The organism is Alienimonas sp. DA493 (assembly GCF_043951915.1).
In the GTDB taxonomy this organism is placed as follows: Bacteria; Planctomycetota; Planctomycetia; order Planctomycetales; family Planctomycetaceae; genus Alienimonas.
In genome coordinates, this window is sequence record NZ_JBINJD010000020.1 from 1 (window position 1) to 48193 (window position 48193).

47 protein-coding genes and 1 tRNA gene are annotated in these 48193 nt (G+C 71.7%); 16 read left to right on the top strand and 32 right to left on the bottom strand.

Translation table 11 applies throughout. From position 1 onward, the window contains the following. On the top strand, positions 1-664 hold a 664-nt coding region (locus tag ACG2DA_RS04970), incomplete at its 5' end, for an alpha/beta hydrolase (protein WP_395254369.1). A gap of 9 nt (positions 665-673) precedes the next feature. On the opposite strand, the gene ACG2DA_RS04975 is transcribed toward ACG2DA_RS04970, so the two are convergent. The 8 genes from ACG2DA_RS04975 to ACG2DA_RS05010 form a co-directional block, all read right to left on the bottom strand. Then, on the bottom strand, positions 674-1093 hold the full coding sequence (locus ACG2DA_RS04975; protein WP_395254370.1) for a YraN family protein: 420 nt from the start codon (positions 1091-1093) through the stop codon (positions 674-676). Between the two features lie 246 nt (positions 1094-1339). Further along, positions 1340-1723, bottom strand: coding sequence for a 50S ribosomal protein L19 (rplS, locus tag ACG2DA_RS04980; protein ID WP_395254371.1), 384 nt, complete (start codon positions 1721-1723; stop codon positions 1340-1342). Between the two features lie 77 nt (positions 1724-1800). Continuing rightward, complete coding sequence (gene trmD, locus ACG2DA_RS04985; RefSeq protein ID WP_395254372.1) at positions 1801-2472, bottom strand: tRNA (guanosine(37)-N1)-methyltransferase TrmD; 672 nt, start codon at positions 2470-2472, stop codon at positions 1801-1803. Positions 2473-2556: 84 nt separating this feature from the next. Continuing rightward, a complete protein-coding gene (gene rpsP, locus ACG2DA_RS04990) occupies positions 2557-2937 on the bottom strand; it encodes a 30S ribosomal protein S16 (protein WP_395254373.1) in 381 nt (126 codons plus the stop codon). 94 nt (positions 2938-3031) lie between these two features. Continuing rightward, positions 3032-4537, bottom strand: coding sequence for a signal recognition particle protein (gene ffh, locus ACG2DA_RS04995; protein WP_395254374.1), 1506 nt, complete (start codon positions 4535-4537; stop codon positions 3032-3034). Positions 4538-4717: 180 nt separating this feature from the next. Next, positions 4718-5494, bottom strand: coding sequence for a tetratricopeptide repeat protein (locus ACG2DA_RS05000; RefSeq protein ID WP_395254375.1), 777 nt, complete (start codon positions 5492-5494; stop codon positions 4718-4720). Next, positions 5491-6282: a hypothetical protein gene (locus ACG2DA_RS05005; protein ID WP_395254376.1), complete on the bottom strand. Its 792-nt coding sequence runs from the start codon at positions 6280-6282 to the stop codon at positions 5491-5493. The genes ACG2DA_RS05000 and ACG2DA_RS05005 overlap by 4 nt, the downstream gene beginning before the upstream one ends. Beyond that, positions 6279-8138: a type II and III secretion system protein family protein gene (locus ACG2DA_RS05010; protein WP_395254377.1), complete on the bottom strand. Its 1860-nt coding sequence runs from the start codon at positions 8136-8138 to the stop codon at positions 6279-6281. The genes ACG2DA_RS05005 and ACG2DA_RS05010 overlap by 4 nt, the downstream gene beginning before the upstream one ends. A 215-nt stretch (positions 8139-8353) precedes the next feature. Here ACG2DA_RS05010 and ACG2DA_RS05015 point away from each other — a divergent pair, with 215 nt between their 5' ends. The 3 genes from ACG2DA_RS05015 (at position 8354) to ACG2DA_RS05025 (ending at position 11189) form a co-directional block, all read left to right on the top strand. Next, positions 8354-8668: a hypothetical protein gene (locus ACG2DA_RS05015; protein ID WP_395254378.1), complete on the top strand. Its 315-nt coding sequence runs from the start codon at positions 8354-8356 to the stop codon at positions 8666-8668. A gap of 135 nt (positions 8669-8803) precedes the next feature. Next, positions 8804-9358 carry a ribosome recycling factor gene (gene frr / locus ACG2DA_RS05020; RefSeq protein WP_395254379.1) on the top strand — a complete coding sequence of 185 codons (555 nt, stop codon included), beginning with the start codon at positions 8804-8806 and terminating at the stop codon, positions 9356-9358. Positions 9359-9452: 94 nt separating this feature from the next. Then, positions 9453-11189, top strand: a complete 1737-nt coding sequence (locus tag ACG2DA_RS05025; RefSeq protein ID WP_395254380.1) for an ATP-binding protein — start codon at positions 9453-9455, stop codon at positions 11187-11189. A gap of 15 nt (positions 11190-11204) precedes the next feature. Here the strand turns inward: ACG2DA_RS05025 and ACG2DA_RS05030 are convergent, their stop codons facing one another. Next, positions 11205-11669: a Dabb family protein gene (locus ACG2DA_RS05030; RefSeq protein WP_395254381.1), complete on the bottom strand. Its 465-nt coding sequence runs from the start codon at positions 11667-11669 to the stop codon at positions 11205-11207. Positions 11670-11931: 262 nt separating this feature from the next. On the opposite strand from ACG2DA_RS05030, the gene ACG2DA_RS05035 reads away from it, so the two are divergent. Continuing rightward, a complete protein-coding gene (locus tag ACG2DA_RS05035) occupies positions 11932-13326 on the top strand; it encodes a hypothetical protein (protein WP_395254382.1) in 1395 nt (464 codons plus the stop codon). Positions 13327-13406: 80 nt separating this feature from the next. Here the strand turns inward: ACG2DA_RS05035 and ACG2DA_RS05040 are convergent, their stop codons facing one another. The 6 genes from ACG2DA_RS05040 to ACG2DA_RS05065 all read right to left on the bottom strand — a co-directional run bounded on the left by ACG2DA_RS05040 (position 13407) and on the right by ACG2DA_RS05065 (position 20616). Continuing rightward, positions 13407-13949 (bottom strand): response regulator, encoded by a 543-nt coding sequence (locus ACG2DA_RS05040; RefSeq protein WP_395254383.1) that lies wholly within the window; start codon positions 13947-13949, stop codon positions 13407-13409. A gap of 177 nt (positions 13950-14126) precedes the next feature. Next, positions 14127-15188: an alpha/beta hydrolase gene (locus tag ACG2DA_RS05045; RefSeq protein WP_395254384.1), complete on the bottom strand. Its 1062-nt coding sequence runs from the start codon at positions 15186-15188 to the stop codon at positions 14127-14129. Positions 15189-15324: 136 nt separating this feature from the next. Then, entirely contained in the window at positions 15325-16617 is a 1293-nt protein-coding gene (gene fabF, locus ACG2DA_RS05050) for a beta-ketoacyl-ACP synthase II (RefSeq protein WP_395254385.1), read from the bottom strand. A 114-nt stretch (positions 16618-16731) separates the two neighbouring features. Further along, positions 16732-17397 carry a Uma2 family endonuclease gene (locus tag ACG2DA_RS05055; RefSeq protein WP_395254386.1) on the bottom strand — a complete coding sequence of 222 codons (666 nt, stop codon included), beginning with the start codon at positions 17395-17397 and terminating at the stop codon, positions 16732-16734. A gap of 68 nt (positions 17398-17465) precedes the next feature. Further along, complete coding sequence (locus ACG2DA_RS05060) at positions 17466-19100, bottom strand: ATP-binding protein (RefSeq protein ID WP_395254387.1); 1635 nt, start codon at positions 19098-19100, stop codon at positions 17466-17468. A 166-nt stretch (positions 19101-19266) separates the two neighbouring features. Beyond that, positions 19267-20616: a PP2C family protein-serine/threonine phosphatase gene (locus tag ACG2DA_RS05065; protein WP_395254388.1), complete on the bottom strand. Its 1350-nt coding sequence runs from the start codon at positions 20614-20616 to the stop codon at positions 19267-19269. A gap of 172 nt (positions 20617-20788) precedes the next feature. Here ACG2DA_RS05065 and ACG2DA_RS05070 point away from each other — a divergent pair, with 172 nt between their 5' ends. Next, positions 20789-21268 carry a PEGA domain-containing protein gene (locus ACG2DA_RS05070; RefSeq protein WP_395254389.1) on the top strand — a complete coding sequence of 160 codons (480 nt, stop codon included), beginning with the start codon at positions 20789-20791 and terminating at the stop codon, positions 21266-21268. Positions 21269-21280: 12 nt separating this feature from the next. Here ACG2DA_RS05070 and folE2 read toward each other — a convergent pair whose 3' ends face one another. Both folE2 and ACG2DA_RS05080 read right to left on the bottom strand, forming a co-directional pair. Further along, the gene (gene folE2 / locus ACG2DA_RS05075; protein ID WP_395254390.1) at positions 21281-22327 is read right to left on the bottom strand and encodes a GTP cyclohydrolase FolE2; all 1047 of its coding nucleotides are present in this window, start codon (positions 22325-22327) and stop codon (positions 21281-21283) included. Positions 22328-22491: 164 nt separating this feature from the next. Beyond that, positions 22492-24195, bottom strand: a complete 1704-nt coding sequence (locus ACG2DA_RS05080) for a hypothetical protein (protein WP_395254391.1) — start codon at positions 24193-24195, stop codon at positions 22492-22494. A 241-nt stretch (positions 24196-24436) separates the two neighbouring features. On the opposite strand from ACG2DA_RS05080, the gene ACG2DA_RS05085 reads away from it, so the two are divergent. Continuing rightward, positions 24437-24964, top strand: coding sequence for a UvrB/UvrC motif-containing protein (locus ACG2DA_RS05085; RefSeq protein ID WP_395254392.1), 528 nt, complete (start codon positions 24437-24439; stop codon positions 24962-24964). Between the two features lie 93 nt (positions 24965-25057). On the opposite strand, the gene rpsR is transcribed toward ACG2DA_RS05085, so the two are convergent. The 4 genes from rpsR to ACG2DA_RS05105 form a co-directional block, all read right to left on the bottom strand. Next, a complete protein-coding gene (gene rpsR / locus ACG2DA_RS05090; protein WP_145359939.1) occupies positions 25058-25336 on the bottom strand; it encodes a 30S ribosomal protein S18 in 279 nt (92 codons plus the stop codon). 92 nt (positions 25337-25428) lie between these two features. Continuing rightward, entirely contained in the window at positions 25429-26616 is a 1188-nt protein-coding gene (locus tag ACG2DA_RS05095) for a M24 family metallopeptidase (RefSeq protein ID WP_395254393.1), read from the bottom strand. Between the two features lie 42 nt (positions 26617-26658). Continuing rightward, on the bottom strand, positions 26659-27579 hold the full coding sequence (locus tag ACG2DA_RS05100; protein WP_395254394.1) for a hypothetical protein: 921 nt from the start codon (positions 27577-27579) through the stop codon (positions 26659-26661). A gap of 92 nt (positions 27580-27671) precedes the next feature. After that, the gene (locus ACG2DA_RS05105; protein WP_395254395.1) at positions 27672-28745 is read right to left on the bottom strand and encodes a P-loop NTPase; all 1074 of its coding nucleotides are present in this window, start codon (positions 28743-28745) and stop codon (positions 27672-27674) included. Positions 28746-28894: 149 nt separating this feature from the next. On the opposite strand from ACG2DA_RS05105, the gene ACG2DA_RS05110 reads away from it, so the two are divergent. After that, positions 28895-29260 (top strand): 2Fe-2S iron-sulfur cluster-binding protein, encoded by a 366-nt coding sequence (locus ACG2DA_RS05110; protein WP_395254396.1) that lies wholly within the window; start codon positions 28895-28897, stop codon positions 29258-29260. 35 nt (positions 29261-29295) lie between these two features. Here the strand turns inward: ACG2DA_RS05110 and ACG2DA_RS05115 are convergent, their stop codons facing one another. Continuing rightward, positions 29296-29682: a four helix bundle protein gene (locus tag ACG2DA_RS05115; protein WP_395254397.1), complete on the bottom strand. Its 387-nt coding sequence runs from the start codon at positions 29680-29682 to the stop codon at positions 29296-29298. 10 nt (positions 29683-29692) lie between these two features. Beyond that, entirely contained in the window at positions 29693-31093 is a 1401-nt protein-coding gene (locus ACG2DA_RS05120; RefSeq protein ID WP_395254398.1) for an HD domain-containing protein, read from the bottom strand. A gap of 160 nt (positions 31094-31253) precedes the next feature. Between ACG2DA_RS05120 and ACG2DA_RS05125 the strand changes: the two genes are divergently transcribed. Beyond that, positions 31254-31979, top strand: coding sequence for a DUF1080 domain-containing protein (locus ACG2DA_RS05125; protein WP_395254399.1), 726 nt, complete (start codon positions 31254-31256; stop codon positions 31977-31979). Between the two features lie 19 nt (positions 31980-31998). Here the strand turns inward: ACG2DA_RS05125 and ACG2DA_RS05130 are convergent, their stop codons facing one another. Continuing rightward, entirely contained in the window at positions 31999-32664 is a 666-nt protein-coding gene (locus tag ACG2DA_RS05130) for a hypothetical protein (protein WP_395254400.1), read from the bottom strand. A gap of 117 nt (positions 32665-32781) precedes the next feature. Beyond that, complete coding sequence (glpK, locus tag ACG2DA_RS05135; RefSeq protein WP_395254401.1) at positions 32782-34290, bottom strand: glycerol kinase GlpK; 1509 nt, start codon at positions 34288-34290, stop codon at positions 32782-32784. Positions 34291-34361: 71 nt separating this feature from the next. Between glpK and ACG2DA_RS05140 the strand changes: the two genes are divergently transcribed. Both ACG2DA_RS05140 and ACG2DA_RS05145 read left to right on the top strand, forming a co-directional pair. Further along, a complete protein-coding gene (locus ACG2DA_RS05140; protein ID WP_395254402.1) occupies positions 34362-35879 on the top strand; it encodes an alkaline phosphatase D family protein in 1518 nt (505 codons plus the stop codon). Then, positions 35876-37624 carry an arylsulfatase gene (locus ACG2DA_RS05145; RefSeq protein ID WP_395254403.1) on the top strand — a complete coding sequence of 583 codons (1749 nt, stop codon included), beginning with the start codon at positions 35876-35878 and terminating at the stop codon, positions 37622-37624. The genes ACG2DA_RS05140 and ACG2DA_RS05145 overlap by 4 nt, the downstream gene beginning before the upstream one ends. Before the next feature lie 10 nt (positions 37625-37634). Here the strand turns inward: ACG2DA_RS05145 and ACG2DA_RS05150 are convergent, their stop codons facing one another. From ACG2DA_RS05150 to ACG2DA_RS05165, 4 genes are all read right to left on the bottom strand, one after another. Continuing rightward, positions 37635-38546 (bottom strand): hypothetical protein, encoded by a 912-nt coding sequence (locus ACG2DA_RS05150; RefSeq protein WP_395254404.1) that lies wholly within the window; start codon positions 38544-38546, stop codon positions 37635-37637. A 50-nt stretch (positions 38547-38596) separates the two neighbouring features. Beyond that, positions 38597-39076 carry a hypothetical protein gene (locus tag ACG2DA_RS05155; protein WP_395254405.1) on the bottom strand — a complete coding sequence of 160 codons (480 nt, stop codon included), beginning with the start codon at positions 39074-39076 and terminating at the stop codon, positions 38597-38599. Between the two features lie 40 nt (positions 39077-39116). Then, a complete protein-coding gene (locus tag ACG2DA_RS05160; RefSeq protein ID WP_395254406.1) occupies positions 39117-39317 on the bottom strand; it encodes a hypothetical protein in 201 nt (66 codons plus the stop codon). A 103-nt stretch (positions 39318-39420) separates the two neighbouring features. Next, the gene (locus ACG2DA_RS05165; protein WP_395254407.1) at positions 39421-40626 is read right to left on the bottom strand and encodes a pyridoxal phosphate-dependent aminotransferase; all 1206 of its coding nucleotides are present in this window, start codon (positions 40624-40626) and stop codon (positions 39421-39423) included. A gap of 140 nt (positions 40627-40766) precedes the next feature. Here ACG2DA_RS05165 and ACG2DA_RS05170 point away from each other — a divergent pair, with 140 nt between their 5' ends. From ACG2DA_RS05170 to ACG2DA_RS05190, 5 genes are all read left to right on the top strand, one after another. Beyond that, the gene (locus ACG2DA_RS05170; protein WP_395254408.1) at positions 40767-42269 is read left to right on the top strand and encodes a hypothetical protein; all 1503 of its coding nucleotides are present in this window, start codon (positions 40767-40769) and stop codon (positions 42267-42269) included. Positions 42270-42279: 10 nt separating this feature from the next. Continuing rightward, positions 42280-43404, top strand: coding sequence for a chorismate synthase (gene aroC / locus ACG2DA_RS05175; protein ID WP_395254409.1), 1125 nt, complete (start codon positions 42280-42282; stop codon positions 43402-43404). A 115-nt stretch (positions 43405-43519) separates the two neighbouring features. Continuing rightward, positions 43520-44749, top strand: coding sequence for a PEP-CTERM sorting domain-containing protein (locus ACG2DA_RS05180; protein ID WP_395254410.1), 1230 nt, complete (start codon positions 43520-43522; stop codon positions 44747-44749). A gap of 34 nt (positions 44750-44783) precedes the next feature. Further along, on the top strand, positions 44784-45212 hold the full coding sequence (locus ACG2DA_RS05185; protein WP_395254411.1) for a secondary thiamine-phosphate synthase enzyme YjbQ: 429 nt from the start codon (positions 44784-44786) through the stop codon (positions 45210-45212). A 54-nt stretch (positions 45213-45266) separates the two neighbouring features. Beyond that, positions 45267-45340, top strand: a tRNA-Arg gene (locus ACG2DA_RS05190). A 5-nt stretch (positions 45341-45345) separates the two neighbouring features. On the opposite strand, the gene ACG2DA_RS05195 is transcribed toward ACG2DA_RS05190, so the two are convergent. From ACG2DA_RS05195 to ACG2DA_RS05205, 3 genes are all read right to left on the bottom strand, one after another. Then, on the bottom strand, positions 45346-45906 hold the full coding sequence (locus ACG2DA_RS05195) for a helix-turn-helix domain-containing protein (protein WP_395254412.1): 561 nt from the start codon (positions 45904-45906) through the stop codon (positions 45346-45348). A 142-nt stretch (positions 45907-46048) separates the two neighbouring features. Then, positions 46049-47476 carry an L-serine ammonia-lyase gene (locus ACG2DA_RS05200; protein WP_395254413.1) on the bottom strand — a complete coding sequence of 476 codons (1428 nt, stop codon included), beginning with the start codon at positions 47474-47476 and terminating at the stop codon, positions 46049-46051. Between the two features lie 27 nt (positions 47477-47503). Further along, a partial coding sequence (locus tag ACG2DA_RS05205; RefSeq protein ID WP_395254414.1) for a hypothetical protein occupies positions 47504-48193 on the bottom strand: 690 nt, incomplete at its 5' end.

The window sequence follows — 48193 nt, forward strand, 5'->3', positions numbered from 1 at the left end:
CGGTCCACCGAAGGCCGCGGACCGCCGGGCGATCCTGTACCTGCACGGCAACGGCGGGGACCGGCGGATCCGACTGAGCGAGACGGACGCCTTCAACGCCCTCGGTTGGGACGTCGTGCTGTTCGACTATCGCGGCTACGGCGAGAACCCCGGCTCCCCCAGCGAAGCCGGACTGCGGCGGGACGGCCGGGCCTTCTGGGAGGCGACGCGACAACTCGGCTACCCGCCGGAGCGGATCGTGATCGCCGGGACGAGCCTGGGCGGGGGCGTGGCGACGCCGCTGGCGGCGCACCTGTGCGAGGCCGGCACGCCGCCGGCCGGGCTGCTGCTGCGAAGCACGTTCGATTCGCTGGTCAGCGCCGCCTCGTACCGGTTCTCGTGGCTGCCGGTGGGGTTGCTGCTGCGGGACCGATTCGACTCGGCGGCCGCGGCCGGGCGGGTGACCTGCCCCGTGTTTCAGGCCCACGGCGAAGCGGACGGCATCGTGCCGGCGGAACTCGGCGAGCGGCTGTTCGCGGCGTTCCCGTCCGAGAGCGAACACGGCGCTCCCAAGCGGTGGCTGGCGTTGCCCGCCACAGGGCACAACGCCGTGCGGACGGAGGGCGGAGCGGCCTACGCGGCCGCGGAACGCGCCTTCCTGACCGACGTGCTGCCCGCGGAGTGAGCGGCGGCGTCAGGAGAACATGGAGTCGACGCCCGTCGCCTCGAAGGCGTGCGGCAGGTGGGTCACGACCGGCTCGCCGCCGTCGGCGGGGGTCACGACTTCCACCACGTCGAATCGGCAGGCGGCCTCGCCGAGCAGGCCCTCCGCCTTGAGGAACGCCAACGCGGAGCGGGTGATCTGCCGCTGCTTGGCCGGCGTGACGGCCTCCGCCGGACGGCCGAAGCGAGGAGCCTCCCCGGCGGCCGCGGTGCGGGTTTTCACCTCGCAGAAGACGAACCGGCCGTCGCCGTCGCGGCCGATCAGGTCCAGTTCCCCGCAGCGGGTCCGGCGCTGCCGGTGCAGGATCTTCACCCCGGCCTCCCGCAGCGCCCGCTCCGCAATCCGCTCTCCGCGGTCGCCGAGCAGACGGTTGCGGAGGCCTTGGAGCACGTTACCCGTTCTCCGTGGGGCCGGATGCGGAAGCGAGGTCCTCTTCCACCTTTGTCACCGCCTCGTGATCGAACCAAACGGGAGACCCACTGAGACCGAACCCCACCGCCAACCCATTCCGTGCAGTCAGCGTGTGCGGATTATCGACTTCAAAATGACTGCCGTCGTTGAATCGGATTGTGAACGGGCGAAAAGGCCGCCGATCACAAAGCCGGTTGACGGTATCAGTGAAGTACTCCGCGTGCATCACACCGCGTCCTTGGCCTCGACCTCGCCCTTGCGGGGGGCGCGTTCGCGGAGGCGGGTGGCCTTGCCGACGCGGTCGCGGAGGTAGAACAGCTTCGCCCGGCGGACGCGGCCGTGCCGCTTCACTTCCACCTTGGCGATTTTGGGGCTGTTGGTCGGAAACTGCCGTTCGACGCCCTGCCCGGCGACGATCCGGCGGACGGTGAACATCTCCCGGGTGCCGCTGCCGCGGGTGGCGATCACAACGCCCGTGAAGATCTGAATCCGCTCCTTCTCGCCTTCCAGGATGCGGGTGTGCACGTCGACGGTATCGCCGACCGCGAAGCGGAGCGGTTTCTCCCGCAGGCTGGAGGCTTCGGCGGCGTCGAGGAGGGGGTGGCGCATCGGAAACGGGGCGGGCAGGCGGACGGCGGTTCGCGGCGAACCGACCGTCGAACGATCGGGAATGGGCGGTTTCTAAACTACAACTCTCGCCCGGCGGAGCGGGCGTCGCTTTGCTGCTCGCGCCAAGCGGCGATTTTGGCGTGATCGCCGGAGAGCAGCACGTCCGGGACGGTCAGGCCCCGGAAATCGCGCGGGCGGGTGTATTGGGGGAACTCCAGCCGGCCCGGCGCGCTGTGGGAATCGTAACGGGCGCTGTCGGCGTCGCCAAGGACGCCGGGGATCAGTCGCATGCAGGCTTCGATCAACAGCATCGCCGGGACCTCCCCGCCGTTGAGGACGAAGTCCCCCACGCTGATCTCCCTCGGCTGCAAACCGACCTTCACCCGATGATCGAACCCCTCGTAGCGCCCGCACAGCAGGATCAGCCGCGGCTTCGTCGCCAGCTCCTCCACGAGCGGCTGGGTGAGCCGCTCGCCGGTGGGGGTGAGCATCAGCAACTCGCCGGGCGTCTCCGCCTGTTCGCACCGCACGGCCTCCACGGTGTGGAAGACGGGCTGGCAGGCCAGCAGCATGCCGGGGCCGCCGCCGTAGGGGCTGTCGTCGACGCGGTGGTGCTTGTCGAGCGTGCGGTCGCGGTAGTTCCACAACCGCACGTCGATCAGCCCGCGGTCAATCGCCTTGGCGACGAGGCTTTCGGAGAGAAAGCCGTCGAACAGCCCGGGAAAGAGGGTGCAGACGTCGAAGCGCATGGCCGGGCGGGACCCGGAAATCAAAATGTCGAATGACGAATGACGAAACGGTTTCGGGTTTCGTCATTCCTCACTCGTCACCCGTCATTCCGCGGCGGCTTCTTCCGCGGGAGCCTCCTCGGTCGCCTCGGCCGTTTCCTCGGCGGGAGCCTCCTCGGCGGGCTTTTCCTCCTCCTTCGGAGCGGTCAGCGGCGGCGGAGCCTTGGCGGTGCCGAAGTCGTTCTTCTTCACCTTCTTGATGAGGACGCCAACCTTGTGGCTCGGCTGGGCGCCGACGCCGACCCAGTAGTCGACCCGCTCCATGTCCAGCTTCACCCGCTTGGACTTGTCGGGGACCATCGGGTCGTAGTGGCCGATCTCCTCGATGGCCTTGCCGTCCCGCTGGACACGGGAGTCCATCACGCAGATGCGGTAGAACGGACGGTGCGTGCGCCCGAGGCGCTTCATGCGGATACGAACAGCCATACGACGGGTCGGGGAGAGGGAGGAGGCGAGGGTCGAAAACGGAGTGGTTGAACGGGGTGCGAGCTGGCCCGAACGGGAGCGGCCCGCGGACGAATCAGCGGTTCTTCTTGCGGCTCTTTTTGGCGAGCTTTTTCTTGCGCTTGCGCTCCGCGCGGAGCTTGGCGAGATCGGTGTCGGCCTTGGTGGACTGCTTGCGAGTCTGGAGCTGCCCGCCGGGGTTGGCGGACATCTGCCCGGCGAGCCCCTTCACCGCGGCCATGCGATCCCGCATGCCGAGGCCGGCCATGTTCTGCATCATGCCGGACATCCCCTTGAAGTCCTTCAGCAGCTTGTGGACTTCGTGCGGCTGCACGCCGGAGCCGGCGGCGATGCGGTTGCGGCGGGAGCGGTCGATCCGGTCCGGGTTGAGCCGCTCCTCCTGGGTCATGGAGCCGATCATCGCGTTGACGCGGCCGACCTCGCGGTCCATGTCGGCGCTCGGGTCCATCTCCGCGAGCTGCCCCATGCCCGGGATCATCTTCATCACGGACCGCATCGACCCGAGCTTACTGATCTGCCGCATGGCCTTCTGGAAGTCCAACAGGGTGAACTTCCCCTCGGCCATCCGAGCCTGCTGCTCGGCCATCTCGTCGGCGTCGAACTCCCGCTGGGCCTTCTCCAGCAGGGTCGCCATATCGCCGCCGCCGAGGATGCGGCCGGCCATGCGGTCGGGATGGAACGCCTCCAGCCCGTCCAGGGTCTCGCCGGTGCCGACGAACTTCAGCGGGACGCCGGTGACGGCCTTGATCGACAGCGCGGCGCCGCCGCGGGTGTCGCCGTCCATCTTGGTGAGGACGACGCCGTCGAGCTCCAGCGCCTCGTTGAACGCCTTGGCGCTGTTGACGGCGTCCTGGCCGGTCATCGCGTCGGCGACGAGGAACGCGGCGTCCGGGCCGACCTTCCGGTCGATCGCGGACAGTTCCCGCATCAACTCTTCATCGACGCCCAGCCGGCCGGCGGTGTCGAGGATCACGACCCGCGTTTCGCCGTTGCGCTTCGCCTCCTTGACGCCGTTCTGACACACCTTCACCGGCGTGCTGTTCGCCGGATCCTCGGTGTAGACGGGCACGCCGACCTGCTCGCCGAGCGTTTTCAGCTGCTCAATCGCGGCGGGGCGCTGAAGGTCCGCCGCGACCAGCATCGGGGCAAAGCCGCCCTTCTTCAGGGCCCGGGCCAGCTTGCCGCAGGTGGTCGTTTTGCCGGCGCCCTGCAGGCCGCACATCATCAGCACGGTCACGCCGTCCCGCTTCACGCCGATCTGGGCGGCGGGGGAGGACGGTTTGAAGTCGCTATCCGGATCGCCGCCCATCAGGACGACGAGTTCCCGATAGACGATGCCGACGATCTGCTCGCTGGGCTTCAGCGACTTGAGCACCCGGTCGCCGACGGCCTGTTCGGAAACCCGCTTGGTGAAGTCGCGGGCGACGTCGTAGGCGACGTCGGCTTCCAGCAGCGCCTGCCGGACCTGCCTCATGCCCTCCCGGACGGTCGCCTCCGTGAGGCGACCGCGGTCGATGAAGGACATCGCCTTTTGCAGGCGCTCGGAGAAACTCTCGAACAAGGCGGAGGCGGGGGAAACTCTCGACGGAACGCCCGCGGGGCGGGCGCAGAACGGGGCGGCGGCGGGAAGTCCGGCAGGGTATCCGCCAAACCGCGTCCGGACAACGCAGCGGGCCGCGCTCCCGCCGATCGGGCGGTCCCGCCCTCCCTCCGGCGGCGGCGAACGCCCCCGTTCCGGCCGTCACTCCGCCGCCTCGCCCCTCGCCACTTCCGCCCTCGCCTCTTCCGTGGACGCCGGAACCACCCCGCCGCCGGCGTCGGAGCCGGCGAGGGCGGCGAGCAGCGTGCGACGGCGAGCCCGCGCCGCCTCGTTCGTTGGCTCCGGAGCCCGTTCCAGCGCCCGCCGGGCCTCCCGCGGCCGGCCGCCGGCGGCGAGGGCGAAGGCGAGGTCCGACTCCGCCGCCGACCCGGCCCCGGCGGCCTTCAGGCAGGCCAGCGCCTCCTCCGTCTCCCCCAGCCGGGCGAGCGTCGCCCCGAGGTTGCCCCGGGCCGCGGCGTGGGCGGGGTCCAGCGCGAGCGCCTGCCGCAGGTTCCGCTCCGCGGCCGGCAGATCGCCCCGCAGCAGGTCGAGGTAGCCGACGTCCGCGAACAGGTCCGGGTCGCCGGGCTTCGCCTTCAGGGCCCGCTCGAACAGTTCTGCGGCCTCCCCCGGACGCCCCTGGCGGCAGCGGACGACGGCGAGGCGGTGCAGCGCGTGGGCGTGCTCCGGGTCCGCGGCGAGGGTCGCCTCGTAGGCCTCGGCGGCGGCGTTCCACTCGCCGGCGGCCTCCATCGAGCGGGCCAGCGAAAGCCGCACGTCGGTACGCTGGGCCTCCGTCAGGTCCGCCGCGGGGACCGAGCCGCCGGGCGTCATCAAGGCGGAGGCCAGATCGGAGGCCGACGGCGCCGCGGACCGGCAGCCGGCCGCCGCGAGCGCCGCAGCGCACGCCGTCAGGAAGAGAACGCCGCGAACGCTCATCGCGGCGCCCCGGTCGCGGGAGGAGCGGCCGCGGCGCCCGCCGCGGTGGGGCTTTGGGCCGCGCTGCCGAATACGTCGAAACGGGTTCGCAGCTTTCCCCCGCTGCCGGTGAGGATCAGCAGGTTGCGGTAGACGAGTTCGGCGTCGGCGCCCGCCAGACCGGTGGCCGGGTCGGGCACGATCACCACCCGCTCCGGCGGCACCGGGAAGGCGCCGCCGGCCAGCAGCTCGGCGACCCGCGCCCGCCGGGCGGCGGCCAACGCGGCGGCGTTCGGCTCCCACCGGGCCGGCGGTTCGAGCAGCACCGGCCGGGCGTGCGACGGCAGCCGGGCCGCGATCCGGGCGAGATGCCGCAGCCCCCCGGGGCTCAACTCGGCTTGGCCGGCGAGGAAGTCGGAGCGGTGGAGCACGTCCAACGCCGCCTCGCCGTTGCGGACCTGAGCGTCCATCGTGGCGTGCACCGAGTCCCCCAGCGGGGGCGGCTGGAAGACGGCTTCGTAGTGATAGGGCGGGCCGATCTTCGAACCGCGCTCGTGCGGCCGCCGTGACGGCGGCGGCTCCGCGAAGACGGGAACCCCCGGCTCGATGTAGGCGGCCTCCGCAGGAACGGAGCCGGAGGGGGGAGGGAACGACACGGCGGCCGGCAGTTCCGCCGGCGGGGCCGCCAGGGTGGGCACAGCGGCGTAGCCGGAAGCCGGCTCGGCGGACAGCGTGGGGATGTCGGCCGCGCCCGGCGGTGCCGGGGGGGCGGCCAGGCAGACGCACAGCAGGGGCACGGCGGGGATCATCGGCTCTCCCCCGGCGGCGGCGGGCAGGCGCTGAAGCCGTGGGCGGCGTTCAGGTAGAGGTCGTCCAGCTCCATCGCCCGCTCCACCCCCAGGGCGTCGGCCCAGGCGGCGGTCGAGCGGTACTGCCCCTGCTGGTAGAGGGCTTCGAGATGTCCCAGGGCGTAGAACTCGAAGTCGTCCGGTTCGTGCGTCAGGTCGCCGGGCCGCGGCGGAACCTGGCAGGGATCCATCGGCTCCACGAGGTAGGGCGTGACGAGGATCACCAGTTCCTTCTCCGTCCGCCGCATCGAGTTGTTGCGGAAGAACGCCCCGATGTACGGCAGGTCGCCGAGCCCCGGGATCCGGCCGGTCGTGCCGGTGATCTCCAGTTGGAGCAACCCGCTGATCGCCAGCGTTTGTCCGTGCTGGAGTTGCACCACGGTGCTGGTGCGACGCTTGTTCAACGCCGGGACGCGGAACCCCTGCAGGGTGATGCCCTGGGCGAAGTCGAGGGAGGAGACCTCCGGAGCGACCGACAGCCGCACGGTGTCGCCGTCGATCAGAAAGGGGATGAAGGTGAGGCCGACGCCGAACTCGCGGTAGGCCACCGTGATCACGCTGCCGACGCCGCTGGAGGCCTGCGGGACGGGGATGGGGAACTCGCCGCCCGCCAGGAAGCTGGCTTCCTGGCCCTGCAGGGCGACGAGGTTCGGCTCCGCCAGCACGCGGAACAGATCGTTCCGGCGGAGGGCGGAAAGGAAGATGCTGAAGTCCCCGCCGCCGAAGACGCCGAACAGCGGGGTGCCGGCGGTCAGCAGGTTCGTGACGGAGAGCGGGTCGGCGCTCATGCTCGCCGAGACGCCCCCGCCGGCCGAGGAGCCGGCGCTCCCGCCGGACCCGGTCGTGCCGGCCGAGGAGCCGCCGGAGTTGAACGGCAGGTCGCCGGAGACGTTCGAGCCGAATCCGCCGCCGTCCGTCTGGGCCAGAAAGCTGATCCCCAGCTCCCGCAGGGCGGTGCGGTTCAGCTCCGCCACCTGAACCTTCAGCAGGACCTGTTGCGGCCCCGGCACGCGCAGCAGGTTGATCACCCGCGGCGGCGTGATCTCGGCCTGTTCGCCCAGTTGGGCGAAGGCGGGCAGCGCCGGCGGCTCCCCGGCGGCGGCCGCGGCGGTGCGACGAATCACGATTTCCGCCGGCTCCCCCGGCCCCGGCGGTCCCCCGGCGTCCAACGAGAGCAGGTAGGCGTTCACCGCCTGTACCACCTGGGCGGCCTGCCGGGAGTCCCGCACCTGGCCCTCCACCACGATGTGGTCCCGAACCTGCCCGAACCGCACGTCCGCGTCCGGAAACATCGCCCGCACCCGCGCCTGCAAGAGGTCGAGGTCCGCCGTCACGGCGACCTCCATCGAGGTCACCGTGCCGTCCTTCGCCACGATCGACAGGTCCGTCACCCCCATCCGCCGGCCGTACAGCCGGACGCGGTGGGCGTCGATCACCTCGACGCTCAACACCCGCTCGTCCCCCGCGGCGACGGCGGACTGGGGCGAGGGCGACAGGGATTCGTAGGCGCTCTCCGGCAGCGGCTTCTCCAACGTGAGGATGCGACTGCGGTCCACCCCCACCTCAAAGCCGCCGCCCGGCTCGCTCACGTTCGACACCCCCGCCGGCAGACGGTCGACGACCTCCGGCATGATCCCGTCCGCGTTCGCCCCGACGCCGCCCGCCGCGAGCGGCGCCGGCAGCGGGATCGGCTGCGGCACCGCCAACGGCGCCGGAGCCCGCAGCTCGCGCAGATCCGCTTCCTGAGCCGCCGCGGGCGCAGGCAGTCCGACCCCCCCCCCGAGCAGCAGACCGGCGAGCGTGGCGATGCGAAGCAACGAACGGCGCCGGCGGAGAAACGGGGAGGGCCCCGCCCGCGAAGCGGCGAGGCAAACCTTGCCGGTGATATCGGTCGCAGCGGCTCCCGCCTCCCGGACAATCCGCGGCGAGCGAAGAATCCGGGCGAAGTTCGCCCCGTCGGCGGTCTGCGGCGGTCCAAGCCCCGGCCGGCGGGCTCCGGGCCGCTCCGCCCGCGTCCGTTCCGCCGCCCCGCATGTCCCGTTCGTTTCGCGTCTTGTGCCTCGCCTGCACCGGCGTCTTCGAGGCGCTCACGGTCGCCGGCCGGCTGCTGACCGGCGGGTCGGCGGCGGAGTGGATCGCCCGCACCGAGCCCCCGCTCTGGCTCCGCGTGCATCACATGTTCTGGGCGATCCCCATCGCTGCGATCGCGGCGGCCGTGCGGGATCGCGCTCCGCGGTGGGGTCGGGCGCTGGGGGCGATCGCCGTCGGACTGGTCGCCAGCGATTTGCTGCACCATTTCGTCGTGTTGCCGCTGTGGGTCGGGAACGTCGGCTGGCATTGGCCGTGAGCGCCCCCCCGGCGGAGCGGACCGGCCGGGGTCGGGGCGTCGCCGAACCGCGGCGCGGGTTCTTTCCCCCCGCGCCGCCGGGCGTTACCGTTTGCGTTCCTTTCCCGCTCGCCCCGCTGACAGGCCGCTCCTCCGATGGATCCCGACGAAATCCTCCTCGACGCCGAAGAGCGCATGGGTAAGGCGGCGGACGTGTATCAGCACCAGCTCACCGGCATTCGCACCGGCCGGGCCAGCGCCGGGCTGGTGGAGAGCGTGCGGGTCGACCTGTACGGCAGCCCCACGCCGCTGAAGCAGTGCGCCACGATCAGCACGCCGGAGCCGCAGCAGATCGCCATCCGCCCCTACGACGCCAGCCAGATCAACGCGGTGGTCAAGGCGATTCAGGCCAGCGACCTCGGTCTGGCCCCCAACAGCGACGGCCGGATGGTGCGGCTGAACGTCCCGCCGCTCTCCACCGAGCGCCGCAAGCAACTCGTCTCCCGGGTCAACTCGCTGGCGGAGGAGGCGAAGATCTCCATCCGCAACGTCCGCCGCGACGCCAACAAGAGCGCCGACGGACTGGAGAAGGAGATCGGCGAGGACGAGGTGAAGCGGGTCAAGGACGAGGTGCAGGAACTCACCAAGAAGTACGAAAGCAAAGTCGCCGACGCGGCGAAGGCCAAAGAAGAAGAGGTGATGGAGGATTGACCCGAAGGCGGAAGGGCGAAGGCGGAGGGCGGAAGGCACGACCCCGGCCCGCCAAATTCCTCCGCCTTCCGCCCTCCCCCCTCCGCCATCGTTCATGTCCTACCGCACACTGAAGCGGCTGCTCGGCGAGACGAGCCTGGAGCGCAAGTGCCGGCTGCTGTTCGGCAGCGGGTTGCTGGCCCTCATCATCGGCTCCTTCCTGCTGTACCGCGGGTTGAACCGGCGGGTCGTGTGGGACCAGAACCGCGACGTCGCCCGGCTGCACGTGGGCTCCGTGCTGCGGGAGTTCCACGACCGCCTGAAGCAGACCGGCGGCGACGCGGACGAGGCGGCCTCGCAGGGGGACTTGGCCGACTTCGCCCCCGCCACGCTGCCGGACGACCTGCGGGGCTATCTCTACCGCGTCTACGCCCCGGACCCCAGCCGGGCCGACGCCCTGCTCACCCCGCCGGACGAGGAGGGCCTGGACGCCCTCGCCGACCTGCGGGCCGGGGAAGAAGAGGTGACCCGCATCGAGGAGACCGGGGACGGCCCGCGGTTCCACTTCTACGCCGCCGCCCGCAACGACCCCGCCCGCTGCGCCCAGTGTCACACGGGGGCCGAGCCCGGGGCGCTGCTGGGGGCGGTGCACGTCACGCTGCCGCTGGGCCGCACCCGGGCCAGCCTCGCCCGCAACGACGTCTTCCTGCTGACGACCGGCGTGGTGACCGCCGTGCTGGCGATGCTCGCCGCCTGGGCGATCGTGCGGTACGTGATCGTCAAACCGGTGCTGCACCTCAAGGAGGTCGCCGACGAGATCGCCCGCGGCACCCTCGACCGCCGCAGCGACATCCGCACCGGGGACGAATTTGAGGAGCTGTCCCAGGCGTTCAACCGAATGCTCCGCCACCTCATCACCCTGCAGGACGAACTGCGGGACAAGAACGTGGAGCTGGACGCCCGGGCCGACCGCCTCGCCCAGGCGAACATGGAGCTCTACGAGACGAACCGCCTCAAGGACGAGTTCCTCGCCACGATGAGCCACGAGCTGCGGACGCCGCTCAACAGCATCCTCGGCTTCAGCGAGGTGTTGGAGCAGTCCCCCTCGCTTGACGGCAGGCAGAAGAAGTGGGTCGGCAACATCCGCAACGGCGGCCGCGATCTGAAGGTGCTCATCGACGACATTCTCGATCTGGCCAAGATCGAGAGCGGCAAGCTGGACGTGAACTGCGGCCCGGTCGACCTGGAACGCCTCTGCCATCGCCAGGCCGACGCCCTGCGGCCGATCGCGGAGCGGAAGGGGATCGAGCTGACCGTCGAGATGGACCGCTCCCTGCCGGAGCTGCACCAGGACGCCGGCAAGCTGCAACAGATTCTCAACAACCTGCTCTCGAACGCCCTGAAGTTCACCCCCTCCGGCGGTCAGGTGCGGGTCCGCGGCCGCGACCTCGGCCCGCGGGACCGCCGCGGCGGGGCGCTGATCGGCCCCATCGGCAGCGGCCGGCACGCCGGCCGGTGGTTCGAAATCGCCGTGGAGGACACCGGCATCGGCATCCCGCTGGAGGATCAGGCGGCGATCTTCGAGAAGTTCCGCCAGGCCCGCGGCCCCTCCGCCGACGGCCGCGCCGCCGACGCCATGACCCGCGAGCACGGCGGCACGGGGTTGGGGCTCTCCATCGTCAAAGAACTCTGCCGCCTGCTGGGCGGCGAGGTGACCTGCACCAGCGAGTACGGCCGCGGCAGCCTGTTCACCGTGCGGCTGCCGGTCCGCTGCCCGGACCCGGAACCGCCCGGCCCCGCCGAGGAGCCGGGCGAACTGCGACTGCCGCATTCGCCCGCCGCCAAGGCGTGACCGTCGAACGGGGGCCTACTTCGTCGGGGCGACTTCGGAGTCGAACACCCGCACGGTCTTCCAGTTCGCCTTCTGTTCCTCGATGAACTCCAGGTGCCGGGGGGCGACGGCGTATTTGTCGTGGGCCTCCTTCGAGTCGAACACGACCAGCAGCGAGACGTCGAAGGTCTGGTCGTTCACCTCCCGGGCGAACTCCTCGGCCCGCGGGCCGGCGGCGAAGTAGACCGTGCCCTCGTGGCCGGTGAGGTACTTCTGGCAGGCGGCGACCAGTTCGGCCCGCCCCTCGGGGGTGGACTCGTTGAGGGTGAAGTAGACGCTGTGGTTGATCATCGGCGAGGCGGACGGGGCGGAAGCGGAATCGTCGCCCAGCAAAGCGGCCGGGGCCGCCGCCAGCAACGCCGCGGCGGCGCAGGACAGTCCGGCGGCGAGAACGAACCGGCGGGAGGCCGGACGGGACGAAACGGCGGCGGAATCGGACATCGTTGCGCTCGGGGGCGAGGGGGAAACGGGGGCGGAGCAGCATGAGCGACCGCCCGCCGGAGTTCGACCGGAGCCGCGTCCGGAGAAAATTTCCGCAGAATCGGAGCAATCGTCCTCAAGGTTCGAGACCGAAGGGTCGATTCGTTCGGTGCGGGGCGCCTGTCGCGCCCCAACCGTTCGCCCGCCGTCGTTTCCCGCCCCCCGGCCGTCGCCGGTCGCCGGCGCGTGGAACGGCCGCTGACCGACCCGCAAAGGGATTTCGATGCTCCTCCTCCCCGTCTCCGCCCGGCGCCGTGCGGCCACCGCGTTCGCCGGCGCCCTGGGAACTTTCGCCTCCCTCGTTCCCGCCGCCGTCGGGGCGGAATATGCCGAGTACCTCCCCCCGGCGTTGCCGCAGAGCGTGAGCTTCACCGACGCCGCGGTGCAGCCGGCCGGGTACGTGCAGGCGTCCCCGGTATTGCGGAGCAGCGGTCCCGCCGTCGGGTCGCTCGGCCGGCCGCTGGGCCCGGGGGCGTACGGCCCGCTCGTCGCTCCGCCGCGGCTGCGGGGGACCGTTCCGCCCCGCCCGTTCCCCTTCTACGACGGCCCCCGCCGAATCAGCGGTTTGCCGGCCTACCGGCCGTTCGGACTGCCGATGCTGTCCGAGGTCGGCGCCGCGATCGGGGCGGGCGTCGGGGCCGTGGGAGCGGGCGTCGGGGCCGTGGCGGACAACATCCTGCTCGGTCCGGTCGGCACCCCGCTGTGCGGGGCCGGCGCCTGCCCGCCGAGCCGCGTGCCGCCGCCGACCTGCGTCGTGCCGCAGCTCGCCTTCGAACCGCTGACCGCCTGCCCGCCGCCCGCCTGCGTCACCCCGCTCTGCCCGCCCCCGCCGGTCTGCGCCGCCCCGGAGCCGATCTGCGCCGCTCCCCCCGCGCCGAGCTGCGTCGCCCCGCCCGTCTGTGCGGCGCCGCCGGTGTGTGCCGCCCCGCCCACGTGCGACGTGGAATTGGTCCCCCAGACGACCACGAAGTACGCCCGCCGGGAGTGCGTGACCTGGAAAGAGGTGGAGTGCGTCGCCTACCGCGACTGTAAGGAGGAGTACGTCGAACCGGTCTGCCGCACGGAGCATCGGGTGGTCGACCGCGGGTGCTGGAAGAAGATCTGGGTGCCGAATTTGGTGACCGAGGAGTACACCACCACCGACTACGTCCGCCGCTGCCGCGTCCGCCGCGTGCCCTACACCTACACCAAGCAGGTCGCGGAGCGCTGCGAGAAGCTGGTGCCCTACTGTGCGACGACCTACGTCCCCCGGCCCGTCTCCGCCTGCCTGCCGGAGCCGGACTGCGGCGCCCCGGACCTGATGCCCCGCTACCCCAGCCTCGGCCCGGCCGACGTGCCCCCCGGCGCCCCGCCCGCGGGCTCCTACTACGGCGCCGAAGCGTACGACCTCGGCAGCTACGGCGGGGCGACGTACGGCGACACGGGCGTTCCCGGCGTGGAGGAGTACATGTCCCCGCAGTCCGCCCCGGCGCCCGTTCCGCTGCGGCCGATCCCGAACGACGACTTCAACGAAGGCGCCGCCCCGGGTCCGGAGGCCGACGACCGCACCTCAATGCTGTCGACCGTGCCCGCCCGGACCGCCGCCCGCGGCTGGACCGAGCAGCCGCGGCAGTACTGATCGCCGCCCGCGATCGCCTCAGACGCAAACAGCCCGCGTCCCGAAGGGGACGCGGGCTGTCGTCATGTACGGCGGGCCGCTCAGGCCGCGGCGGGGAGGGCGGCCCGGTAGGCGGTCCGCAACGCGGAGTCCAGCGCCGCCAGCAGATCGCGGCGGGCGACCGGCTTGGCGAGCACCCGGTGCACGGTCAGGGCCGCCGCGTCCCGCCGCATCGCCTCGTCGGTCTCCGCGGAGATCAGAATGCCCGGAGCCGCCGGATTGATCGCCCGCAGCTCCGCGTAGGCTTCGAGGCCGGTGTTCTGCGGCATGCGGAAGTCGAGGACCGCCACGTCCACCCGCTCGCCGCGGATGATGCGGACCGCCTCGCCGCCGTGGCAGGCCTCCAACAGTTCGAGCACCCCCGCGAACCGCTCCAGCACGGCGAGCACGACTTCGCGGAGGGCGTCGTTGTCCTCGGCCACCAGCACGCGAAACGGCGGTTCGATCAGCATGTCCCGCCCCGCCGGCTCGGCGCCCGCGGGACTCGAACCGGGAAGGTCGTCGAGCCGGACGCGGCCGGGCTCGGGCAGTTCGTCCAGACGCACCGCCCCGGCCTGCCGGGGCGGCGGGGTTGGAGCGGACATCTCAGACGCCTCTGCTTGGGGAATGGGGACTCTTTCGTACGTGCATTTCCCGTGCCCGCGTTGGGGCAGGCCCCCGCGCATTCTCCCTAACACACTGCCCCCGCAGAAGGTTACCGCATCGACCGTTACGCATCCGCTGTACGGTCGTCCGCCGGTTCGGCAGGCGGCGACACGGTTTCAGGCGCGTTCCGCGAACGCGTCCTTGAAGAAAGCGATGAGGCGGGCGTCGTACTCGGCGGGGTCGATGTCGCGGCTCTGGTTGTGCTTCGCCTTGGGCACGAGCCAGACGGGAGCGTCGACGGCCCGGGCCAATCGGCGACTCTGCTCCGGGGTGACGTAGCTGTCCCGGGCGCCGCTCACCAGCCACACCGACCGCTCCCGCAGCTTCGGGAGATCGCGTTGCAGGGCGAGATGCTCAACGCCCTTCTTCCGGTCGGCGGACTTCCGCATCAGCCACATCGATTGGCGGAGGTGCCAGGTCGGGATCAGCGGGGCGACCCAGGTCGGGACCGCCAGCATCGCCCATTTGCGGGCGAATTCCGTGACGACGCTGTCGGTGACGAAGCCGCCGTCCGAGGCGACCGCGGCGATCCGCGGCTCGCGGGCCGCCGCCGCCAGCGAGACGCAGGCGCCGCGGCTGACGCCGAACATGCCCAGCGGCAGACCGGGCGGCAGGCCGAAGCGGCCCGGATCGTCCAGCACGGCCCGGGTGACGGCGAGGGCGTCCTCCACCTCCGGCTCGGCGGGCCAGTGGCCGGGGGAATGGTTCGGATCGACGTCGCTGTCGAACATCCCGCGGTGCTCGAACGTCACCACGGCGAAACCCGCCGCCGGCAGCGCCGCGGCGTACCGCCGCCAGTACCACTTCGAGCCGCCGGTTTCCGGGCAGAAGACGACGACGCCGCGCGGCGGGCCCTCCGCGGGAATCGTGGCGACCGACAGCGTCAGCGGTTCGCCGTCCCGGTTCGTCACGCCGTCCACCGTCACCCGGGTCGCGACGGCGCCCGGGGTGGGCGGTTCCGGCACGAGGTTGAACGGCGGCTCACGCTCGAAGAACGGCAGGGCGAACTGGACCGCCGCCCGGCGGAACAACAGATCCCCCACCCCAATCAAAGCGAGGACGCCGACGCCCGCGATCGCCCAGAACGTCCAGTCGTCCCACAGGCCGCCCCCGGGCTCCGGCGGCTCCGACGCGAGACCGGCGACCGGTATCGCAAGCGCCAGCGGAGCAGGGATCACGAGCCGTTCCGGGGACCGCAGGATGAGCGCCCGCCGCTGCGGGGCACGTCATCCTACGTTTTCGACGCAGAAACGGCAGCCGTGGGGAAGCGGAATCCCGTGATTCCTCCCGGCCTGCCCGCCGCTTCGCGGCGGACTAACCGGTGAAGCGGCCCAGGATCAGCGAGACGTTCTGCCCGCCGAAACCGAAGCTGTTCGACAGCGTCCGCTGCACGCGGGCGTCACGGGCCGCGTTGGGCACGTAGTCCAGGTCGCACTGCGGGTCCGGCGTGGTGTAGTTGATCGTCGGCGGCAGCACGCCGTCGCGGATCGCCAGCAGGCAGAGGATCGCCTCCACGCTGCCGGCCGCGGCGATCAGGTGGCCCATCATGCTCTTGGTGGAGCTGACCGGCGTCTTCGCGGCAAACTCGCCGAGGGCCTGCTTGATGGCGGCGGTCTCGGTGCGGTCGTTGACCTGCGTGCTGGTGCCGTGGGCGTTCACGTAGTCCAGCTGGTCGGCGTTCAGCTCCGCGTCCTGCAGGGCGCCGCTGATGCAGGCGACGGCACCGCGGCCCTCGGGGTGAATGTCCGTGATGCGGTAGGCGTCCGCGGAGGAACCGTAACCGAGCACCTCGCCGAGAATCTCCGCCCCGCGGGCCTTCGCCCGGGAGAGCTCTTCCAGGACCACCATCCCGGCGCCCTCGCCGAGCACGAACCCGTCGCGGTCGGCGTCGAACGGGCGGCTGGCGGCCTGCGGGTCGTCGTTGCGGGTGGACAGGCTCGTGAGCAGGTTGAAGCCCGTCAGCCCGAAGGGGTGGATCATGCTGTGGGCCCCGCCGGAGAGCATCACGTCGGCGTCGCCGCGGCGGATGATCTCCGTCGCCTCGCCGATCGCCTGGCTGCTGGCGGCGCAGGCGGTCAGGCAGTTCAGGTTCGGCCCCTGGGCGTCGAACAGCGCCGACAGGTGGGCCGCCGGCATATTCGGCTCCTGCTCCAGCTCGATCTTGGCGTCCAGCCGCTCCAGCCCGAGTTCGCTGAACTTGGCCAAGTCCAGATCCCCGCTGGCCTGGGCCTCCGCGACCATCTGCATGAAGGTCGGGAAGTTCTGCTGGCCCTCGCCGGCGCCGAGGTACACGCCGAAGCGGGTCGGGTCCGGGGCGTGGGCCGGGTCGTCCAGCAGGCCGCTCTCGCGGATCGCCTGCTGGGCGGCGCCGACGGCGAAGCGGATGTTCGGCCCGGCCGCCTCGAACGGGACCGGGTCCTCCACGTACGACTCGAAGTCGAAGTCCTTCACCTCCGCGGCGAAGGTGGTCGGGAACCGGGAGGCGTCGAACCGGGTGATCGGCCCGATGCCGCTCTTCCCTTCCCGCACGGCGTCCCAGACGGACCGCACGTCGTTGCCGACCGGCGTGACCGCCCCGAGACCAGTGATGACGACGCGACGACGCATAGCGAACGATTCGGTAGGAACGACAACGGCGCCGTTCACGACGGCGGCGCCGGCAGTGTAGGAGAAGACGACCGAACTCGGGAAGCGGGGCTGAGCGGAACCTCCGTTCCCGCCTCAGCCGTCGGTCCGCAACCGTTCCGCGAACGCCTCTTCCAGTTCGTACGTCGCGGCGTCGGCCCGCCCGGCGATCAACTCCGCAGCGAACGCCAGCGGGAAGCCGGGCAGTTCGACGCTGCCGTCGACCGTTTCGTACCCGTCGTCCGTGAGGCGATGCACGACAATCGCGTCATCGGTCCAGACCCACACCTCCGGCACGCCGAGACCGGCGTAAATCGGCAGCTTCTCGACGCCGGAACTGGTCACGTCCACCTCCACGACGAGATCGGGCGGCAGGTCGCTGCCCGCCAGGTCGGGAACGTTACCGTCAAGGTTGAGTTCCGCAGCGGGCCGGCCGACGTGAAAGGCTTTATCCCCCTCCGCCCCGCCCACTGTCACCCTTCGCCAAGTCGTGCTGCCGACCGGGATGATGTTGAGTCGCCTCATCCGACCGAACGTCGCAATCAGATATCCCAGTAGCTCGGCGACGTTCTCGTGACGCTTGCCCGGCACGGCGATCCCCAATCGACGGGAGGACGCATCGTAAGTCAGCCGTAACCGTTCGTTGCAAGGGTCGTCCCGCATTTCGCAGTAGCTTCGCCACGAGACCCCGCCGAGCACGAGGGGCGGGGCGAGTCGTCGCGGGATTTCCCGCGACGCAGCGAGCGGGGCGGCAGTGGACATCGGCCAGCCTGACGGGGATCGACGCCCGTAGTCTACGACGGGCGGGGCGGGCTCGAAAGACCTGCCGGTCAGGCGGCTTTGCGGAGGGCGGGACGGGCCTGCTCCGGGGCGGTGCGGGGCAGGCGAACGCGGAATACGCTGCCGCAGCCCTCGCCGTCGCTATCGGCCTCGATCGTGCCGCCGTGATCGGTGACGATGCGGTGCGTCATCGACAGCCCCAGCCCGGTGCCGGTGCCGTCGCCGCGGCGGGTGAAGAAGGGCTCGAACAGGTGTTCGCGGACCTCCTCCGTCATGCCGCAGCCGGTGTCTTCCACGGAGACCTCCACGGCGTCGGCCCCCGGGCGAACCCGCACCGTGACGGAGCCCCCGTCCGGCGTCGCCTCCAGGGCGTTGAGGGTCAGGTTGAGCAACACCTGCTTGATCTCCGGCCCGTTGACGTTGGCGATCGAGCCGCCGGCCCGGTCCTCAGGACCGCCGGTGACGACGCAGCCGGCCGGGCCGGGATCGAACTCGACGCGGCGGTCGGCGTATTTGCTCATCGGGCGGACCATTTCCAGCACCTCCTCGGCGAGGGTGCGCACGTCGGTGGGCTCCCGCACGCCGCCGTTGCCCTTGGCGAAGGTCAGCAGCTTGCGGGTGATGCCGCTGCACCGCTCCGTCTCCCGGGCGATCATTTCGAGGTAGCGCTCGGCCAGGGCCCGCTCCTGCGGGGAGCAGCCGCTCAGCAGGGAGTCCGCCCGCTGCGTGAGGCTCTGGGCGGCCATGCCGATCGCCGACAGCGGGTTGTTGATCTCGTGGGCCAGCCCCGCCGACAGCGTCCCCACCCCGGCGAGCCGTTCGCTGCGAACCAGTTGGCGGGACTGCTCGTAGACGCGGCGGTCCAGTTCCTCGTTCATCTCGCTGAAGCGGTCGGCCATGTGGTTCACCGCCCCGACCAGTTCGCCGACCTCGTCGTTGTACCACTGCTTGACCCGGTGCCCGACGTCGCCGCCGGCGATCTGCCGGGCGCTGCGGTGCAGGTCCCGCAGCGGCACGCCCAGCCGCTGGTAGCCGTAGTAGACCAGCCACGCAGAGCCGAGCACCACCAGCCCCGTCAGCCCGACGACCCACCACAGCAGCCGCCGGTGGTGGCGATGGTGCTGGGAAAGGCTGCGGTGCAGGTTCGCCTGCGGGTCCGGGATGGCGTGCAGGTCGCTTTTGCTCTGAATCGCCAGCCGGAACAACTCCGCCCGGGCGGCGGAGGCCCGCTGCGGGTCGAACTCCCCCCCGGCCGGCGGAACCAAGGCCCGGGCGACGGCGGCCATTGCGTCGAACTTCTGGCGGATCATGCCCAGCTTCTGCCCGGCGACCACCCACTGCGCCCGCTGCGGACTGCCCAGCGGGGCGGCGTCGTAGTCGCGGATCATCGCGATGCGGGCCTGCTCCGCGGCGGCGAGCAGGCCGAGCACCTCCCGCTGGAGGGCCTCGGCGACCTCCCGGGTCGGCGGGCCCGCCTGCGGCAGCGTGTGGGCCTGCAGGTTGTCCACGGCCTGATCGAGGGCGGCCCGGTTCGGCAGGTTCGTCAGCCGGGAGTAGATCTCCTCGGTGGCCCGGTGGCTCTGGTTCAACGTGACCAGCGCCGCCCCGCTGAGCAGCACGAGCATCGCCGCCGCGAGGGCCACGCCGCCGTACAGTCGCAGCCGCAGGCTTCGAGCGAAAAACACGGGCGGCGCCTCCTGGCCGGTGAGGGGAAAGTCGCCCCCCGCCGACCGGCCCCCGACGGCCGACCGCGGGGGTCGCGGCAAACAGTACCACTGTCCGGCCGAACGACCTACCGGAAGTTTCGGGCGCGGGGCGTCCGGACGCCGATCGCTCGGCTCCGCCGCCCGCTCAAGGGCGTTTGGCGGCGTGGCTGGGAGCGAGGTCGGGCGGCGGCGGGGGCGGTTTGGGGCGGGGGTTCGCCGCGCGATCGAGCGGAGCGCGACGGGTCTGGATAAGTCCCTTCATCTGCACGTCGATCATTCGGCAGAGGTGCTGAAACGCCCCCCGCAGATCCGCCGACGCCGCGGCCGCGGCCGCCCGGGCCCGGTGCTTTTCCACCCGCTTGGGGTCGATCGGCCAGCGCTCCTCGGCGGCGCTCCGCTGGAGTTGCGAGGCGAGTTGCCCGGCCTCCGCCACGATCGCCCGATCCACTACCGCCGGGGCGCTGCGGTAGGCCCGCCAGACGGCGGTCTCGCTGCCGGCGGTGTGCAGCGGGCGCTCCCGCGGCCCGCGATACCACTTCTGCCAGATGCGGAACCCCGCCGCCGACAGCAGCGCCCCGCCCGCCCCGGTCACCAACGTGCCGGCGACGTAGTAGCCGAACAACAGCAGCGCCAACCCCGTGACCAGCACCGCCGCCAAGGCCCACGCCGCGGCCAGCAGCCAGGGGTTCATCGGGCGGGTCGGGTCGTGGGTCGGGGAGTGCTCCACCCCCGCGGGGATTTCGCCCACCTGGGCGACCACGACGGTCGTGTTGTCGGAGCCGCCCCGCAGGTTCGCCAGGTTCACCAACGTCTTGGCCGCCTCCTCCGGCGGCAGGGCGCCGGCGATCGCCCCGATTTCGTGGTCCTGCACGTGCCCCGTCAGCCCGTCGCTGCAGAGCACGTAGACGTCGCCCGGCAGGATCGCGAACGGCCCCTCAATATCCACCGCCACGTCCGGGCTCGGGCCGAGGGACCGGGTGATGACGTTCCGCGGCTCGTTGAGCATCACCGTCTGCGGGTCCATCCCCTGCCGGATCAGCTCCCACTGCAAACTGTGGTCGAACGTGAGCTGGTCGCACCGCTGCCCGCGGATGCGGTAACACCGGCTGTCGCCGACGTGGGCGATCGCGGCGCCCTCCGGCGTGAGGGCCAGCGCCGTGCAGGTCGTGCCCATGCGGGCGAAGTCCGGCGTGCTCTCCCCCTTGGCGTAGATCGCCGCGTTCGCCCGGACGACCGCGGCGGCGAGGCGGTCCGCGGGGTCCCCGCCGGTGGTGTCCCTCAGGTAGTCCTGCGGCACGACCTCCGCGGCGATGCCGCTGGCCAATTCGCCCACGGCGTGTCCGCCCATGCCGTCGGCCACCAGCAACAGATGGCCGTGATCTGCGAACGACTCCCGCGTACCGGCCAGGCGCACCGCGGAGGCGTCCTCATTGTTCTGACGCCGGAGCCCCACGTCCGTGCGAACGGCGTAGCGGAGCGGTTGCTCGAACAGCAAGAGGATCCCGACGGCACGGGGCGATGCGAAACGGAGGGGACGGAAACTCTAGGGTTTCCCCCCGGCGCTCGCCATCACAGGGTCCGCGGGGGAACCGCCTGCGGCGGGCCGTGAAGACGACGGCGGAACCGGTCTTTCGCTCCTTCCGGGCCGCGTCCTAGAACCCGCGGCGATGTCCGCCGCCCCGCCCCCCCGCCGTGTCGTCCGCCCCGCGGACCGCCGCCCGGCCGTCGCCCGTCGGGCCGCGATCGCGCGCCTGTGGGCGCTCGCCGCGGCGGCGACCCTGCTGGGCTCCGGCTGCAACTCCGTACACCGCCGGCTGACGATCGACAGCCAGCCCCGCGGCGCCCTGGTGATGGTCGACGGCGAACGGATCGGCTACACCCCGGCCTCCATCAGCTACGACTACTACGCCACCCGCCGCATCACGCTGGTGAAGGACGGGTTTGAAACCCAAAGCTTCCTGCAACCCGTCGCGGCCCCGTGGTGGCAGGTCCCGCCGGCGGACTTCGTCACCGACAACTTCCTGCCGCATCAGGTCGAGGATCGGCGGGTGATCTTCCGCAAACTGCTCCCGAAGGTGCAGGCCCCGACCGAGGACGTCCTGCTGCGGGCGGACGACCTGCGGAACCGCAGTCAGGTCGAGCAGTAACCCGGCGGCCGCTCAGGTCGCGTTCCGCTTCCCCTCGCCGCGGACCGTGGCGACGGCGTCGTGAGGGTGCAGGCTTTCGAGGTGCCGGACGGAGATCTCGTAGCTCCGCACGCCGGCCAGGCCGGCCAGTGCCGGGGCGAGGCGGCGGGCGGCGTCCTCGCAAAACATCGGGTTGGCGGCGTTGAGCCGGGCGAACTCCCGTTCGTCCGCCCGCTTGACCGCCCCCTGCGTCGCCGTACCGAGGGCCGCCTCGGAGGCCTCGATCAGGTCCTGCCAGCCGAAGCTCGCCGCGTCACCGTCGAGCGCGACCGTCACGTCGGCGACGCTCCGCTGACTGTGCGGGTGCCCGGCGATCGCCCCCGGCTTCGCCAGCCAGGCCCGCACGGCCTCCGCGGAGACCTCGCCGGTCTCGCCGAACGCCTCCCGGAAGGCTTCGTCCGTGAGGTCGCGGGAGAGGGCGGCGCTGCACGGGCAGGTGCTGGAGTATTCGATCCGCACCGACACGGAGAGCGTCAGGCCCGCCGGGGTGAGGGCGGCGCCGCAACGGACCGGATAGTGCCGCCAGCCGGACTCGCCGGAGACCAGCGACGGCTGCCGCACCGGCAGGGTGAGGGAGACGTCGCAGAACGCCCCCTCGCTGATGCCGGCGTGGGACTGCACCATCGACTGAACGAGTTCCGCCAGTCGGGCGGGGGCGAGGCCCTGCTCCAGCGCTTCCTGGGCCCGGAGGTAGAGCCGGGACATGTGAATGCCCCGGCTGTGGGGATCGTCCAGGCTCACCGTCAGGTCGCACAGCGCCGGCAGCAGGGCCGGGCGGCCGTCGACGGTGACCGCGGCGACGGCCTGGACGCCGTTCATCCCGACCCGGTCCAGCCGCCCGCGGACGCCGGGAGCGGTGGAGACCGCCACGTCCGGCAGCGCCCCGTCGGCCGGCCGGGCCGCGGTCCGCTCGGTCCGGCCCGCGGTCGCGGGGGCCGGCGCCGTGGGGAGCGGGGGCGCCGCGGTCGGGGGGGCGTCCGCACGACCGGCGGGCGGCGGAACGACGGCGGGGGACAGCATCGGCGGGACGGGCTGGCGGAACGGGACCACGATCCTATCCCGGCCGCCCCTTCTCTCCCACCGCCCCAGCGGGCGCTCCGCCGAACGGCGGGCAGTTCGCCGCCGTTCGTTCCGGTCGAACGCCCCCGCCGGTTTCCCCCACGACTTGCCCGAACGGTCGGGCGCTACCGGATCACCCGCCGGCGGCCGCCCTCAGCGGTCTGCAGCCGCACGGGGGTGAAGTCCTCGGCGGTGCGTTCGCGGTACAGCTTCAGGGCGTGCACGGCGTGGTACATCCCGCCGACGGCCTTCCCGCCCACTTCCGCGTGCCGGCCGGCGAGCAGGTCGTTCGCGACGCGGCCGACGCCGGCCCGCACCCAGGCGCTGTCCAGTTCGCTCTGCGGGAGGGCCATCATCAGGAACTCCAGCGTGTGCCCGCTGGAGCCGATGCGGGTCACCAGGTCCCGCTGGTGGGAGCGGCCCTGGAAGTATTTGTCGCTGAAGGACCCGTCCGGGTTCTGCAAGCTCCGGGCGAGGTTCGCGTACCGGCCGACCTTCTCGTGGGCCAGCAGCCAGCGGCCCCGCAGGCCGTGGCCCTCCTGCAAACGGGCGTTGCGGGCGCTGGCGAGGGCGTACAGCCCGTGGGTGCCGCCGCAGGCGTGCTTGTTCGGGTCGCTCTTCAGCTCTTCCTCGACGAGCCGCTCCATGCTCCAGCGTTCGCGGCGGGCGTTCGTCCACTGCGTGTCGCTGTCGAGGTAGACGCTGAACGCCCACAGCGTCCAGGTGACCTCTTCGTTGCGGTTCAGCCGCACCTCCCGCTGGGCCGTCTCGATCCAGTCCGCGATCGTGAACGGCCGGCCGGCGCCGTCGTGCAGCGTGAAGCTCTTCGGCAGATCGCTCATCGCCAGGAAGGCGAGGATCTGGTTGGGGTGTCCCTCGAAGTCGTACATCACCCCGCTGTACTCGTGCGCTTTCGGGCCGTGGGGGCCGCGCACGAACCACGGCTCGCCCTTGAAGCTCGGGCCGCTGGCGATCCAGTCCAGCGCCGAGACGCGGCGGCCGTCGACGATCAGCGTGTAGTCCTCCCGCAGGGCCATCAGGCCGTGGCCGATCTGCCACGGGGAGTTGCTGGCGGTCGTGCGGCTGGCGCCGGTCAGCAGGCGGGCGGAGGTGAGGGCGATCGCCTCTTCGCAGGCGACGGCCAGCGGGTCGAGCGGTTTGGCCGGGGGAAGCTCCTCCGGCAGGTCCAGCGCCCGCGGGTCGGCCGGCACCGCGGGACCGTCCAGCACGTCGGCGATGTGCTCCTCGTGCTCCTCAGTCCCCGCTTCCACCTCGCGTTCCACGCCGCGGGCGCGGGCCACTGGACCGCTCGGGTCCCCCACGACCATCACCCGCCCTTCGACGTCCCGCGCGTCCAGCCGGATACGGGCGGCGGCCGCGGACGGGACCGGCGCGAGCCGCCGCACGGGCATGCGGTCGGAATCCGCCAGCCGGGCGGGCTCCGCCGCCGGCAGGGCGCCGTCGAAGGCGTCCTCGGAGGGGGTCGGCGCGGAGGGGCCGGTACGGCCGGAGGGGCTGTTCAGGTAGGCGGCGCCGTCCTCCACCCCCGGCTTGGCGGAGGGGTGGCGCGGCGGCGTGAAGAAGCTGCCCAGCCGCTCCTCCACGACGGCCGGGTCGGCCGCGGGGCGACTGATGACGACCCGCACCGCCGGCCGCGGGGCGATCAGGGGAGTCCGCGGGGCATCGGTCGCCCACGCCGCCGCGCCGCCGAGGCCCAGACTCGCCGCCGCCAACCAGGCCGCCAGGGCGGAGCCCCGTCCGGCGGAACCGCGGCGCCCGGCGGAGAGTCGTGCGTCGGGCCGATCGGGATGGGGGCGGGAGGGAATCACGCTGAGTCCGTACGGTGGTGCGATGCGGTCCCGTCCGTGGGCCGATGTCGGGAAACCGTCCCCGACCCCTCGTATCGGCCGGCGCCCGGCCCGCTCTTGCCCCCGGTTGGGGAGCATCCTGACGCACCTGCCGGATTCACCGCGCCGAAGCGGTATAATCTCCTGTCCGAACCGATGCCTTCGCGCGCGACGGGCTTTTCCGCCGCGACGATCCCGCCATTTTGACGAAGAGGCGCCCGCGATGAAAAAGTGCCAACGCTGCGCCAAGCCCGCCGTGTTCCACGTCACCGAAATCGAGGACGGCGAGCCGAGCGAGGTGCACTTCTGCGAGGAGCACTTCCACGCCTACATGAAGGCCGAGGAGGAGGCCCCGGCCGACCTGCCCGCGGACCTCGCCGCCGACACCCTCAAGGCGGTCCAGGCGATGCAGGAGATATCCGAGGCCGCGGCGGTCAAGAAGGGGGCGGGCAAACGCTGCCCGCACTGCGGCATCAGCTTCCACGAATTCCGCGAGAAGGGCCGCTTCGGCTGCCCCGGCGACTACGACGCCTTCCGCGAGCAACTCGTCCCGCTGGTCGAGAATATCCACGACGCGACCCGGCACGTCGGCAAAACCCCCGCCGGCGCCGCCGGCGGCGAGAAGAGCCGCCAGTTCCAGCTCATCCGCCTACGGAAGGAACTGGCCGAGGCCGTCGCCGCCGAGGACTACGAGCGGGCCGCCAGCCTGCGGGACGAAATCAGCGGTTTGGGCGGCGTCGAGGCCGAGTAGCCTCCGCCGCGCAAGCGAGCGGGGGGCGTAAGCCCCCCGCAACGAACGGTTCGTCGATGCTTAGGGGGCCGACGCCCCCCGCTCGTCGCGGATCTACTCTTCCGGGACGTAGGGCATCAGGCCGATGAACCGGGCCCGCAGCACGGCTTCGCGGACGGCCCGCTGGTACAGGGCGCAGGTGCCGGTCCGGCGACGCGGCATGATCCGGCCTTCCCGGTCCACCAGGGTCTTCAGCAGCTTGACGTCCTTGTAGTCCACGTACACCGGACGCGGCACCTCGCCGCCGCCGGTGAAGCGGCACTTCATCGGCTTTTTGACGCGAGCCCGCTTCTTACGGAGCTTGCGAAGGTTCAGGCGGTTGCTGCGAGCCATCGGCGGGGGCGTCGTACAGGGACGCGACGACGGGGGGATACGGACGGTGAACGGGGGAAGATCGTGGATCGTATCGCCCCGCGTCCGTTTCGTCACCCCACCCGCTCGATCCGCGTCTGCGGTTCGCCGCCGGTGACTCGGATGGCGCCGTCCGACTCGATCAGCACGTCGATCTCGCTGCGGACGCCCACCTCGCCGTCCACGTACACCCCCGGTTCGATCGTGAAGCAGGTGTTCGGCAGAAACAGCCGTTCGTCCCGCGTCTCCAGGTCGTCCAGGTGCGTGCCCTCCCCGTGGGTCGTGTCCACGCCCATGCTGTGCCCGGTGCGATGCACGAACGCGGCCCCGAATCCGGCCGCATCGATGACGTCCCGGGCGACGCGGTCCCCTTCCCACCCGCGGACCGGCTCCCCGGCGGCGAAGCGGTTCCGGATGAGGTTCAACGCGGCGTCCCGGGCCCGCGCGACGACGGCGAACGCCTCCGCCTCCCGCGGGGAGGCGTCCCGGCCGAAGGTGAAACAGCGGGTGACGTCCGCGTAGGGGGCCGACGGCCGGTCCACCTTGCACCACATGTCGAGCAGCAGGAAATCGCCGCGACGGAGGGCGGTGTCGTCACCGGCCCCCGTGTCATAATGGCAGTCCGCCCCGTGCACGCCGCGGGCGACGATCGGCGGGGAGTAGGACATGCACCCCTTTCGCTGGAAGAAGGCCAGCAGCCGGTCGCGGACCTCGCCTTCCTCGATCGTGCCGCCGCCGGCGGTCGCCTCGTGGATCAGCGTCTTGGCGAAGGCGAAGGCGTCCTCGACCACCTCCGCCGCCCGCAGGTGGTCGGCCCGCTGGGATTCCGTCAGCGTCGAGAGGAACCGGCCGATCAGGTCCCCGCTGCTGACGACCGCCGTCCCGCAGTTCCGCACCAGGTCGACCGTGCCGGCGTCCACCGTGGAGACGTACGGATTGCCGGCGTTCGGGACGTATTCCATCGCGACCCGCCCCGCGTCGGCCAGCACAGTTTCCAAGCCTGCCCGCAACTCCTGCCGGGAGAGATAGACGTGCTTCTCGCCGGGCAGGTGGTCGAGGCTGCCGCGCTCGATGCGGTGCACCAGTTTCCGCGGTTCGCCCTCGGCGGGAATGAAATAGAACAGCCGACGACTCTGCGACGGCCGTTCGTCCAATCCCAGCAGGCGGTGGGCCAGCGGGTTCGAGCCCCGGAAGTCGTACAGCAACCAGCCGTCGAGTCCCGCGGCGGTCAGTTCCTCACGAACGGCGGCGGGGTCGAGCATCGGGCGAACGGCGGCGGTTTGGGCGGGGGGAACCGCCGCAGTCTACCGGCCGGCGATCCGCTTCGCCCGGCGGACCAGATCGGCGTCGATCGCGGCCGTCTCGCTCAGCCAGCCGCGGCAGAGTCGACCGTACGAACCGGCGTCCGGGTCGGCGGCGCAGTTCAGGGCGAAGCGGGCGGCGGCGATCTGCAATGACCGGCGCCGCAGCGCGTCCGGGTCGCGGGAGTCGGCCGCGGCGGACAGCGCCGCCGGGGCGTGAGACCACGCCCGCCAGGCGGCGAGTTGATCGACCGCGGCCTCCGCGGCGGCGTCGCTTTTGAGCAGGGCCGCGGCGAATCGGTCGAGGCGGTCGGCTTCCAGCCCGAAGCCGCGGTCCCGCCGGGCGACGTCGGCGGCGTTCAGCGCCGACAGCGTGAACCCCAACGGGCAGCGGGGTCGGACGCAGAGGCTTTCCAGCCAGGTCACCGCCGGCTCCCCGCCGCAGAGCAGCAGGCCGGTCACGCAGCCGGCCGCGGCGTCGCCCCGCTTGGCCCGGTCAAGAATCGCTTTCGAAAGAACCGCGGGCCCGGCGTCGGGGTCGGCCAGCCCGAACAGCAGTCCGCAGGCGTCCGCGGCGTCCGGGTCGGTCGCCGGGTCGTCCAGCAATTGCCGGAGCCGGGCCGCGGGCAGGTCGGCGGCATGCCGCCGCAGCGTCGCGAGGTCCAGCCGCACCAACCCGGCGAGGCAGGCGTCCCGGGTCGCGGGATCGTGCAACCCGGCGCCAAGTTCCGCGACCGTCGTGCGGTCGGCGGGGGGCCGGGGGAGGGTGAACTCGAACGCCTCCGCGTGGGCCGGCAGGGCCGGGGGCAGGCGGTTCGCCTCCAGCCGGGGGCGGAGGGCGGCCCGCTCCTGACCGGCGGCGGACTCCGCGCCGCAGACGGTCAACAGGAGGGCGGCGGCGAAGCAGTGGGCGACGTGGGGCACCGGCCGGTCCTTCGGCTGCGAGGAGTCGCCGCACCCTAGGGGTTCGCCCCGGTTCGGGAAACCGCGGTTCGGTCGCCCGGCGGCCACGGCGGTCACAACACTTCCAAGGTGGGCGTTCTCGCCTTCTCCAGCGCCCCGCGGGCCAGTTCGAGCGCCGCCTTGCCAGCGGCGGTGCGGAGGGCGTCCGCCACCGCCCCGCCCTCCGACAGCACCGAGGCGAACGTGCCGGCGTCGCCCAATTCCCGCACGGCACCGTCGGCGGGGATTTCGCCGAGCGTCGGCACGCCCAGCGATTCCGCCTCGGCCTTGGCCCCGCCGCGGCCGAACAGGTCGCCGGACATGTTTTCGACCATCCCCAGCACCGGGATCTCCAGCTGGCGGTACATCGAGACCGCCTTCACCGCGTCCAGCAGGGCGACCTTCTGCGGCGTGCAGACGACCACCGCCCCGCCCAGCGCCGCATTCTGGGCGAGGGTCAGGGCGACGTCCCCGGTGCCGGGCGGCAGGTCGATCACCAGATAATCCAGCTCGCCCCACTCCGCCTGCTGGAGGAAGGAGAGGACGTATTTCTGCGTCATCGGTCCCCGCAGCACCGCAGCGGCCCGCTCCGGCATCACGAACGCGGCGCTGAGCAGCCCCAGCGAACCGCCCCCCGGCAGCGAGACCGGCACCGGGAGCAGCCGCGGCACCGTCTTGCCGTCCGGCCCGGTGCGTTCCGTCATCTCCGGCGGGCCGTGCTTGGAGACGCCGAACAGGTGCGGCAGCGAGGGGCCGTGGATGTCGGCGTCGACCACGCCGACCTTCGCCCCGGCCTCGGCGAAGGCGATCGCCAGGCCGGCGGCGACGGTCGACTTGCCCACCCCGCCCTTGCCGCTGCCGACCGCGACGATGTTCTTCGCCGTCAGCCCCAGCCGTCCACCGGCGTTCTTGCCGATCACCCGCGGCTGCCAGTCCACCGACACCGTCCCGCCGCCGAGGGCCGCGGCGACCTTCTCCTCGAGTTGCTCCCGGAGCGGGTGCAGCACGCAGGGCGGGTGCAGGACGACGTTCGCCCCGTCCCCGGCGGCCTCGACGGAACCGACGGCGTTCAGTTCCCCCAGCGATTTCCCGAAGGCGGGGTCGACGACGGCACGGACGGCGGCGGCGGGATCGGACGGCAGGGGCATGGACGCGGGAGGGAGGAAGACGCGGCGAAGCGGGAATCCTACGAAGCACGGCCCATTTCGACACCGGGGCGGCCCCGGTGACGGCCGATGTCAGGAAGCCCAAGATGCCTCGTCATCCTTCCCGCCCCAGCTCACCGCCACCGCGCCCGATGCCTACCCTCACCGTCAAAGACGCCGGTTCCTTCGAGGTCCCCGCCGACAAGCGGCTCGTCAAAGCCCTCACCGAGGACGCCGGCACGGACCAGCTCCACGCCTGCGGCGGCGTGGCGAAGTGCACCACCTGCCGGGTGAAGATCACCGACGGCCTGCCGGAGAAGATGACCGCCGCCGAGAAGGCGGTCCGCGAGGCCAAGGGCCTGGACGACCCGCAGATCCGCCTCTCCTGCCAACTGCTGTGCGACCGCGACATGACGGTCGAGTTGATCAGCCGTTTCGAAGGCAGCGGCCGCAAAGACGCCGGCAGCCCGGTGGCGGAGGAGATTCAGCCGAAGGCGGAATGGGTGAGTGCGGAATGACCAAGGAACAAGACACAAGGGACAAAAACGACGTCCTAGCTGCCGTGTTTGCGCAGAATGGCGGTGAAGATGCGGACGAGTTGTAGCGCTTCGTCGTTCAGACGATCCCGTTCCTCAGACACTGTCGCGTCGCCCCGCGCGTCCAGCAGGCGGAGCCAGAGGCCGCTTTCTTTCGCCTCTTTCCGACTGATCTTGATGCGGAACCGGAAGTCCTTCGGACCGAGAGCGTCGTTCGCCTCGAAATAGTTCGCGGCGACCGAGCCTGACGAACGGAGCAACTGCCGCCCGTCCACCAAATTGGCGACCGTCCGCGGCAGACGACGAACCAACGCCCGCACCTCCCGGGCGAAGCGCTCCGTCCGTTCTTCCAGATCGAACCGCGGCCCGTCGTCTTTGTCTCTTGTGTCTTGTCCCTTGGACATTTCTCGCCCCTCACATATTCGTCTTCGTATCCCCCGCCCCCCCCACCGCCCGGGCCAGCGCCGCGTTGATCTCGCGGTCGTGTTGGTGATTCCGGGCGTAGATGCGGAAGATCGCGAACGCCAGCGGGAGCGACCGGAACAGCTCGTCGTCGTGCAGTTCCGTGGGGCCGCCGGCGGCGGGGTCGAGCAGCCAGTTCAGGCCGGCGACCGGCAGGTCGGCGCTGGGGCGGTGGTAGTGGCGGGCGCTGTCGACCGCGAGTTCGATGTCCCGGATCTCCTTCGGCAGGTGCCGGCGGACGCGGGCTTCGATCAGCTCCGGCTCGGAATAGATCGTCGTCCGCTCCGCGACCCCGCTGTGAAACGAGATCGTCCGCTCCGCCGCCATCTTCCACCCGAACCGGCGGGCGAGAATCGCGTCCCACTTCTCGCCTAACGCCTTGTCCGTCGGATCGTCCGACAGCGACAGCCGGGAGACGTCGACGAGAAAACTCTGTTCCGTGAGCCGGCGGTAGGCGTCGAGGTGCTCCAGCGGGTCGCCGGGGAACAGCCGGGACATCGTCTCCGCGAACAGTTCCTCCAGCGCCAGGTCGAAGGCCCGCACGGTGCGGTGGAAGTAGACGGTGCGAAAGAGGTTCGCCCGGGTCTCGATGAAGTTGATCAGCGCCGGCAGGCCGCGGGCGTGGATCGTCAGGCCGGCGGGGGTGAAGAAGCTGTAGTGCGTCAGCCGGGAGAGGTCGAACGCCCGGGTGTTGTAGCCGCTCATGTAGGCGTCCCGGAGGACGAAATCCATGTTGTCGACCGTGTAGATCCCGCTGAACAGGCTCCGCAGCTTGCGGAGCCAGTCCGGCTGATCGTCCGGCTCGCCGGCCCGCGGGCGTTGGATCAGATACGCGACCTGCCGGGGTTCGACCTCTTCCAGCGGGCCGATCACGCCGGTCGGGTTGCGGCGGACGCCGCGGATCAGGTCGCCCAGTTCGTGCTCGATGATCTGGGCGCCGAGGCGTTCGTGCGTCAGGCCGAACTGCTCGAGGTAGTGGTCGTCGAAGAAGTGCCCGAACGGCCCGTGCCCCACGTCGTGCAGCAGCGCCGCCAACCGGCAGAGCGTGACCACCAGCGGCTTGCTGGGGGTGTTCGGGCAGGAGGAGGCGAGGCTGTCGTACCACTCGTCGCTGACCCGCCCCGCGAGGTGCATCGCCCCGAGGACGTGCTGGAACCGCATGTGCTCCGCGCTGGGAAAGACGTACCAGGCGGTTTGCAGTTGGTGGATCGCCCGCAGCCGCTGGACCCAGGGGTGGTCGATGATCTGGGCCTCGCCCACCTCCCCCGCCGGCAGCCCGGCGCCGCTGGTGAAGGGGATGTAGCCGTGGATCGGGTCGTGGGAGAGGCTTTCGTGGGTGTAGTCGCGGGGCATGGGAACGGTCGGGGCGGGCGGAGCGGCGATGATCTTCGAAGCCGATCGTATCGCCCGGGGCCCGCTCCGCGCGAGCCGGTCCGTCCCGGAAACGTTGGGAAAGGGCGCCGCGAATCGGGATGCTGAACCGACTCACGCCCCCCCCCGACGGCGGACCGCCATGCCCCCCCTCGCCCTGTTCGCGCTCCTGCTCCCCGCGACCCCGCAAGACGCCCCCGCGGCGTCGCCCGCGCCGCCCAAAGCCCCCGCGGCCGCGATCGACGGGACCGGCCCCGGCTGGGAGCCGCTGACGGAGGCGGACCTCGTCGACGTCAACGGGGAGGAGGACACCTGGCGCTGGAAGAACGGCGAGCTGCACTCCACCGGCAAGCCGATCGGGGTGATCCGCACCAAAGAGCCGCTGAAAAACTTCGAGATGGTCCTCGAATGGCGGCACCTCAAGCCGGCCGGCAACTCCGGCACGTTCGTCTGGGTGCCGATGGAGAAGTTAAAAGACCTGCCGCCCGGCAAGCTGCCCGGCGGCGGGATCGAGGTGCAGATCCTCGATCACGGCTACACGGAGCAATACGAGACCCGCACCGGCAAGCCGGCGGACTGGTTCAGCACCGACGGCGACGTCTTCCCCGTCGGCTCCTCCACGATGGAGCCTTTCCCCCCGCTCTCCCCCAACGGCGCCCGCAGCTTTCCCTCCGAACGCCGCAGCAAGGGCGTCGGCGAATGGAACCACTACTACGTGCGGGCGATCAACGGCGAGGTCCGCCTGTGGGTGAACGGCAGGGAGGTCTCCGGCGGCACGAACTGCCGGCCGGCGGAGGGCTACCTCTGCTTCGAGGCGGAGGGCTCGCCGATCGAGTTCCGCAACGTCCGCCTCCGCAAGCTGCCGTGACCGCGGGGCGTCCGATCGTTCAGACCGCCGCCCGCCGCGGTGTCGCGGCGACCGCCGGCTCCGCCGCGTCGGTCGGAAACCGGACCACGTCCGGGGCGGCCCGGTGGACGGCGGCGGCCTCGCGGCGACAGGTGACGAACAGTTCGAAGGCCCCGACCGTCAGAACGAGGTATCCGGACAGTTCGATCGACTCCTCCACCAGCCGTTTCATCGCGTCCGCCTGGGTGGCGTTCGTCACGGAATCCCACAGATCGGAGCGGTCGAACAGGGCCGCGACGACCACGATCTGGAGCCCGCCGCAGAGGAACAGTCCGGCGGAGGGATGAGCCGTCCAGCGGAGCGACTCCCGCCACCGCGCCCGGTCCCGCCAGGCGACCAGGCCGACGACCGCGGCGACCGGCGCCCCGACGAGGTACTTGTAGGCGTCGTCGAACAGCAGGCGTTCGAGCATCAGGTCCGATTCGCGGGCCGCGGCGTAGAGCAGCGCCCCGCCGCAGGCCGCGAGGGCGGTGCGGCCGCGCGGGGCGACGACGACCGCCGCCGCGAGCGTCAACCCGCCGACGACCGCCACGCCGACCTGCAGCAGTTCGAGCGGGCCGTTCTCCTCCGCGATCCCCGGCCCCCAGGCGACGACCGCCTGATAGAGCGCCTGCACCGCGATCCCCGCCGCGACGACGTACGCCACGTTTCGCACGAGTCGTCCGCGGTTCGAGGCGCCCGATGAAGCATTCATGAAAACGCAACTAGCCCATACCCCCGGCGGGTAGAACAGCGACTTCGGATTTTTCCGCCCGCCGGCGGGTCAGACGTCCGCCGGCAGGCAGCCCCGCACGGCCCGGCCCCAGGCGGCGTGACGGCGGTCCGCCTCCACGGAGTCGATGCGGGGGAGAAACTCCCGATCGCACAGCGCCGCCGGCGGCTCCTCCGGCCACAGCCCGGCGCCGAGGCCGGCCAGCCGGGCGGCCCCGAAGGCGGTAATCTCCCCGACCGCGGTCCGCCGCACCGGCACGCCCAGCAGGTCGGCTTGGGTCTGCATCAGCAGGTCGTTGCGGCTGGCCCCGCCGTCGGCGTTCAGCCGGGTCAGCGGGGGGAGCGCGGCGTGCTCGCCGCCCTCCTCGCCCCGCCCGGCGAGATCGGCGTTCATGGCTTCGACCACGTCCCGGGTGCGGTGGGCGATCGCCTCCAGCGCCGCCCGGGCGATGTGGCCGCGGGTCGTGCCGCGGGTGATGCCGGCAATCGTGCCGCGGGCGTCCGGCCGCCAGTAGGGGGCGCCGAGACCCACGAACGCCGGGACGAACGTCACGCCGCCGCAGTCGGGCACGGTCTCCGCGAGGGCTTCGACCTCCGCGGCGTTCTCGAACAGGCCCAGCCCGTCCCGGAGCCACTGGACCGCCGCCCCGGCGACCAGCACGGCGCCCTCCAGGCAAAAGGTCGTGCGGCCGCCGATTCGCCAGCCGACGGTCGTCACCAGTCGGTTCGCCGACGGCACCGGCGTGGCGCCGGTGTTCATCAGCAGGAAGCAGCCGGTGCCGTAGGTGTTCTTGGCGGAACCCGGCGTCAGGCAGCCCTGCCCGAAGGTCGCCGCCTGCTGATCGCCCGCCAATCCGCAGACCGGCAGCCGTTCGCCCAGCACGGTCGGATCCGTCTCCGCCAGCCGCCCGGCGGAGTCGACGATCTCCGGCAGGCAGGTCCGCGGCACGTTCAGCAGGCCGCACAGTTCCTCGTCCCAGTCCCCGGAGTTCAAGTTGAACATCAGCGTCCGGCTGGCGTTGGAGGCGTCCGTGACGTGCCGGCGCCCGCCGGTCAGCCGCCAGAGCAGGAAGCTGTCGACCGTCCCGGCGAGCACGTCCCCCCGCTCGCAGCGGGCCCGCAGACCGTCATGGGTCTCGAACAGGTGCGTGAGCTTCGTGCCGGTAAAATAGGGGTCGAGCAGCAGCCCCGTGCGCTCGCGGAACAGCGGTTCCAGCCCCTCGCCCTTCAGCCGCTCGCACACTGGCGCGGAGACGCGGCTCTGCCAGACGATCGCGTTCGTCACCGGCCGGCCGGTGTGCCGGTCCCAAAGGACGACGGTCTCCCGCTGATTCGTCAGGCCGAGGGCGGCCGGTTTGAAGCCGGCGGCGAGCGCCTCTTTCGCCGTCGCCAGTTGGGACTCCCAGATCGCTTCCGGGTCGTGCTCCACCTCGCCGGGCGCCGGGAAGAGCTGCGGGAACTCTCGTTGAGCCTGTGCCTTGACCGTGCCGTCGGCGGCGAACAGCAGGGCGCGGCTGGACGTGGTGCCCTGATCGAGGGCGAGAACGAGCGGATCGGACATGGCCGCCGACTCTACCGCCGCCGCCCCGGGGCCGCTCGCATCGACCGGGGGCGATTCGTAGGCTCGGCCGCATGTTCGCCGCCCTGCTGACCTGTGCCCTGCTGGCGCCGCCGGTTTCGGCCCTGGACCTGCCGATGAGCGGCGAGGTCACGGCGACCTCCGCCCTCGTGCAGACCCGCCCCGTCAGCGGCCGCGGCACCCAAGCCGGGCATTTCGAACTGGCGACCGACGCGGCGTTCACCGACCCCCGCGAGGGCGAATGGCGGCTGGCCGTCGGCCCGCTGACCGGGACGATGCCGCGGCAGGACGGCACAATGGTGGATGCCTCCGGCGACGGCATCGTCCGCGAGCGGTTTGACGGTCTGAAGCCGGACACCCGCTACTTCTACCGCTGGCAGCCCGACCACGCGGAGCCCGGCCGCACCGGCACGTTCCGCACGCTCCCCGGGGCGGACTCGACGGCTAGGGTCTCGTTCGCCGTCGTCACCGGCCTGAATTACGCCCGCTGGCAGAGCAGCGACGTGACCGAGGAGGAGAAGGCCCGCGGCTATCCCATGCTGGAGGCGATTCAGCAGAGCGACCCAACCTTCGCCGTCTTCACCGGGGACACCGTCTACTACGACACGCCCGTCGAGGGCCGGGCTGAGACGCGGGAAGCGATGCGGGCGAAGTGGCACGAGAATTTCGCCCAGCCGCGGTTCCGCGAGTTCCTCGCGCACGTTCCGGTCTTTCACATGAAGGACGACCACGACTTTCGCCGGGACGACGCCGACCGCACGGGCGACGACGCCCCCTCCCCGGAACTGGGGATCGACGTCTTTCGGGAGCAGGTCCCCGTCGTCCCCCAACAGATCGCGTTCGGCGCCGAGCCGCCCACCTACCGCACCGTTCGCTGCAACAAGGACCTGCAACTCTGGTTCGTCGAGGGCCGGGACGACCGCAGCCCGAACCGGATGGAAGACGGCCCCGGCAAGACGCTCTGGGGCGAGGAGCAATATCAGTGGCTCACACGCACGCTGAAGGAGAGCGACGCAACGTTCAAGGTCCTCGTCTCCCCCACCCCGCTGGTCGGTCCGGACGACAGACGGAAGCGGGACAACCACACCAACATCGGCGGCTTCCGGCACGAGCGGGACCGGTTCTTCTCCTTCCTGGAAGGGGAAGGGATGATCGACAGCGGCGAGTTCCTCGTGATCTGCGGCGACCGGCACTGGCAGTACCACGCCGAACACCCCATCAGCGTGCACGAGTTCAGCAGCGGGGCGATCCACGACGCGAACAGCCGGGCCGGACGCCGGGCGGGCGACCCGCAGTCGACCGACCCGGAGGGGAAGATCGTCCAGCATTACCTGATGGGGCGGGAGTCGATCATCTCCAACGACGGCGAGGGCCTGGAGCAGTACGGCGCCCCGCCCCGCGGCGGCTATCTGTTCGTCCGCACCGACCGCGGCCGGTGGCGGGGCGGCGAGGAGGAGCCCCGCCTGCACCTGATCTTCAACGTCAGCAACGAATCGGTCCCCCCCGCCGAGAGGAACCGCCTGAAGTCGCGGGTCTACGAATACTACTGGTACCGGAAGGACGGACGATGAGCGTCGCATTCCCCCTCGCCGCGCTGCTGGCCCTGTGCGGCCCGGCGGTCGCCGCCGACGCCCCGGCCCGGCCGAACGTCGTGGTGATCATGGCGGACGACATGGGCTTCTCGGACGCCGGCTGCTACGGCGGGGAGATCGCTACGCCGCACCTGGACGCCCTCGCCGCCGAGGGGCTGCGGTTCAGCCGGTTCTACAACACCGGGCGCTGCTGCCCGACGCGGGCCTCGCTGCTGTCCGGCCACTACCCGCACGCCGCGGGGATGGGCTGGATGATCGCCGACCGCGGCACGCCCGGTTACGCCGGCAGTCTGCGGAAGGATCGGCCGACGCTCGCCGAGCTGGTCAAGCCGGCCGGCTACCGGGCGTACATCACCGGCAAGTGGCACGTCAGTCCGCACACCGGGGCGAAGGGGCCGAAGGACAACTGGCCGCTGGCCCGCGGGTTCGATCGGTTCTACGGCTCCACGACCGGCTCCGGCGACTACTGGGACCCGGTCACGCTGGTGCGGGGGGACGAGGCGATCAGCGCCTTCGCCGATCCGCTGCGGCCGGCGGAGTGGAAGCCCGACGGTTCCGGCTACCACTACACCGACGCGATCGCCGACGAGGCCGTGCGGTTCGTCGGCGATCACGCGAAGGAACACGCCGACGCCCCGTTCCTGCTCTACGTCGCCTTCACCGCCCCCCACTGGCCGCTGCACGCCCCGCCGGAGCTGATCGAGCGGTACGACGGTCTGTACGACGGCGGCTTCAACGCCGTCCGCAAGCCGCGGTGGGAACGCCAGCGGGCGAGCGGCCTGTTGTCGGAGGCCACGGGGCTGGCGCCGGTTCCGAAGCCGTGGTCGCAGGTCCCGGAGGATCAGCGGGAATGGGAGGCCGCCTGTATGGCGACCCACGCCGCGATGGTCACGCAGATGGACGCCGGCATCGGCCGCTTGCTGGCCGAACTCGACCGCACCGGCGCCGCGGAGAACACCGTTGTCATGTTCCTCAGCGACAACGGCGCCAGCGCCGAGGATCAGGGCCGCTTCGGCCCGTTCACCCCCCGCCCGGACGAGCCGACGGGTAAGAAAACCTCGCCCGAAGAACCGCGGTCCCGCCGCACGCAGCTCACCCGCGACGGCCTCCCGCTGCGGCGGGGCGTGAACGTGATGCCCGGCCCGCCGGACACCTTCGTCGCCTACGGGGAGAGCTGGGCGAACGTCTCGAACACGCCGTTCCGCCTCTACAAGTCGCACGTGCACGAGGGCGGCATCAGCACGCCGCTGATCGTCCGCTGGCCGGCGGCGATGCGGGAGGAGCTGCGGGGCGGGATCGTGCGGGACCGCTCCCACGTGATCGACCTCGCCCCCACGGTGCTGGAACTGGCCGGGGCGGAGTATCCCACGGAGTTCGGCGGAAGTCAGACGAAGCCGCTGCCGGGCCGCTCGCTGGAGCCGGATCTCCGCGGCGACATGCAGATCGCCCGGCTGGAGGGGCGCCCGCTGTTCTGGGAGCACCAGGGGAACCGAGCCGTCAGCAAACCGGACGGCGAAGGCGACTGGAAGCTCGTCGCCGAGGCCGGCGAACCGTGGGAGCTGTACGACCTCAGCACGGACCGCATCGAAGCGAACGACCTGTCGAAGCAGCGGCCCGAGAAAGTCGCGGCGCTCTCCGCCCTCTGGGACGAGTGGGCCGCGAACAACGACGTGCTGCCGCTGGGCGGCTGGAAGGGCAAGCCGAAGCGGAACCGGACCCGCTGAGGACCCCGGTTCACCGCACGTCCGCCGCCGCGGTGATCAAGCCGCCGTTGTCGAGATGCCGGACCCGCTGGCCGCCGGGCAGGGCCCACAGATCCTCGGGCAGGTTGCGGGGGTTCACCTCGATCTCCTTGAGCCGCAGCGTCATCCCCGACAGCCCCGCGGCCGGCCAGGAGAGGATGATGGTGTGCGGCAGCACGACGTCGGCGCCCGGGCAGCGGCGGTGATCCTGCAACTCCGCCCGGGCCAGCGGGGCCCCGGTGGCGGCGTCGCGGAGTTCGTGGGCGAGAATTTGTCCGTGTTCGCGATCCACGTCGATCACCCGCAGCACGCGGCGGCCGGAGGCGTCCGTGCGGTGCGAGACGAGGTGCCAGATCGGCCCGCCGTCCGGCGCCTTCTGGAGCGACACCGCCCGCGGGTCCAGCGGAACCACCCCCAGGACCTCCATCAGCCAGTCCGGGTCGAAGGGGATCTGCACCCCGCCGTTCCGTTCCGCGGCGCAGCGGACGGCGTCGAAGCTGGCGTGCCGGCAGGTGAGCGTCTCCGGACCGGGGCCGCCGAGCTTCGGGTTCACCCAGCACCAGACGCGGTCGGAGTTGGAGCCGACGTCGGCCACCGGGATCATCATCGCCTTGGCCTTCAGCCGCAGGCGGCGGGGGTACTCGACGGCGATCAGCCCGGAGGCGTCCGAGGGGGCGCCGGGCATCTCTACGGTCAGCGTCCGGCACTGCCAGCCGGCGGTGCGGGCGGCCTGTTCGTTGATGTGGCGAACGAGTTCGTCGCGGGTGGTGTCCGCCGAGAGCGTCGGCCGGCCGTGCCACGGGTTGGCGGTCCGCGCGGCGCAGCCGGCGCCGGCCCACAGCAGCGCCGCGCACGCCGCCAGGGCGAGAAAACGGGGCGGCGGCGGGAGCGGGCGGCGGGTCATCCGTGACCGACAGAAGAAAAACGGCGGGCGAAGCGGGAGGCGATCGGCGGTTAGTCGGCTCGCTCCTTGAGCAGGGCGGGCAACCCGGCTTCGAGTCCGCCGATCTCCTCCTCCGGCAACGCCAGATCGGGCACCTCGTAGGGCCCCTCCCCGCCGCTGCCGGTGAGGATCAGCAACCGGCCGTCCGGCGTGTCGCGGGCCTCCGTCAGTTCGACCCGGCCCTCGGACAACAGCAGCAGGGCCAGCGTGTACCGCACCCGGGCCTGTTGATCGTTGTTCGCGTCCGCGGCCTCGCCCAGCGAGTCCAACAGGGCGAGGAGTTCGTCCGCGTCCAGCGGCACGGCCTCCGCCTCGGGCTCGGCGTCCGGGGCCCGGACGGCCCAGTGGCCGATCGTGCCGGGCGGCGGGCCGTCCCAGGCGTCCAGCAGGAAGTCCAGGCGGACGTGCGCCCCGTCGCGGTCGACCAGCGCGCTGCGCACGCTCGCCCCGGGGGGGAACGGCTCGCCGGTGGCGGCACAGACTTTCGCCATGGGACGGACGTGGTACTCCACGGTGCGGAACCCCCGTCGTTTAGCGGTTCGCGGCGGACGCGGACACCCCGGTACCGGGCGCGCCGAGTTTTGCGGGCGCCCGCACCGCGAACCGCCGTCCGCACCGCGGGCAGGCCCCGGCCGCCCGACCGTCGCCGGTCGGGTAGGCGCGGGCGTACTGACCGCAGCAGGCCGTGCGGACCCCGACGAAGTTCACGGCGGCGGGGCGGGGCTCGGTCACGTCCCCCCCATCGGCCCGCCGCCGCCGGTTCGTTCAGACGGACGGGGAGAACCCGCACAGCTTCGCAGCGGGCGCCTGTTCGCCGCTCTCTTGAAGAGAGCGGCTAACCTTCGCTGAGGAACGTCTTGATCCGCTCCAGCCCGCGCTGGATCGTGTCGGTGTCCGTGGCGTAGCTCATACGGACGAAGCCGGGGGCGCCGAAGGCGTCGCCGGAGACCAGCGCCACGTGGGCGTCCTCCAGCAGGACTTCGCAGAACTCCGTGCTCGTCTCGCAACTGCGGCCGCTCTGGCCGAGCGGCTTGCCGAAGTGGCTGCTGACGTCGAAGAAGGCGTAGAACGCCCCGCCCGGCTCGCAGGGCGGCACGCTCGGCAGGGCGTTGACGCCTTCCAGCGTGATCGTGCGGCGTTCGGCGAAGATCTTCCGCATCTCCTCGACGCACTCCTGGGAGTTCTCCACCGCGGCCTTGGCGGCGAACTGGCTCACGCTGCAGGGGTTGCTGGTCTCCTGGCTCTGCAGCTTCGTGCAGGCCTTCGCCAGCGGCTCCGGACCGAGCATCCAGCCGATCCGCCAACCGGTCATCGCGTAAGCCTTCGACACGCCGTTCACCGTGATCGTCCGGGCCTTCACCTCGTCCCCGAGGGCCGCGAACGAGGTGAACTCCGCCCCGCCGTACAGCAGCTTCGAGTAAATCTCGTCCGACAGGCACCAGACGTCCCGCTTGACGATCACCTCGCCCAGCGCGGCGAGCTGCTCCCGACTGTAGACGGCCCCGGTGGGGTTCGAGGGGGAGTTGAGCATCACCAGCTTGGTCGCGTCGGTGATTGCCCCGTCCAACTGCTCCGCGGAGCAGACCCAGCCGTCCTCCCGGGTCGTCGGGACCAGCACCGGCGTGGCGCCGGTGAGGGAGACAAGGTCCGCGTAGCTGACCCAGTAGGGGGTCGGGATAACGACCTCGTCGCCGGGGTTCAGCAGCGCCGCAAGGACGTTGTGAATCGTGTGCTTGGCGCCGTTGGAGAGTACGCACTCGGCGGCGTCGTACTGCACGCCGGTGTCCCGGGCGTGGGCGGCGACGATCGCCTCCTTGACCTCCGGCAGGCCGCCGGCGGGGGTGTAGTGGGTCTTCCCGCCGTCCATCGCGTCCTTGGCGGCGGTGCGGATGTGCTGGGGCGTGTCGAAGTCCGGTTCGCCCAGCGTGAAGTTCAGCACGTCCGCGCCGCTGGCTTTGAGAGCCTTCGCCTTGGCGGCGGCGGCCATCGTGGCGGAGGGGGCGATCCGGGCGAGGGCCTCGGACTGAACGAACTGCGGCATGACCTGAGGGCGAGTTGGGGAGGACGGAAGGCGGAAGGTCGGCTTCCGGGGGGATTCTGACCGGACGCCGCCCGAACCGAAAGCCGGCCCCGCGGCGGACGGGTGCTTGGTAGACTCGGCGGCCCTCACCGGAGTTCGCCGTGCGTCGCCGTGATTTCGCCCTGATCGTGCTGGCGGGGATGCTCGGGATCGGGGCGCTGCTGACGCTCGGCGCCTTCGTCGCCGGCGGGATGATCGTGGCGGCGGCCCTCGAGGGGATTCTCGACGGCTTGAACTTCGGCCCGCCCCCGCCGACGCGGGCCGAGACGGAACTGCGTGTTGACGGCAGCGTCTCCCGCACCGTTCAGCAGGAGGACCTCGCCGGGACGGCCGCCGAATGGGACGGCGTGCGTCCGGTCCGCGCCGCCCCCGCGGAGAACTGGAACATGCCCCTCGCAACCGTGCCGACCGACCGGGACGGCGACGCCTGGATCGCCTGGGGCGATTTCCCCTCCCCCGCCGCGATCCCGGACCACCTCAAAGACGGCGCCGCCGGTCCGACCCGGCTGGTGCGGACGCCGACGGTGACCGATCACGGCCTCGTCCGAGAGTACCGCTGGCGGGAGACGGTTCTGCCGAGCGGCGACCTCGCCAGCGCGACGGCCGCCCTTCAGTCCGCCCGGGCGGCGCTCCTCGCGGAGTGGATCGATTACCGGGCAGCCGTGCTGGCCGAGGGCCTCCCCGAGGGCACGAATATCGAACCGCTGATCCAGTGGCTGCGCACGGACGGCGACGCGCTTACGGAGAAACTCCTCCTGCGCTGGCTCTCGCTGATCGGGTCGTGGGGACAGTCCGGTGGGCAGTCCGATCTGTCGGACGCCGAGGCACGGCGTTGGCTGGACCTCCTCCGGCAGCACGGCTTGGACCTGTCGAACGAGGACAGCTCGGTTCCGACGAAGGATGAGATCGAGGAGCGGATTGGCCCAATCCTCGAGGAGTTCATTCGCGCCCGCGCCTTCGGTGCCGACGGCGAGCCCGTGGACGCCGAGACGGCGGAACGCATCCGTCGTCTGCTTGTTCCATCGAACGTCGACAGTCTTGCGGACGCGCCCGGAGGCCTCAGCGACGCCGAACGGACCGCGATCGAAACAGCAGCCGCTGTCGCACTGTACGGGTCGACGAAGGCGAAGGACGACCGGTTCGCGGCGCTCGAGGCCGCCGCGGCGATCTCGCTCTGGGCCGTGATTGCTTCCAATAACGACTTCGCCCTCCGCCACACGATGCCCGGCGTGCTGCTGGAAACGAATGGCCTCCCGCTGTCCGACGGCGGAACGGACGGGAGCGGCCCTGCGGAGGTTCTGTTTCGCTTCCAGCATCTCGAAACCCTGCCCCACGGCCGCGAGATGTTCGCCCGGTCGGCCCTCGTCGACGAAACCTTCCAGCAAAAACTGCTCGGCAGCGTGCCGGTGCGGACGCGGGAGGAGATCGAAACGTTCTTCAAACTCGTCGCCGACCCGGACGCGGCGGCCGTGTGGGCGGAGTGCCTTGAACGGGAATCCGTCGAACCGCTGCGGGGCTGGACGGACGGGGCCGCGGGGCAATTGCGGGACCTGTTGCTGGGCGGGGGCGGCGCCGCCGGGGACGGGGCGGCGGTGGGCGGTTAGACTCCGCGACATGCCCGGCAACACCTTCGGCCACGCCCTCCGTCTGACCACCGCCGGCGAGAGCCACGGGCCGGGGAACGTCTGCATCCTCGACGGCGTCCCCCCCGGCATCCCGCTGACCGTGGAGGACTTCGCCGAAGACCTCGCCCGCCGCCGGCCGGGACAGTCCAAGATCGTCACGCAGCGGAAGGAGCCGGACGAACCGGAGATCCTTTCGGGCGTCTTCGAAGGCAAGACGACCGGCACCAGCCTGGCGATCCTGATCCGCAACGCCGACCAGCGGAGCCGGGATTATTCGGAGATCAAAGACCTCTACCGCCCCGGCCACGCGGATCACTCCTTCGACGCGAAATACGGCGGCCGCGACTACCGCGGCGGGGGCCGCAGCAGCGCTCGGGAGACGAACGTCCGCGTCGCCGCCGGGGTGGTGGCGAAGAAGATCCTCGCCGAGGCCTTCGACGCCCGGGTCGTCGCCTACGTAAAAAGCGTCGGCGAGATCACTGCGGACGTCCCCGACCCCGCGGCGGTCACGTTGGAGCAGGTCGAGACCCTGCCGGACGGGGAGCCGAACGTCGTCCGCTGCCCCGACCCCGAGGCGGCCGCGGCGATGGTGGAGCTGATCGACGCGATGCGGAAGGACCGCGACAGCGTCGGCGGGACCGCCGAGGTCGTGGCGACGAACGTCCCCGCCGGGCTGGGCGAACCGGTGTTCGACAAGATCAAGGCGGACCTCGCCAAGGCCCTGTTCAGCCTCCCCGCCGTAACCGGGGTGGAGTACGGCAGCGGTTTCGGTGCCGCCCGCATGCGGGGCAGCGAGCACAACGACCTGTTCCAGCCCCACCCGGACGGGCCGCCGAAGATCGGCGCCGCCAGCAACCGGCACGGCGGGATGCTTGGCGGGATCACCAGCGGGCAACCGATCGTGCTGCGGTGCGCGGTCAAACCGACCAGCTCGCTGCCCCGGGAACAGGCCACCGTGAATCGCTCCGGCGAGGCGGCGACGATCGTCACCAAGGGCCGCCACGACCCCTGCCTGCTGCCGCGATTCATCCCCATGGCGGAGGCGATGGTCGCCCTGACCCTCGCCGACCACTACCTCCGCTGGCGCGGTCAGTGCGGGGCGTCGCCGTCATAAACGGCCCCCGTCGCGGGCGGTTGTGCGGGTTCGTCGGGTTCGCCGCCGCGGTCGCTTGCGGAGGTGAGACGGGATGCCGGAGCATCCGCCGTCCATCCCGCCGAGGCACGCGGTCATGTCGAGTCGCCGCTCCGTCCTGCTGATCGCCGGGTGGATCATGTGGGGCGCGTGCCCCGCGGCCGAGGCGGGTCTGGTGGCCCACGTCGACTACAGCGACTTTTCCATCCGTCTGCGGCAGGCGACGGACGCCGCGGGGGTCGCCGAGTTCACCGCCGCGGAGCGGGTCCAGATCGAGACGAACGTGCTGGACGGGCTCCGCCGGGCCTACGCCGGTTTCGACGTCACGTTTCAGACGGACGCCGCCGGCGCCACGGAGCGCATCTGGCTCGGCGGACCCTTCACCGGCAGCGGCACGACGTACGGCGAGGCGGAGCGGCTGGACTACCGCAACCGATCCGCCGGCGACCTCGCGGAGGTCTACACGGCGAACTTCGGCGGCTTCATCGAACATTTCGAGCCCCGCTCGCAGCAGATCGCGGAGCTGTCCGCCGCCCTCGCCGGCACCGCGGCCCACGAACTGGGCCACAACCTCGGCCTGACTCACGAGGACGCCTATGGCAACCCGGGCTTCACTTACACCGGCCTCGACGGTCCCGTCGACTCCGCCGGCGGACAGAACGGCCGGCTGATGGCGACCGGCGCCGCCGGCCTGAGCGAAGCCCAGCGGGAGGTCGACCGCACCCTCTCCCGCTTCTCCCAACTCAAACTGGAATTCGCCGAGGGCCTCACCGCGACCGGTCCGACGCCGAGCCTGTTCGAGGACCTGCTATCGACCGACGCGAGCGGTCTGGCCAGGGAGGTGACGTTGGTCGCCCAGGCGATTTCCGGCTTCGACGCAGCAAATGTGATCGGCACGCTCGGCGCCGCGATGGAGACGGACCTGTTCGCTTTCGACCTGCTCTCGCCCGGCGAACTGACTGTCGCAACGATCGCCGCCGGGCTGAACGACGCGGTGGACACGGTGCTCACCGTGCTGGACGCGAGCGGAACCGTGCTCGGCTCCGTCGACGACACGACGTTTCTCGGCGACACGTTCGGCGGCGCCTCGGAGTACGGCTCGACCGACTCCCGGCTGTACGGCCTCCGCATCGAGGGCCCCGGCCGCTACTACGCTCGGGTGGAGGGCTCCGGCGGGGACGTGGGCGACTACGAACTGCTGCTCGGGTTCGCCGCCGACGCCGCCGGCCCCGCCGCCGTGCCGGAGCCGGGTGCCTGGCTGCTGACCGGGCTGGCGCTGGTCGGCGGCGTGGCGGTCCGGCGGCGAGGGCGTAGGCTGGCCGCCTGACCCGCCCGCCGCCCCCGCACCGCTCGCCCCCGCCATGTGGAGCCAGACGACCCTCTCCCTGCCGGCTTACCCGCGGGGCTTTCACCTCGTCACCCGCCGCGTGCTGGACGCGGTCCCGGAGATCGGCGACCTGCGGGTCGGGCTGCTGCACGTCTTCATCAAGCACACCTCAGCCTCGCTGACGCTCAACGAGAACGCCGACCCGGACGTGCGGACGGACTTCGAGACCGCCATGAACCACGCGGTGCCGGAGGACCTGCCCTACGAACACACCGTCGAGGGCCCGGACGACATGCCGGCCCACGTGAAAGCGTCGATGATGGGGGCCTCGGTGACGATTCCGATCGCCGACGGCCGGCCGAACCTGGGCACGTGGCAGGGCGTCTACCTTTGCGAACACCGCGACCGGGCCTCCAGCCGCACGCTGGTGCTCACCCTCCAGGGCGAACGCCGCGGCGAGTGACCGGCCCGCGCGGGCCCGCTACCATCGTGGCAGCCCGCTCTCCAAACGGCTTCCGCCCCCGTAGCTCAGCAGGATAGAGCATCGGATTCCTAATCCGAAGGTCGTGCGTTCGAATCGCACCGGGGGTAATCGGTCACGTCTTCGTGTTGAACACGCAAAGCACCACGGCCTCCTCCTCGGTCGGGTTGTCGATGCGGTGGGGGTGGTCCGCGTCGAAGTAGAGACTGTCGCCGGCGTCCAGGTGGTAGGTCTCGCCGTCGTATTCGAAGCGGACCGCGCCGGTCTGCACGAACAGAAACTCCTCGCCGGGGTGCGGCAGCGCCTCCTCCTGGGCGGCGCCGGGCGGGAGCGTGACGAGGAACGGGTCCATCGTGCGGACCGTCCGCTTGTGGGCCAGCGACTCGTAGAAGGAGTCGTTCCCCTCCGACTGGTCGCGTTCCATGAGCTTGCGTTCGTCCCGCCGCACCACGACCAGCGGGGGCTTCTCCTCCAGCCCCTCGAAGAGCTCCGAGAGGGACACGTCCAGCGCCGCGGCGATCTCCGCCAGGGCCGGCAGGGAGGGGGTGATGCGGAAGTTCTCCACCTTGGAGAGCCAGCTGCGCGTCTGACCGGTGCGGGACGCGACCTCTTCGAGCGTGAGCCGGCGCTTCAGCCGGCGACTGCGGATGCGCTGTGCCAGTTCGACGAGGTTCACAGGCGGGCGGTCCGAACAGGGCGGAGCCCCGCTCGACGGAACGCATCGGGGCCGACTGCTCAGTATGGCGCCGCCGACTCCGACGCCGCAAACTCGCTCCGAAGCCGGGCGCGGTGACGCCCGCGGCGCCCGGGTCGCCGGGTCAGCACTCCGTGACGTTCACGGCGAGGCCGCCCCGGCTGGTCTCCTTGTACTTGCTGCTCATGTCCGCCCCGGTGCGTCGCATCACGCGGATCACCCGATCCAGGCTGACGCGGTGGGTGCCGTCGCCGCACAGGGCCAGCCGGGCGGCGTTGACGGCCTTCACCGCTCCCATCGCGTTCCGCTCGATGCAGGGAACCTGCACCAGACCGCCGACGGGGTCGCAGGTCAGGCCGAGGTTGTGCTCCATCCCGATCTCCGCCGCCTGTTCGACCTGCCGCGGCGTCCCGCCGAGGGCCTCCGCCAAGGCGCCGGCGGCCATGCTGCAGGCCACGCCGACCTCCCCCTGACAGCCCACCTCCGCCCCGCTGATGGAGGCGTGCTTCTTGTACAGACTGCCGATCGCCGCCGCGGTCAGCAGGAACCGGCGGGTCCCGGCGGTTCGCTCCTCCGCCGACTGCCGGGCGGACGGGGAGTAGCGACGGTAGTAGCAGATGACCGCCGGCACGATTCCCGCGGCCCCGTTGGTGGGGGCGGTGACGACGCGGCGGCCGGCGGCGTTCTGCTCGTTGACCGCCAGCGCCCAGAGGTTCAGCCAGTCCAGCGCCGCCAACGGATCCGGCGGGCCCGGGGCCGACGCGGCGTTCAGCTTCTCGAACAGCGCCGCGGCCCGGCGGGGCACCTGCAACTTGCCGGGCAGCACGCCGGGCGTCCGCAGACCCTCGGCGACGCAGGCGTCCATCGCCGCCCAGAGTTTGTCGAGCCCCGCGTCCACCTCCGCGGGGCTGCGGACGGCCTCCTCGTTCGCCCGCACCACATCGGAGATCGCCCGGCCGGAGGCTTCGCAGAGCGCCAGCAGTTCCGCGGCGGAGTCGAAGGGGTGCGGCACGTCGGCGGCGGTCGAGGCCGGCTCGGCGCCGCCCTCCGCCTCCCCGGCCGTGACCACGAAGCCGCCGCCGACCGAGTAATACTCCCGGCTCAGCAGTTCGGCGCCGTCCGCCCCGGTCGCGGCGATGCGGAGCCCGTTGGGGTGGGCCGGCAGCGTCTCCCGGCGATGCCACCGCAGGTCGGCGTTCAGATCGAACCGGATCGGCGGGCCGCCCGGGAGTCGGAGCTCGCCGGCCTCCTCCACGATCGCCAGCAACCGGGCCAGGCGGTCGCAGTCGACGGTCTCCGGGTCGTCCCCCTCCAACCCGGCCAGCACGGCCTGGGGGGTGCCGTGGCCGAGGCCGGTCAGGGCGAGGGAGCCGTAGAGGTCGACCGTGATTCCCCGCACCGCCGCCCTCAGGCCGTGCCGGTCCAGGGAGGCGAGGAACCGGCCGCCGGCCCGCATCGGACCGACGGCGTGGGAGCTGCTGGGTCCGACGCCGACCTTGAACAGGTCGAAGACGCTCACGAAGGCGGTCGCGGCGGCCGGTGGGGCGGACATGGTTTCATTCTAGCCCGACCGGAGCCCCTACCGCACCACGCCTAACACGCGCGCGGAGGGGCGGGTGAGGTCGACGGCGACGCCGTGCGGGGTGACGGCGGAGCCCACGTTGCCCGCTTTGTCCCGGGCGCTGACCCGCACGAAGACCCGGCGGTCGCGGGAGCCGCGGCCGGACCGCAGCGGCACGACGGCCGAACCGGCGTCCGGGCCCCAGTCGTGGATCACCTCCCAGGGACCGTTGGCGGAGTCGGCGGTCTCCACCCGCACCGGCACCGGGCCGGGGCGGTTGTCGGCGGCCCGCCATTCCAGCGCCAGCGTGTTCGCCTCGGCCCCGCGGCCCTGCCCGGCGGAAAGGATGTCGACCGTCGGCGGAGTGCCGTCCACCGTCACCCGAACGTCCGGCGCCTCGCCGTTGCGCGGCGGGGCGGGCGCCAGACCGGCGCCGCTGCGGACCCGCACGCAGAAGCCGTAGTCGCCGTCGCCCGGCACGGAGATCTCCGCCGGGCTCACGCGGTCGGCGTCCTGCCCGTAGCTGTACCAGTGTCGGCCGCCGTCCGGGGTGATGAAGACGTCCACCGCCCCCACCCCGCTACTGCCGACGGCGTCGACGGCGTAGCCGATCTTGAACGTCCGGGTCTTGAGGGCCGAGGCGTCCACAGGCACGCCCGTGCCGCCGAACCCGGCGTCGTTGCGAAGGTCGTTCGAGCCCGCGGCCGC

Excerpts from the sequence above, each read along its gene's own strand:
- ACG2DA_RS05035 (WP_395254382.1), top strand. The coding sequence starts at position 11,932 with ATGCTCCTCCTCCCCGTCTCCGCCCGGCGCCGTGCGGCCACCGCGTTC.
- trmD (WP_395254372.1), bottom strand. The coding sequence starts at position 2,472 with ATGCGCTTCGACGTCTGCACCCTCTTTCCCGGGCTGTTCGACGGCTTT.
- ACG2DA_RS05095 (WP_395254393.1), bottom strand. The coding sequence starts at position 26,616 with ATGCTCGACCCCGCCGCCGTTCGTGAGGAACTGACCGCCGCGGGACTC.
- ACG2DA_RS05155 (WP_395254405.1), bottom strand. The coding sequence starts at position 39,076 with ATGGCGAAAGTCTGTGCCGCCACCGGCGAGCCGTTCCCCCCCGGGGCG.
- ACG2DA_RS05180 (WP_395254410.1), top strand. The coding sequence starts at position 43,520 with ATGTCGAGTCGCCGCTCCGTCCTGCTGATCGCCGGGTGGATCATGTGG.
- ACG2DA_RS05110 (WP_395254396.1), top strand. The coding sequence starts at position 28,895 with ATGCCTACCCTCACCGTCAAAGACGCCGGTTCCTTCGAGGTCCCCGCC.
- ACG2DA_RS05165 (WP_395254407.1), bottom strand. The coding sequence starts at position 40,626 with ATGCCGCAGTTCGTTCAGTCCGAGGCCCTCGCCCGGATCGCCCCCTCC.
- ACG2DA_RS05025 (WP_395254380.1), top strand. The coding sequence starts at position 9,453 with ATGTCCTACCGCACACTGAAGCGGCTGCTCGGCGAGACGAGCCTGGAG.
- rpsP (WP_395254373.1), bottom strand. The coding sequence starts at position 2,937 with ATGGCTGTTCGTATCCGCATGAAGCGCCTCGGGCGCACGCACCGTCCG.
- ACG2DA_RS05015 (WP_395254378.1), top strand. The coding sequence starts at position 8,354 with ATGTCCCGTTCGTTTCGCGTCTTGTGCCTCGCCTGCACCGGCGTCTTC.
- ACG2DA_RS05185 (WP_395254411.1), top strand. The coding sequence starts at position 44,784 with ATGTGGAGCCAGACGACCCTCTCCCTGCCGGCTTACCCGCGGGGCTTT.
- rpsR (WP_145359939.1), bottom strand. The coding sequence starts at position 25,336 with ATGGCTCGCAGCAACCGCCTGAACCTTCGCAAGCTCCGTAAGAAGCGG.
- glpK (WP_395254401.1), bottom strand. The coding sequence starts at position 34,290 with ATGTCCGATCCGCTCGTTCTCGCCCTCGATCAGGGCACCACGTCCAGC.
- ACG2DA_RS05030 (WP_395254381.1), bottom strand. The coding sequence starts at position 11,669 with ATGTCCGATTCCGCCGCCGTTTCGTCCCGTCCGGCCTCCCGCCGGTTC.
- ACG2DA_RS05140 (WP_395254402.1), top strand. The coding sequence starts at position 34,362 with ATGTTCGCCGCCCTGCTGACCTGTGCCCTGCTGGCGCCGCCGGTTTCG.
- ACG2DA_RS05005 (WP_395254376.1), bottom strand. The coding sequence starts at position 6,282 with ATGATCCCCGCCGTGCCCCTGCTGTGCGTCTGCCTGGCCGCCCCCCCG.
- ACG2DA_RS05125 (WP_395254399.1), top strand. The coding sequence starts at position 31,254 with ATGCCCCCCCTCGCCCTGTTCGCGCTCCTGCTCCCCGCGACCCCGCAA.
- ACG2DA_RS05105 (WP_395254395.1), bottom strand. The coding sequence starts at position 28,745 with ATGCCCCTGCCGTCCGATCCCGCCGCCGCCGTCCGTGCCGTCGTCGAC.
- ACG2DA_RS05145 (WP_395254403.1), top strand. The coding sequence starts at position 35,876 with ATGAGCGTCGCATTCCCCCTCGCCGCGCTGCTGGCCCTGTGCGGCCCG.
- ACG2DA_RS05085 (WP_395254392.1), top strand. The coding sequence starts at position 24,437 with ATGAAAAAGTGCCAACGCTGCGCCAAGCCCGCCGTGTTCCACGTCACC.
- ACG2DA_RS05115 (WP_395254397.1), bottom strand. The coding sequence starts at position 29,682 with ATGTCCAAGGGACAAGACACAAGAGACAAAGACGACGGGCCGCGGTTC.
- frr (WP_395254379.1), top strand. The coding sequence starts at position 8,804 with ATGGATCCCGACGAAATCCTCCTCGACGCCGAAGAGCGCATGGGTAAG.
- ACG2DA_RS05120 (WP_395254398.1), bottom strand. The coding sequence starts at position 31,093 with ATGCCCCGCGACTACACCCACGAAAGCCTCTCCCACGACCCGATCCAC.
- ACG2DA_RS05070 (WP_395254389.1), top strand. The coding sequence starts at position 20,789 with ATGTCCGCCGCCCCGCCCCCCCGCCGTGTCGTCCGCCCCGCGGACCGC.
- ACG2DA_RS05150 (WP_395254404.1), bottom strand. The coding sequence starts at position 38,546 with ATGACCCGCCGCCCGCTCCCGCCGCCGCCCCGTTTTCTCGCCCTGGCG.
- rplS (WP_395254371.1), bottom strand. The coding sequence starts at position 1,723 with ATGCGCCACCCCCTCCTCGACGCCGCCGAAGCCTCCAGCCTGCGGGAG.
- folE2 (WP_395254390.1), bottom strand. The coding sequence starts at position 22,327 with ATGCTGTCCCCCGCCGTCGTTCCGCCGCCCGCCGGTCGTGCGGACGCC.
- aroC (WP_395254409.1), top strand. The coding sequence starts at position 42,280 with ATGCCCGGCAACACCTTCGGCCACGCCCTCCGTCTGACCACCGCCGGC.
- ACG2DA_RS05000 (WP_395254375.1), bottom strand. The coding sequence starts at position 5,494 with ATGAGCGTTCGCGGCGTTCTCTTCCTGACGGCGTGCGCTGCGGCGCTC.
- fabF (WP_395254385.1), bottom strand. The coding sequence starts at position 16,617 with ATGCGTCGTCGCGTCGTCATCACTGGTCTCGGGGCGGTCACGCCGGTC.
- ACG2DA_RS05040 (WP_395254383.1), bottom strand. The coding sequence starts at position 13,949 with ATGTCCGCTCCAACCCCGCCGCCCCGGCAGGCCGGGGCGGTGCGTCTG.
- ACG2DA_RS05200 (WP_395254413.1), bottom strand. The coding sequence starts at position 47,476 with ATGTCCGCCCCACCGGCCGCCGCGACCGCCTTCGTGAGCGTCTTCGAC.
- ACG2DA_RS05055 (WP_395254386.1), bottom strand. The coding sequence starts at position 17,397 with ATGTCCACTGCCGCCCCGCTCGCTGCGTCGCGGGAAATCCCGCGACGA.